Annotated in this window: 51 protein-coding genes; 21 read left to right on the forward strand and 30 right to left on the reverse strand. The window is 44.4% G+C overall.

Annotated features, from left to right (window positions below; translation table 11 throughout):
• From ACE5CV_RS16095 to ACE5CV_RS16105, 3 genes are all read right to left on the reverse strand, one after another.
• Positions 1-677: HAD family hydrolase (locus tag ACE5CV_RS16095; protein WP_374951217.1), on the reverse strand; the 677-nt coding region annotated here is incomplete at its 3' end.
• Positions 678-728: 51 nt separating this feature from the next.
• Positions 729-1,382, reverse strand: coding sequence for a TetR family transcriptional regulator C-terminal domain-containing protein (locus ACE5CV_RS16100; protein ID WP_374951218.1), 654 nt, complete (start codon positions 1,380-1,382; stop codon positions 729-731).
• A 92-nt stretch (positions 1,383-1,474) separates the two neighbouring features.
• Positions 1,475-2,191, reverse strand: coding sequence for an SDR family NAD(P)-dependent oxidoreductase (locus ACE5CV_RS16105; RefSeq protein ID WP_374951219.1), 717 nt, complete (start codon positions 2,189-2,191; stop codon positions 1,475-1,477).
• A 71-nt stretch (positions 2,192-2,262) separates the two neighbouring features.
• Here ACE5CV_RS16105 and ACE5CV_RS16110 point away from each other — a divergent pair, with 71 nt between their 5' ends.
• Together ACE5CV_RS16110 and ACE5CV_RS16115 are read left to right on the forward strand one after the other, a co-directional pair.
• Positions 2,263-2,400, forward strand: a complete 138-nt coding sequence (locus ACE5CV_RS16110) for a DUF2256 domain-containing protein (RefSeq protein ID WP_374951312.1) — start codon at positions 2,263-2,265, stop codon at positions 2,398-2,400.
• A gap of 47 nt (positions 2,401-2,447) precedes the next feature.
• Positions 2,448-3,758, forward strand: a complete 1,311-nt coding sequence (locus tag ACE5CV_RS16115; RefSeq protein ID WP_374951220.1) for a DASH family cryptochrome — start codon at positions 2,448-2,450, stop codon at positions 3,756-3,758.
• Positions 3,759-3,893: 135 nt separating this feature from the next.
• Here the strand turns inward: ACE5CV_RS16115 and ACE5CV_RS16120 are convergent, their stop codons facing one another.
• Positions 3,894-4,256, reverse strand: a complete 363-nt coding sequence (locus ACE5CV_RS16120) for a hypothetical protein (protein ID WP_374951221.1) — start codon at positions 4,254-4,256, stop codon at positions 3,894-3,896.
• A 138-nt stretch (positions 4,257-4,394) separates the two neighbouring features.
• Between ACE5CV_RS16120 and ACE5CV_RS16125 the strand changes: the two genes are divergently transcribed.
• The 4 genes from ACE5CV_RS16125 (at position 4,395) to odhB (ending at position 10,715) form a co-directional block, all read left to right on the forward strand.
• A complete protein-coding gene (locus ACE5CV_RS16125) occupies positions 4,395-5,360 on the forward strand; it encodes a glycosyl hydrolase family 18 protein (protein ID WP_374951222.1) in 966 nt (321 codons plus the stop codon).
• 176 nt (positions 5,361-5,536) lie between these two features.
• Positions 5,537-8,344 carry a 2-oxoglutarate dehydrogenase E1 component gene (locus ACE5CV_RS16130; RefSeq protein ID WP_374951223.1) on the forward strand — a complete coding sequence of 936 codons (2,808 nt, stop codon included), beginning with the start codon at positions 5,537-5,539 and terminating at the stop codon, positions 8,342-8,344.
• A gap of 5 nt (positions 8,345-8,349) precedes the next feature.
• A complete protein-coding gene (locus ACE5CV_RS16135) occupies positions 8,350-9,075 on the forward strand; it encodes an SGNH/GDSL hydrolase family protein (RefSeq protein WP_374951224.1) in 726 nt (241 codons plus the stop codon).
• A 38-nt stretch (positions 9,076-9,113) separates the two neighbouring features.
• Positions 9,114-10,715, forward strand: a complete 1,602-nt coding sequence (gene odhB, locus ACE5CV_RS16140; protein WP_374951225.1) for a 2-oxoglutarate dehydrogenase complex dihydrolipoyllysine-residue succinyltransferase — start codon at positions 9,114-9,116, stop codon at positions 10,713-10,715.
• A gap of 97 nt (positions 10,716-10,812) precedes the next feature.
• On the opposite strand, the gene ACE5CV_RS16145 is transcribed toward odhB, so the two are convergent.
• Entirely contained in the window at positions 10,813-11,271 is a 459-nt protein-coding gene (locus ACE5CV_RS16145; RefSeq protein ID WP_374951226.1) for a DinB family protein, read from the reverse strand.
• Positions 11,272-11,386: 115 nt separating this feature from the next.
• On the opposite strand from ACE5CV_RS16145, the gene ACE5CV_RS16150 reads away from it, so the two are divergent.
• From ACE5CV_RS16150 to ACE5CV_RS16170, 5 genes are all read left to right on the forward strand, one after another.
• Positions 11,387-13,108, forward strand: coding sequence for a glycosyltransferase family 39 protein (locus ACE5CV_RS16150; RefSeq protein WP_374951227.1), 1,722 nt, complete (start codon positions 11,387-11,389; stop codon positions 13,106-13,108).
• Between the two features lie 10 nt (positions 13,109-13,118).
• Complete coding sequence (locus tag ACE5CV_RS16155; RefSeq protein ID WP_374951228.1) at positions 13,119-14,144, forward strand: hypothetical protein; 1,026 nt, start codon at positions 13,119-13,121, stop codon at positions 14,142-14,144.
• A gap of 85 nt (positions 14,145-14,229) precedes the next feature.
• Positions 14,230-14,946, forward strand: a complete 717-nt coding sequence (locus ACE5CV_RS16160; protein WP_374951229.1) for a DUF2490 domain-containing protein — start codon at positions 14,230-14,232, stop codon at positions 14,944-14,946.
• Positions 14,947-14,998: 52 nt separating this feature from the next.
• Entirely contained in the window at positions 14,999-15,919 is a 921-nt protein-coding gene (locus tag ACE5CV_RS16165; RefSeq protein ID WP_374951230.1) for a DUF58 domain-containing protein, read from the forward strand.
• Positions 15,920-16,050: 131 nt separating this feature from the next.
• Positions 16,051-17,520 (forward strand): glycoside hydrolase family 130 protein, encoded by a 1,470-nt coding sequence (locus ACE5CV_RS16170; protein ID WP_374951231.1) that lies wholly within the window; start codon positions 16,051-16,053, stop codon positions 17,518-17,520.
• On the opposite strand, the gene ACE5CV_RS16175 is transcribed toward ACE5CV_RS16170, so the two are convergent.
• From ACE5CV_RS16175 to ACE5CV_RS16225, 11 genes are all read right to left on the reverse strand, one after another.
• The gene (locus tag ACE5CV_RS16175; RefSeq protein WP_374951232.1) at positions 17,517-18,035 is read right to left on the reverse strand and encodes a DUF6438 domain-containing protein; all 519 of its coding nucleotides are present in this window, start codon (positions 18,033-18,035) and stop codon (positions 17,517-17,519) included. The two genes, ACE5CV_RS16170 and ACE5CV_RS16175, sit on opposite strands and share 4 nt — an antisense overlap.
• Before the next feature lie 137 nt (positions 18,036-18,172).
• Entirely contained in the window at positions 18,173-19,177 is a 1,005-nt protein-coding gene (locus tag ACE5CV_RS16180) for a glycosyltransferase family 4 protein (RefSeq protein ID WP_374951233.1), read from the reverse strand.
• A gap of 4 nt (positions 19,178-19,181) precedes the next feature.
• A complete protein-coding gene (locus ACE5CV_RS16185; RefSeq protein WP_374951234.1) occupies positions 19,182-21,461 on the reverse strand; it encodes a glycosyltransferase in 2,280 nt (759 codons plus the stop codon).
• A gap of 220 nt (positions 21,462-21,681) precedes the next feature.
• On the reverse strand, positions 21,682-22,872 hold the full coding sequence (locus ACE5CV_RS16190; RefSeq protein ID WP_374951235.1) for an aspartate aminotransferase family protein: 1,191 nt from the start codon (positions 22,870-22,872) through the stop codon (positions 21,682-21,684).
• A gap of 142 nt (positions 22,873-23,014) precedes the next feature.
• Positions 23,015-23,506, reverse strand: a complete 492-nt coding sequence (locus tag ACE5CV_RS16195; protein WP_374951236.1) for a hypothetical protein — start codon at positions 23,504-23,506, stop codon at positions 23,015-23,017.
• Positions 23,507-23,517: 11 nt separating this feature from the next.
• Entirely contained in the window at positions 23,518-24,339 is an 822-nt protein-coding gene (locus ACE5CV_RS16200; protein ID WP_374951237.1) for a hypothetical protein, read from the reverse strand.
• A gap of 51 nt (positions 24,340-24,390) precedes the next feature.
• Positions 24,391-24,945, reverse strand: coding sequence for an RNA polymerase sigma factor (locus ACE5CV_RS16205; protein ID WP_374951238.1), 555 nt, complete (start codon positions 24,943-24,945; stop codon positions 24,391-24,393).
• Between the two features lie 66 nt (positions 24,946-25,011).
• Positions 25,012-25,473, reverse strand: coding sequence for a thioredoxin-dependent thiol peroxidase (gene bcp / locus ACE5CV_RS16210; RefSeq protein ID WP_374951239.1), 462 nt, complete (start codon positions 25,471-25,473; stop codon positions 25,012-25,014).
• A gap of 3 nt (positions 25,474-25,476) precedes the next feature.
• Complete coding sequence (locus tag ACE5CV_RS16215; RefSeq protein ID WP_374951240.1) at positions 25,477-27,228, reverse strand: M23 family metallopeptidase; 1,752 nt, start codon at positions 27,226-27,228, stop codon at positions 25,477-25,479.
• Between the two features lie 88 nt (positions 27,229-27,316).
• Positions 27,317-27,928, reverse strand: a complete 612-nt coding sequence (locus ACE5CV_RS16220; protein ID WP_374951241.1) for a fumarylacetoacetate hydrolase family protein — start codon at positions 27,926-27,928, stop codon at positions 27,317-27,319.
• Positions 27,929-28,075: 147 nt separating this feature from the next.
• Positions 28,076-28,582, reverse strand: coding sequence for a T9SS type A sorting domain-containing protein (locus ACE5CV_RS16225; protein WP_374951242.1), 507 nt, complete (start codon positions 28,580-28,582; stop codon positions 28,076-28,078).
• A gap of 189 nt (positions 28,583-28,771) precedes the next feature.
• Between ACE5CV_RS16225 and ACE5CV_RS16230 the strand changes: the two genes are divergently transcribed.
• Positions 28,772-30,754: a KUP/HAK/KT family potassium transporter gene (locus ACE5CV_RS16230; protein ID WP_374951243.1), complete on the forward strand. Its 1,983-nt coding sequence runs from the start codon at positions 28,772-28,774 to the stop codon at positions 30,752-30,754.
• Between the two features lie 182 nt (positions 30,755-30,936).
• Here ACE5CV_RS16230 and ACE5CV_RS16235 read toward each other — a convergent pair whose 3' ends face one another.
• Positions 30,937-32,655, reverse strand: coding sequence for an amino acid permease (locus tag ACE5CV_RS16235; RefSeq protein WP_374951244.1), 1,719 nt, complete (start codon positions 32,653-32,655; stop codon positions 30,937-30,939).
• A gap of 82 nt (positions 32,656-32,737) precedes the next feature.
• Here ACE5CV_RS16235 and ACE5CV_RS16240 point away from each other — a divergent pair, with 82 nt between their 5' ends.
• Positions 32,738-33,394, forward strand: a complete 657-nt coding sequence (locus ACE5CV_RS16240) for a phosphatase PAP2 family protein (protein ID WP_374951245.1) — start codon at positions 32,738-32,740, stop codon at positions 33,392-33,394.
• A 1-nt stretch (position 33,395) separates the two neighbouring features.
• On the opposite strand, the gene ACE5CV_RS16245 is transcribed toward ACE5CV_RS16240, so the two are convergent.
• The 5 genes from ACE5CV_RS16245 to yihA all read right to left on the reverse strand — a co-directional run bounded on the left by ACE5CV_RS16245 (position 33,396) and on the right by yihA (position 38,124).
• Positions 33,396-34,049, reverse strand: a complete 654-nt coding sequence (locus tag ACE5CV_RS16245) for a GGIII-like transmembrane region-containing protein (RefSeq protein WP_374951246.1) — start codon at positions 34,047-34,049, stop codon at positions 33,396-33,398.
• Positions 34,050-34,148: 99 nt separating this feature from the next.
• A complete protein-coding gene (locus ACE5CV_RS16250; protein WP_374951247.1) occupies positions 34,149-34,637 on the reverse strand; it encodes a hypothetical protein in 489 nt (162 codons plus the stop codon).
• A 120-nt stretch (positions 34,638-34,757) separates the two neighbouring features.
• On the reverse strand, positions 34,758-36,458 hold the full coding sequence (locus tag ACE5CV_RS16255; protein WP_374951248.1) for a M3 family oligoendopeptidase: 1,701 nt from the start codon (positions 36,456-36,458) through the stop codon (positions 34,758-34,760).
• A 138-nt stretch (positions 36,459-36,596) separates the two neighbouring features.
• Positions 36,597-37,451, reverse strand: a complete 855-nt coding sequence (locus tag ACE5CV_RS16260) for a UbiA-like polyprenyltransferase (RefSeq protein ID WP_374951249.1) — start codon at positions 37,449-37,451, stop codon at positions 36,597-36,599.
• A gap of 43 nt (positions 37,452-37,494) precedes the next feature.
• Positions 37,495-38,124 carry a ribosome biogenesis GTP-binding protein YihA/YsxC gene (gene yihA / locus ACE5CV_RS16265; RefSeq protein WP_374951250.1) on the reverse strand — a complete coding sequence of 210 codons (630 nt, stop codon included), beginning with the start codon at positions 38,122-38,124 and terminating at the stop codon, positions 37,495-37,497.
• A gap of 133 nt (positions 38,125-38,257) precedes the next feature.
• Between yihA and ACE5CV_RS16270 the strand changes: the two genes are divergently transcribed.
• Complete coding sequence (locus ACE5CV_RS16270; protein WP_374951251.1) at positions 38,258-38,746, forward strand: VOC family protein; 489 nt, start codon at positions 38,258-38,260, stop codon at positions 38,744-38,746.
• Here ACE5CV_RS16270 and ACE5CV_RS16275 read toward each other — a convergent pair whose 3' ends face one another.
• Positions 38,747-39,655, reverse strand: a complete 909-nt coding sequence (locus ACE5CV_RS16275; protein ID WP_374951252.1) for a serine hydrolase — start codon at positions 39,653-39,655, stop codon at positions 38,747-38,749.
• Between the two features lie 150 nt (positions 39,656-39,805).
• On the opposite strand from ACE5CV_RS16275, the gene lpxK reads away from it, so the two are divergent.
• The 3 genes from lpxK to ACE5CV_RS16290 are packed head-to-tail and all read left to right on the forward strand — an operon-like array spanning position 39,806 to position 43,753.
• Positions 39,806-40,870, forward strand: a complete 1,065-nt coding sequence (gene lpxK / locus ACE5CV_RS16280; RefSeq protein ID WP_374951253.1) for a tetraacyldisaccharide 4'-kinase — start codon at positions 39,806-39,808, stop codon at positions 40,868-40,870.
• A complete protein-coding gene (locus tag ACE5CV_RS16285) occupies positions 40,833-41,648 on the forward strand; it encodes a purine-nucleoside phosphorylase (RefSeq protein WP_374951254.1) in 816 nt (271 codons plus the stop codon). The genes lpxK and ACE5CV_RS16285 overlap by 38 nt, the downstream gene beginning before the upstream one ends.
• Positions 41,648-43,753 carry a putative porin gene (locus ACE5CV_RS16290; RefSeq protein WP_374951255.1) on the forward strand — a complete coding sequence of 702 codons (2,106 nt, stop codon included), beginning with the start codon at positions 41,648-41,650 and terminating at the stop codon, positions 43,751-43,753. Before ACE5CV_RS16285 ends, ACE5CV_RS16290 begins: the two co-directional genes overlap by 1 nt.
• A 68-nt stretch (positions 43,754-43,821) precedes the next feature.
• Here ACE5CV_RS16290 and ACE5CV_RS16295 read toward each other — a convergent pair whose 3' ends face one another.
• Positions 43,822-45,003 (reverse strand): asparagine synthetase B, encoded by a 1,182-nt coding sequence (locus tag ACE5CV_RS16295; protein ID WP_374951313.1) that lies wholly within the window; start codon positions 45,001-45,003, stop codon positions 43,822-43,824.
• Between the two features lie 535 nt (positions 45,004-45,538).
• Between ACE5CV_RS16295 and ACE5CV_RS16300 the strand changes: the two genes are divergently transcribed.
• Both ACE5CV_RS16300 and ACE5CV_RS16305 read left to right on the forward strand, forming a co-directional pair.
• On the forward strand, positions 45,539-45,976 hold the full coding sequence (locus tag ACE5CV_RS16300; RefSeq protein ID WP_374951256.1) for a peptidylprolyl isomerase: 438 nt from the start codon (positions 45,539-45,541) through the stop codon (positions 45,974-45,976).
• Between the two features lie 76 nt (positions 45,977-46,052).
• A complete protein-coding gene (locus tag ACE5CV_RS16305) occupies positions 46,053-46,562 on the forward strand; it encodes a DUF5606 domain-containing protein (RefSeq protein ID WP_374951257.1) in 510 nt (169 codons plus the stop codon).
• A gap of 60 nt (positions 46,563-46,622) precedes the next feature.
• Here the strand turns inward: ACE5CV_RS16305 and ACE5CV_RS16310 are convergent, their stop codons facing one another.
• From ACE5CV_RS16310 to rlmH, 4 genes are all read right to left on the reverse strand, one after another.
• The gene (locus ACE5CV_RS16310; protein ID WP_374951258.1) at positions 46,623-47,342 is read right to left on the reverse strand and encodes a hypothetical protein; all 720 of its coding nucleotides are present in this window, start codon (positions 47,340-47,342) and stop codon (positions 46,623-46,625) included.
• Between the two features lie 58 nt (positions 47,343-47,400).
• Positions 47,401-47,823, reverse strand: coding sequence for a Dabb family protein (locus ACE5CV_RS16315; protein WP_374951259.1), 423 nt, complete (start codon positions 47,821-47,823; stop codon positions 47,401-47,403).
• A 51-nt stretch (positions 47,824-47,874) separates the two neighbouring features.
• Positions 47,875-48,798: a cation diffusion facilitator family transporter gene (locus ACE5CV_RS16320; RefSeq protein WP_374951260.1), complete on the reverse strand. Its 924-nt coding sequence runs from the start codon at positions 48,796-48,798 to the stop codon at positions 47,875-47,877.
• Positions 48,799-49,062: 264 nt separating this feature from the next.
• Positions 49,063-49,536: a 23S rRNA (pseudouridine(1915)-N(3))-methyltransferase RlmH gene (gene rlmH / locus ACE5CV_RS16325; protein ID WP_374951261.1), complete on the reverse strand. Its 474-nt coding sequence runs from the start codon at positions 49,534-49,536 to the stop codon at positions 49,063-49,065.
• 64 nt (positions 49,537-49,600) lie between these two features.
• Here rlmH and ACE5CV_RS16330 point away from each other — a divergent pair, with 64 nt between their 5' ends.
• Positions 49,601-51,409 carry a DNA mismatch repair protein MutS gene (locus tag ACE5CV_RS16330; protein WP_374951262.1) on the forward strand — a complete coding sequence of 603 codons (1,809 nt, stop codon included), beginning with the start codon at positions 49,601-49,603 and terminating at the stop codon, positions 51,407-51,409.
• Positions 51,410-51,537: 128 nt separating this feature from the next.
• On the opposite strand, the gene ACE5CV_RS16335 is transcribed toward ACE5CV_RS16330, so the two are convergent.
• Together ACE5CV_RS16335 and leuS are read right to left on the reverse strand one after the other, a co-directional pair.
• Positions 51,538-54,069 (reverse strand): TonB-dependent receptor domain-containing protein, encoded by a 2,532-nt coding sequence (locus ACE5CV_RS16335; protein ID WP_374951263.1) that lies wholly within the window; start codon positions 54,067-54,069, stop codon positions 51,538-51,540.
• 211 nt (positions 54,070-54,280) lie between these two features.
• Positions 54,281-57,115 carry a leucine--tRNA ligase gene (gene leuS / locus ACE5CV_RS16340; protein ID WP_374951264.1) on the reverse strand — a complete coding sequence of 945 codons (2,835 nt, stop codon included), beginning with the start codon at positions 57,113-57,115 and terminating at the stop codon, positions 54,281-54,283.
• 167 nt (positions 57,116-57,282) lie between these two features.
• Between leuS and ACE5CV_RS16345 the strand changes: the two genes are divergently transcribed.
• The gene (locus ACE5CV_RS16345; RefSeq protein ID WP_374951265.1) at positions 57,283-57,666 is read left to right on the forward strand and encodes a DUF1634 domain-containing protein; all 384 of its coding nucleotides are present in this window, start codon (positions 57,283-57,285) and stop codon (positions 57,664-57,666) included.
• Positions 57,667-57,671: the final 5 nt, after the last annotated feature.

Here is a 57,671-nt window from a genome sequence, read left to right on the forward strand (position 1 = left end):
TCGTCAATCACCAGGCTGGCGACCCTGGCAACTGTTTCGGCCGGATGGCTGGTAGTGATACCGACAACCTTCATGCCCGCGTTATTGCCCGCTTTGAGGCCGGAGGTCGAATCTTCAAACACCACGCACTCTTCGGCGCGGGCCTTTAGTAGTTCGGCAGCCTTTAAAAATATCTGCGGACTCGGTTTTGGTTCTTTAACCATATTGCCTATAACAAGCGTATCGAAATACTGCCGGATAGGTATGGTGTTGAAAATAAAATCAACATCTGCCATGTCTGAAGAAGTGGCAAGGGCAATTTTAACACCGGCGCTTTTTAATTCCGACAGAAAATTTTCTAACCCGTTGATGGGTTTTAGATAGGGTAAAAAAGCTTGCTGGTAAAGGTGCTGCTTCTCTTCAACAATTGCATTTACACCGTCGTCATCCACATCAGGAAAGTACCGTTTCACCGTGTTGGCAATAGGTACACCGCTTATTTCCGCTTTGTACGTTTCGTGGCTCAACTCCGGCAGGTTGCGTAATTTAAATAATTGCTGCCAGGCCTTGAAATGAAACGGTGTATTATCAACCAGGGTGCCGTCCATATCAAATATGACGGCAAATGCCGCCCGGTCAACTCCGGCTAAATGCTCCCCGGCAGGGAAGGCTTTATAGTTCTGTGTATGATTACTCAATTGATTGCTTTATAAAACTTCCGGCCAATCGGCGTAGCAAATTAAGTGGGATCAAAACCCCATTTTTTCTTTCATGCCGCCGTTCTTCGCCAGGAATTTACCGTACTCGAACAGGTTATCAATAGGCGAGCGCTGGAAAAGATCGAACGTAACGTTGACACCTTTTTCAATCGCTTCATCAGTTTGTTCGAAACCTGCCGAATTATCATTGATCCAAAAATTCAGCACAAAGCTAAACTGTATCCAAAGGGCATCTTTGTAACGCTTGCTAAAAAATCTGCGGTCGGTTAGTTCGGCGCTTTCAATGCCTTCGTTCAAAACTTCCTGCGCAAAGTTTTCAAACGCATTTTTCAAGCCATCCAAAACGCGTGGAGTGCTTAATCCGCGTGGTTGGCTTTTAATGCTGTAAACGGCAAAACTGCGGCTGCCTTTAAGCAGTTCGAAAAAGCTGTAGAAAAAGGATAGTGCTTTTTCCCTTGCCGAGTATTGCTCCCAAACTTCCTGCATCCTTATTTCAAGAATGGTTTTATTGGCCAGGTCGGTCCATACGCTTTGCTCAATTGCATCAAACGAGCCGAAGTAGCGGTAAAACTCCTCTTCGGCCATGTTGTTATGTTTCGCAAATACATACACCGATTTGGGCTGGTGCCCCTCGGTAAGTACAAAATCTATATACGCTTTCTGGATGCTTTCTATAGTAGCCATATGATGGTGGATTTATATATTAAAGTTACGACTTGTACCGCATGCAATTATCATGCTTGTGTATAATTAAACGGCTAATTGCCAGGCTTATTTTATAGCGGCCTGATGCTTGACAACCCGCCGTCTACCCCAAGTATTTGCCCGGTTACCCAGCTGCTTTGGTCAGACAGTAGGAACATGGCGGCAGCAGCAATATCATCCGGCTGGCCGAACCGGCCTAAGGGGTGCCGCCTGGCAGAAGATTCGCGCCGCTCATCTGTACTAAGCAGGTTTTTTGCAAGCGGTGTATCTGTTAATGATGGTGCTATTGCATTTACGCGGATGTTATTAGGCGCAAGTTCGGCTGCCAATGATAACGTCAACCCGTTGATAGCCCCCTTTGCCGAACTGATACTGGCATGGAAACCCATCCCTGTTGTGGCGGCTACCGTGCTAAACAAAACTACCGAAGCTTCATCGGTAGCGCGCAAAGCCTTTAGGCATTGTTGTATTGTTTCGGCCGCACCCAAAAAGTTAAGGCGGTAGTCAGTTAAAAAATCCTCGCGGGTAAGGCGATTGAAAGGTTTGAGATTAATGCTGCCTACAGAGTAAACCAGGCCGTGCAGCTTATCGGGTAATTGGCCCGCCAACTGGTTCACTTCGTTGGTAACATCATGTGCTATGTGTTTAACGCCAGCGGGCCATTCTTTAGATGTACCGCGCGATGCGCTGTAAACCGTAGCGCCGTTAGCTATTAATTGTTTTACGATTGCCAACCCGATACCCGAACTGCCGCCGGCTACCAGGATATTCTTCCCTTTAAAATTCATAATTACATGTTACAACATTAGGTGCATTGCATTGTTCTACAAGTGATTGCTTAAATTTACAACTAACCGAAGTGCATAAGGGAAATAAACAAACGCTGCCAGCTAAAATTTGCGCAACCTGCCAAAGGCCTTTTACCTGGCGCAAAAAGTGGGAAAAATGTTGGGACGATGTCAAATATTGTAGTGAGCGGTGCAGAAGAAATAAATAATCACCATTTTTGTTACTGATCTAAATAAGTTTAGATTAGTTGTTCATATGAGTGATAAAACGATACTGGTTTGGTTTAGGAATGATTTGCGCATCCACGATAATGAAATATTATCTGAAGCTGTGCGCAAAGCTGACAAAGTTTTACCGGTATTTATTTTTGATCCGTTTTACTTCAGAACCAGCGCATCCGGCGCATTAAAGACAGGCAGTTTCAGGGCACGTTTCCTTCTAGAGTCGGTTGCCGATCTACGCCTTAACTTGCAGGCCTTTGGTGCCGATCTTTTGATCCGCACGGGCGATCCTGCCGAACTGCTGCCCTTATTAGCAGAGCAATACCAGGTGAGTGAGGTTTATCATCATCGGGAAGTCGCCCCCGATGAGACCGGTATATCTGAAAATGTGGAAGCCGCTTTATGGAAGATGAAGCTAAATTTAAAGCATTTTATTGGGCACACCATGTATCACAAAGAGGACCTGCCGTTCCCGATAAAAGATATCCCCGATAGTTTTGTGACCTTTAAAAAAAAGGTAGAGCGCGATAGTACTGTAAGGCCAAGCACTGTAAGCCCCGACCACATCATCACGCCCGAGATTACAGATGCCGGCGAACTACCCACTTTGGCCGATTTGGGCATCCCTGATCCCATTGACGACCCGCGTGCAACTAATACGTTTACCGGCGGTGAAACAGCAGCCTTGCAACAGCTAACATCATATTTGAACAACTGTCTGGAAAATACGCCTCAAAAAAACCGCACGGTTACCTGCTCATCTGGCTTATCACCATGGCTGGCTGTTGGTTGTATATCGCCCCGGCAGGTATATTGGGAGGTTGTGAAGTTTCAGCGCGAACATCATCTGCAAAATATCGAGCCTTTGATGCTGGAATTACTTTGGCGCGACTACTTTCGGTTCATGTTTAAAAAGCACGGGCAAAAGTTTTTCCGTTCCGAAGGGTTTAACAATGAAGCCCCTGATGTAGCAACTAACCAGGACGACCTTTTTGAGCAGTGGAAAAACGGCCAAACCGGCGTACCTTATATTGATGCCGCCATGCATGAGCTAAATGCAACAGGCTTTATCAGTAATTATAGCAGGCAGGCCGTAGCTACCTATCTGGTGAAAGATTTAAAGGTTGACTGGACGAGAGGAGCCTTGTACTTTGAAGAAAAACTGATCGATTATTCGCCGGCCAGCAATTGGGGAAATTGGGCATTTGTTGCAGGTGTAGGTAATGATAGTAAAAGCAACCGGTACTTTAACGCTGCAAAGCCAACCGCCCAGTTAGAGAGCAAAGGCGAATACATAACTACGTGGTTGCCTGCTACCGCCACTGCCGGTAAAGTTTCTGCGTAGCTACAATAATATTAACTCCGAACGTATATATTTGTATATGAACCTGTTTGAGGAATTTACGGTTATAATTGGCTTACTTGCTGTTTTGGTTGAGGCAGGTGGCTATTTGCGTAATTACCTGCACAGACACACCCGTTAGTTGGTTGTTTCCCTGCGTTCGATATCTGCATATTTTATTGCATCAGCGTTTATGGTGGTAGTGCCATCCTTGCCCGGGGTAATTCCAAAGCCGGTAAATATAACACCATCTGCGCCCACACTGCGGGCTTTCACTAAAACTTCTTGTTTTGCACGGTCTTCTCCGAAAACAATTGAATTTGATAAATGGCCTATAACCTTGTAATCGTGTTTGACATCTTTGGTAGCATAAAACACATCGACATTGGGGTTGGCAGGATAGTTATCGCCCAGATAAGTTACTGATGACAAGACACTGCACGCAGTTAAGAAAAAGGTCATTACAAATACACCACTCACGTAAAGTTTAGTAGTTTTCATAAAAGCAAATAAGGTTTGATGATCGGGGTATCGGCTGTATGACTTGTGGCTGTCAAGATGGTTTAAAATAGGAAGCCTGCTTTTGTCAAAAGATTGATACCCAGATATAAATTTCTCAAACAATGATAGCTTTGCTTTATGAGTAAGTTGAGATACCTGTTAACAGTAATTTTATTGCTGCCGATAGCGCAGGGGGTAATGGCACAATCCGGTAGTAAGTTTAGGGTAGTTGGCTATATCCGTAACCAGCGGCGGGTAGCAACCACCATCCGCAACTTTGATCTGGATAAGGTTACGCATCTCAATATCGCCTTTGTTAACCCCGATTCGGCAGGCAACTTGCCGGTAACGCCGGGCTTAAAAGAGATTACGGCCATTGCTCATCAAAAAGGAGTAAAGGTGCTGCTTTCCATTGGTGGCGGTACACCGCGTAAATCATTGCCCGGTTGTATCTACGGCGATAAACAGGATGAATTTATTGCCAGGCTTACAAAATTGACGGTTGATTATGATGTGGACGGGATAGACGTTGACCTGGAAGGTGGCCTGATCGATAAAAATTACGAAGGTTTTGTGGTAAAGCTTGCGACGGCCCTTAAAGCTAAAAAAAAGATGATTACTGCGGCGATAGCAACTGTGTATGCAGACAAGTATACGGACAAGGCCCTTGCGCAGTTCGACTTTATTAACGTGATGTGCTACGATAAAACCGGCCCGTGGAATCCCGATAGACCGGGCCAGCACGCACCTTACGATATGGCCGCCGATGATATGGCCTATTGGAATAACAAACGCGGCATAGCAAAACAGAGGTTAACCCTTGGTGTACCTTTTTATGGTTACGGCTTTGGTGCCAATGCCCCCGAAAGCATGGCGTACCAGCAGATTATAGATCAATACCCGGGCGCTGAAAAACTGGATGAGGTGAACGTTGCCGGCGGGGGCGTTATTTATTACAACGGTGCGATTACTATAAAAGCTAAAACCAAACTCGCACTTAAAACGGCTGGTGGTGTAATGATATGGCAGCTGCTGCAGGATGCCAAAGGCGATCAATCGCTGCTTGGGCTCATTAACCGCACCATTCGGGAAGCCGTTAAATGATCGTGTCAATAACCGGCCATATACCTTAAACAGGTAAGTATAAATGCAAACCGGGCTAATCTTTATTGCCTTATGTAAATCAAACTAAAAACATAATTAGAAAGTTATACCATTTAATTTTGGGCATTTTGCACTAATTATGCTTAATTTTGTACCGTTTACATCAATGGTTTCTCATGGATCGCCTGAATTATATAAATAGCGGAAACGCAGCCTACATTAGCTCATTATACGAAGCATATCAACAAGACCCGGAATCAGTAGAATTTGGCTGGCAAAAGTTTTTTGAAGGCTTTGATTTTGGTAAAGGTTCGCAGCCTGCAGCAACCGCCGCAGCTGCCGCAACACCAGAACACTTTATTAAAGAGATCAATGTAATGAATATGATAAATGGATACCGTACACGCGGCCATTTATTCACCAAAACCAACCCGGTGCGCGAGCGCCGCAAATATTTTCCGGGTAAAGAGCTGGAAACATTTGGCTTAAGCGAAGCCGATATGGACACCGTGTTTAACGCAGGTGTTGAAGTAGGCATAGGCCCCGCCAAACTGCGCGATATCCGCCAATTATTAGAAGACACTTACTGCCAGGCCATTGGTGCCGAATACCGTTACATCCGCAATCCTATTAAACTGAAATGGTTTGAGGACAGGATGGAAACCAAACGCAATACCCCGTCATTTACAGCCGAAGAGAAAAAACTGATGCTGGCCAAATTGAACGAAGCTGTTGTGTTTGAAAATTTCCTGGGCACAAAATTCCTGGGGCAAAAACGGTTTTCGCTGGAAGGTGCCGAGGCATTGATCCCAGCACTGGATTCTGTGATCAAAAAGGGATCGCAGCTGGGTATCGAAGAGTTTATAATCGGGATGGCGCACCGCGGCCGTTTAAATGTTTTGACCAACATTATGGAGAAGACCTATAAAGAGGTTTTCTCGGAATTTGAAGGTAAAAATTACGATTCGGAATCACCATTTGGTGGTGACGTTAAATATCACTTAGGCTTTTCGACAGACGTTAAAACCAAAGAAGGTAAAAATGTTCACCTGAGCCTTTGCCCTAATCCATCGCACTTAGAAGCGGTAGATCCGGTGGTTGAAGGGATCACCCGCTCAAAAATCGACTTTAAATATAATGGCGACCATTCTAAAATCGCCCCGATATTGATACATGGTGATGCATCTGTAGCAGGCCAGGGAATTGTTTATGAGGTTTTACAGATGGAAAAACTGGACGGTTACCGCACAGGCGGTACCGTGCACCTGGTTATTAACAACCAGATAGGGTTTACCACTAACTATAAAGATGCCCGCTCAAGTACCTATTGTACAGATGTGGCTAAAACGGTTCTTTCGCCGGTTTTCCACGTAAATGGTGATGATGTAGAAGCATTGGTTTATGTTATAAACCTGGCTATGGAATATCGCCAGGTATTTAACGAGGATGTGTTTATAGACATTCTTTGCTACCGCCGCTATGGCCACAACGAGGCCGATGAGCCTAAATTTACCCAGCCGGTACTATACAAGGCTATTGAGGCGCACCCTAACCCGTTACAGATCTATATTAAAAAACTGGTAGGCGAAAAAACCATTGACGAAGGTTATGCAAAACAACTGGAAAAAGATTTCCGTGCTGAGTTGCAGCAAATGCTGGATGAGTCTAAAGCCGAGGAAAGGTTTACCGACACGATAGCCATGTTTGAGGGCGCGTGGAGCGGCCTGCACCTGGCCAATCATAAAGAACTGATCAGCGCGATAGATACTTCTGCAAAAGAAGAAGACATTGTTGAGATCGGTAACAAACTTACTACCCTGCCTGCAGGAAAAGCGTTCTTCAAAAAAATTGAGAAATTGTTTGAGGACCGCAATGTAATGGTTAACAAAACCAAAGTGTTTGACTGGGCAATGGGCGAATTGCTGGCTTATGGTACCTTATTAAAAGAAGGCTACCCGGTTAGGCTAAGCGGCGAGGATGTTAAACGCGGTACTTTTTCGCACCGCCACGCCGTATTAACGCTGGTTGATTCGGAAGATGAATATACGCCTTTAGAAACGATAGATACCGAAGCTAAACTGAGCATATTTAATTCGCTGTTATCTGAGTACGGCGTATTAGGTTTTGAATACGGCTATGCGCTGGCCAACCCTAACGCGTTAACCATTTGGGAAGCGCAGTTTGGCGATTTCTTTAACGGTGCGCAGATCATTGTAGACCAGTATATTGCCAGTGCCGAAACTAAATGGCAGCGTGGTAACGGTTTGGTGATGTTATTGCCGCATGGTTATGAAGGCCAGGGTCCGGAGCACTCATCTGCACGTGTAGAGCGCTTTTTAGAGCTTTGTGCCGACGATAATATCCAGGTAGCCAATTGCTCAACCCCGGCAAACTTCTTCCATATTTTAAGAAGGCAGATGCACCGCGATTTCCGCAAACCGCTGATCATATTTACACCTAAGAGCTTATTACGCAGCCCTAAATGTGTATCGCCTATGAGTGACTTTACCGCCGGTAAATTCTTTGAGGTGATAGACGATAGCTACGTTGAACCTAAAAAGGTTAAACGTGTGCTGCTTTGTACCGGTAAGATCTACTACGACCTGTTAGAGAAACAACAGGTTGATAAACGTAAAGACGTTGCCATTGTACGGGTAGAACAATTATACCCTACACCGATACAGCAGATCCTGAAAATGAAGGCCCGTTATGAAAAGGCCACCGAATTTGTTTGGGTGCAGGAAGAGCCGGAAAACATGGGGGCATGGCCTTACATTTGCCGCAAGTTCCATAACGACAGGCACCTAAATTTGCAGGTGATATCGCGTTTGGAAGGCGCAAGTACGGCAACCGGTTTTGCAAAACAGCATGCTGCCCAACAGGCACATATTGTAGCAAAAGCGTTTGAAGCACCTGCCGGCAAAGCAGTTAAAGAAACCATCAAAAAAACAACGGAAAAAATGGCTAATGCCGGCGCCGATTGATAACCATGAAGTGGAAATTGCTATTTGTGGCAATTATGCCATTTTTAATATTAAGTTGTAAAAAACAAGATCAGGGGGAAATCAAAAATCCGGAGGTGCCTGTCGAAAAGCCGGTTTCTGCCGAAGAAAATTTAAGTACCCCTGCGTTGACAAAATTTAACAATGTAGTAATATTAGGTAATAGCATAACCTATACCGACCCATATGCGCCGTTAGGATGGTATGGAAGCTGGGGGATGGCGGCCAGCACAGCAGATAAGGATTATGTGCACGTTTTGAAAAAGAGTTTCCAGTTACGTAACCCTGACGTATTAGTTCAGGTAAAAAACATTGGAGAGTTTGAATTAGATTTCACAAAATATGATATTAATAAGGAACTGAAAAGCTTGAAGGACTCGCATCCGGACCTGGTTATATTGAGGATTGGTGAGAACTTGCAGGCTAATATAGATCTGAATGTTTTTGAGCAAAGATATAAGGAGCTTATAAATTATTTTAAGGCAGATAACCCAAACTGTATTGTAGTAGGGGTTAGCACAGTGTTTCCGGGGATGGCTGATGACAGGATGGTAAAGTACCCGCCCTACGTATCACTTAAAACGATAATGCTTGATCCATCTAATTTTGCATTGGGTTTGTTTGAAAATTATGCTGTTGCAACCCATCCGGGCGATAACGGGATGCGCAATATAGCTTCTATGATATGGCTTAAAGTGAAAACTTTAAAGTAATTAAGACATTAAACTATAAATAACATACTTAACAAGATATGAGTTTAGAAATAAAAGTTCCGCCGGTAGGCGAATCCATTACCGAAGTAACCTTATCTGCCTGGAAGAAAAAAGATGGCGACCAGGTGGAAATGGACGAAGTTATTGCCGAGCTGGAATCAGACAAGGCAACTTTTGAACTTACTGCCGAAAAAGCAGGGACTTTAAAGTTATCTGCTGCCGAAGGCGATACGCTGGCTATCGGCGCTGTGGTAGCAACTATTGAAGATGGCGGGGCTGCTGCGCCTGCCGCTGCTGCCGATAAAGCACCGGCTGCACCTGTAGCCGCTAAAGATGAGCCTGCCAAAGCCGTTAGCCCGGAAGTGCCGGCTAATGGTTATGCACCTGCGCCAGATCAAAGCGGTAGCGCTTCTTTAGAAATTAAAGTGCCTACAGTAGGTGAATCTATTACCGAGGTTACTTTATCCCGCTGGATAAAAAAGGATGGCGACCAGGTAGAAATGGATGAAGCCATTGCTGAGCTGGAATCAGACAAAGCAACATTTGAACTGACTGCAGAGAAAGCAGGCACGTTAAAAACCATAGCTAAAGAAGGAGACACCTTGCCAATTGGTGCGGTAGTTTGTACTATAGAGGGCGGCGCAGGCGCACCAACATCTGCAAAACCTACACCGGTAACTCCAAACGTTGCCGATGCCGCAAACGAGTCGCCGCAGGCTACTCCGTCGAAAGGTACAACTTACGCATCCGGTACACCATCACCTGCTGCTGCAAAGATCCTTGCCGAAAAAGGCGTACAACCGTCTTCAGTTGATGGTACTGGTGTGGATGGCCGTATTACCAAAGGAGATGCGCTGAATGCACAAAATCAGCCTGCCGCTGCACCGGCTGCAAAACCAGCTGCTTTGGCACCGCAAGCTGCACCGTCACCGCAGGGAGCAAGAAGCGACCGCCGCGAAAAAATGTCGTCGTTACGTAAAACAGTTGCCAAACGTTTGGTAGCCGTTAAAAACGAAACTGCTATGCTAACTACTTTTAACGAAGTGGATATGCAACCTATAATGGAATTACGCGGTAAATACAAAGATAAATTTAAAGAGAAACACGGTGTAGGTTTAGGCTTCATGTCGTTTTTTACTAAAGCGGTTACCGAGGCCCTTAAAGAATGGCCGGCTGTTGGTGCCCGTATAGAAGGCGAAGAAGTAGTTTACAGCAACTTTGCTGATATTTCTATTGCTGTATCTGCACCTAAAGGTTTGGTGGTTCCGGTTATCCGCAATGCCGAGAGCATGAGCCTTGCCGAAATTGAAAAAGCGATTGTTGTTTTAGCAGGCAAAGCCCGCGAAAGCAAACTGACCATTGAAGAAATGACCGGCGGTACTTTCACAATCACCAATGGTGGTGTGTTTGGTTCCATGTTATCAACCCCGATCATCAACTCCCCGCAGAGCGCTATTTTAGGGATGCACAACATCATTGAGCGCCCGGTTGCCGTAAACGGACAAGTGGTTATCCGCCCGATGATGTATCTTGCCTTGTCATATGATCACCGCATTATTGACGGCCGTGAGTCGGTAAGCTTCCTGGTACGTGTAAAACAGTTACTGGAAGATCCTGCAAGATTGTTATTAGGAGTGTAATCAATAGACAAAAAAAATGAAAGCCCGGCATAACCGGGCTTTTTTTGTTATAAGCTATATCATCAAAAGCAATTATATAGCCATCAAAGTTTGATTATTACACCAACTTACGTATCGCCATAACATACCCAATATGCAGCCCTTCGTGAAAGGGTAAAAAATTAATGGCATCATCTATCCCGGCTATCTCGACACCATAACGCGTGGTCCAGGTTGGGTAGTTATCAAAAATTCCTTTCTTGTAGTCAAGTTTCAATTGATCAAGGCTGCTACTCAATAAAGTAACAATTTCTTGCAGACCATCGGCATCAACCAATCCGTTGGGCTTGGTATCCGGTTTATAGGCCTGGAAGAATGTGTCGTTAACCCACGTTTCTAAACCTGTGCGCTTGTAACATATGCCTTGTTGTGCGGCTATCATGTGCCCCAAATTCCAGATGATGTTGTTACTAAACCCATCGGGGATTTGGTTAAGCTGCTCAAGACTGAAATGTTTGATTATCTCAATAATCTTGAGGCGCGGCTGCCTTATAATGTCTATCTGTTTATCAATCATAGATCAAATATTGAATTTTTCTGCGGAATAGACAGGACAATATGCAAACAGGCGGTTAATTATGTTGCTATCACCGTTACTGCTTTTATTTTAACTTTGTGGTTCATCATCTATAATGACATCTATTACGGCAAGCAAATCTGTACACGCTGATAAAACGATATGGTATTTCATATTATGCTGGACCGTTTTGAATGCTTTACAGGCTTACACCCTTGAGCTGCATGCCGACGAAGCTTACTATTGGCTGTTTGCCCGTAAGCTGGATTGGGGATATTTTTATCACCCGCCAATGGTGGCGCTGTTCATCAAATTTGGCGATGCCCTAATTCCCAATGAATTAGGTTTGCGTTTGCTAACCGTACTAAGCAGTAGTTTAGCAATATTCCTGTTATGGCTTATCGTAAAAAAATATGCGGTAAGTGCCCGCTGGTTTATCCTGCTGGTGTCTGGTATTTTGGTTTTTCATGTGTACGGCTTTACCAGCACTCCTGATGCGCCGCTGTTCTTTTTTGCAGTGCTGTTTTACTATTGCTATCAAAAATACCTGGAAAAGGATAGCTGGCTTACGGCTTTGGCTATCGGTATAATTACGGCCTGCTTGTTATATAGTAAATATCATGGGGTGTTACTTATTGGGTTTACAGTACTGGCTAACTGGAAGCTATTTACTCGTAAAACATTTTACCTGGCACTTGTTACCGGTGTGGTGCTGTACACTCCGCATATTTTATGGCAGCAGGCCCACAACTTCCCTGCAATCAACTATCAGCTTTTCGAGCGCTCGCCAGAGGGCGGTTATGATTTTTCCTTCATCTATGTATTCGTCGGCGGGCAGTTGGCTTTAGGCGGTGCGCTTATTGGATGGTATTTGTTCTACAAAGGTCTTACTACTAAGGTAACAGATATATTTACCCGCACTTTGTTTGTGAATGTCGTAGGTACGTTCGGCTTCTTTTTATTCAACACGCTTAAAGTGAATGTACAGCCGCATTATACCCTAATTGCTTTTGTGCCATTAGTTGCCCTGGTGCTAATCGGGCTTTCAAGGCAGGCGAGTTACCCTAAATGGTTACAGCCACTGGCTATCGCAAATATAGCAATCATACTTTTTATCCGTTTTGCGCTGATGAGCGGATTACCAGTGGTAAAAAAAGTAGAGGCATTGAAAAGTTATTTCGGTTTTCACGAATGGGCTAACCTGGTACATCAAAAGGCAGGTAATGCTTTTGTAGCGATGGACGAGGGCTTCCAAAACCCATCTAAATATTCATACTATACACGGTCGTTGAAAGGGTTTGCATATGACTCCAAGTACTATGGGCGTACCATGTTTGATATCTGGCCGATGGAGGACAGTCTGCAACACCAGCGTGTTTACTATCTTTTGCAAAGTAAGGTTAGCGGCCTAACTACAGATAGCGTCAAATGCGCAGCCGGTACCTGGTATGGCGGATGGGTAAACGATGCCCGCACCTATCAAAAAATAATTATCGACAGCAAGGCAGATAAGCATAAAGTCCACCCCGGACAAAAGTTGCAATTTGACCTTGCTATAACCAATCCCTACCCAATTGCAGTTAATTTTACCAACGTTGGGCAAACGCATCCGGTTACGCTGGAGAGCTGCCTTTTTAAAGGAGATGACCTAGTGGATGTGCAGCAAGCCGGCGATACGTTTAACCAGATAGCGCTACCTGGCGGACAAAAAGCGCGTTATACATTTAAATTAACCGCGCCTGCAAAAAAAGGCAATTACCTGTTGTTCTTTTCCGTACGTACGGAGCCATTCGCTGGCAGTAAGAACAGCCGGCTTATAAAATTCACAGTTGAATAAAGTTAACCGAATGATAAAAAAGATCTACCTCCTGATAATTGTAACTGTACTAAGCACCGGCGCCACGCTAGCCCAAACCGTAGATGTGCACTTTAACGGCCTTGGCTTTTTCGACAACCGTGAGTACAAAGAATTTGTATTGCGCTCGCGTACTTACTCCGGAACCCGTTTGGCGCTGGATGTAGGCCTTAACCTGGATAGTATGCATCATTTTATTGTGGGTGTAAATGCGCTGCATGAATTTGGCGCTTCGCCGTTTTTTGCTAAGGTTAACCCGGTGGCATATTACAGCTTTACCGGCAAGAAGTGGCTGTTTAATGCAGGTGAATTCCCGCGGGAGGGTTTGCTGACTGATTATCCGCGTGCTATGCTAAATGATACGCTGCGTTACTTTCACCCTAACGTTGAAGGGTTACTCACTAAATTTCATAATGATCATGTTACCGAAACCATTTGGATTGATTGGGTAAGCCGCCAAACCAATATAGACCGCGAGCAGTTCCTGTTCGGTTTCTCTGGCAAATATCAGCCGGTGTTAAAAGGGCCGATTTATCTTGCCCATTACTTTTTTTTACTACATGATGCCGGCCCGGCCATTGCTATTCCTAATGACCATATTCAGGATAACGGCGCTATACAAATTAAAGCAGGTGCAAATTTCAGCCATAAAACCTTTTTAGATTCCCTTAGTGTGGAAGCAGGGGGCATGATGTCTTTAGAGCGTACCCGAGGCATTGACGGTTTTCAAAAACCTACAGGTTTTGTGGCTAATGCCTATTTAAGCTATAAACGTTTTGCCTTATTTGATGAATTTTACAAAGGGCAGGGCCATAACATTACCTACGGCGATGCTTACTACCGGTACAAAACCTATAACCGGCTGGATATTATTTACACGCCATTTCTTTACCAGGGTTTACGCGGACAGTTTATTCTTAGCTTCCATCAAACGCCGGAGAGTAGCGGCAGTAACCAACAGGCATTCCGGCTTACTTATGACCTTGGCCGTAAACGATTAGCAAAATTTAAAGACTAATTCAGCATATTGTTTTATTTTTGAAGTCCTGCCGATGCAAAAGCCCCCTTGCAATTACCGGCAGCTAATTTCAATCGTTTTATTTATGACAAAAAGAGTTTTGGCAACAATGCTGTTTGTTGCATTGTTGGCGCCAGTTAAATTGATGGCGCAGGAAAATCAATTTTCGGGCTGGGGGGCATTATTCCACACACAACGGTTCTCCAGGCACTGGGGCGCATCTTTCGACGGGCAATTCCGTTCGGCAAATCATTTTGATTACTTGCGGAATATCCTCCTGCGCCCGTCTATCAATTATTATTTCGATAAAAATAAAATGGCGGCGCTGGGTTATGCCTATGTTACTACAAACGGCCGAACTGCTTCCGGTGCAGAAACTTTCCGCCCCGAAAGTCGCATATGGGAACAACTCATCATCAATACAAAAATTGGTAAGATCAGTAGCCTGCAGCATCGTTTTAGGTTAGAACAGCGTTTCCTGGGAAATACCACTAACCTTAACAACCATTATTTTTCCCAGCGCCTGCGCTACTTTGCGCGCGCGGTTTTGCCTTTTAAGCACGATAGTACCTTTACGCAAGGCTCTTTTCTGGCGTTACAAAACGAGATTTTTGTGAACATACAGAACAAGGACAAAGTAAACACCCATCTTTTCGACCAAAACCGGACGTATGTTGCTTTGGGTTATCGTTTGCGCAAAGAGGTTGACGTGGAGGTGGGCTACCTAAACCAATATACCAACCTCGCAACGTCGCACACTATTAACCATGTTGTGCAGCTGGCGTTTTATACCCGGTTTTAGCAGTAATATGCATGGCCAATAAGCGTTAAAGATTTTTATTAACTTGGCCTTAATGCCCAAACTCAGTAATGATCAGCACGTCCGGCAACTGGCCAATTTGGAATTGCTTGCCCGGCAGGTGGTTGAAGGTTTCATAACCGGACTGCACCAAAGCCCCTTTCATGGCTTTTCTGTAGAATTTGCCGAGCACCGGCTATACAACAGCGGCGAATCTGTAAAAAACATAGATTGGAAGTTGCTGGCCCGTACCGATAAGTTGTTTGTGAAACAGTATGAAGAAGAAACCAATCTGCGCTGCTACCTGCTGCTGGATACCTCATCATCTATGAACTTCCCTGAGGTTGGGATCAATAAGCTGCAATTTTCGGTTTATGCAATAGCCTCATTGATGTATTTGTTTAAAAAACAGCGCGATGCTTTTGGCCTCTGCCTTTTTTCTGACAAGATGGATTGGATGAGCCCCGCCCGCTCAACATCGGCTCACCTGTTTTATTTGTATGCCGAACTGGAACGGGTTTATAATAATCCAAAAGCGGGTACTGCTACCAATATTGCGCAAACGCTGCATCATGTAGCTGCCGAAATTCATCAACGCTCTATGGTGATCATTTTTAGTGATATGCTTGAAAACAGCATGAATGCCGAAAAAATGAACGCCCTTTTTGCCGCAATACAGCACCTTAAATATAAGAAGCACGAGGTTGTAATATTTAACGTAACCAGCAAACAGCAGGAGGTTGATTTCGACTTTGACAACCGGCCGCATCACTTTGTTGATATAGAAACGGGCGAGCAGGTACGGGTACACCCCAACAAGATCCGCGACAGCTACATCGCATCATTAAAAGAATACCGGCACCAGCTTGAACTTAAGTGCGCGCAATACCATATCGATATGGTGGATGCCGATATCAGCCAAGGCTACAATCAAATTCTGCGCGAATATCTCATTAAGCGTAACAGGATGATATAACGGCTATAAAGGAATTTAAAATTTTTGAGCCAACATGTTGCAAATATTTTTAACCTTGCCACCTTTATTAAATTATCCAAATCAATTCACCTTTAATGGTGTTAAAACATTTAAACGTATCTTTCTACAGCATGAGACTTTCCATCGAACGAAAACCCATCAGAGTAAATCCCGATCCGAAACGTGTAATTGCCAGATTTTTCTTTAACGGGAATGACCGTGCTAAAGAAGTTTTGGAGCGGGTGATGAACATAAGTGAAGAAACGGCTTTTAGCATCATATCGCCACTATTGCAGGAATACTCTAAACGCCACCGTAATATTACCCGTGTTTTAAACCGTCACTGCAGTAAATTAAAGCCGCTGATAGCTGAATTAGGGATAGATTTTGATACCCTTACCGTTAACCGCAAGCTGCTGATCGGTTCTTACTTTACGCATGAATATTCTATCGAATCAGCGGCATTTTTTAACCCTTCGATCGTAGAAGATCCGGATCAGGCAGAACTGGAAGAAGGGCAGCGCCGCGTGGTGATCAGTTTCCGCGCAGTGGGCGAGGGGCATATCTCTTCGATAACTTTCAGAAGGGCGTTGATTGACAAGGACAACCAAATAACCGTTTTGCCGGCAGGTAATTACATTGACGAAGCCGAGATAGTGCGCAACGCGGTGTATAACAAAAAACTATTTTTCGAGAAAGCAGCCATCACTCAGATCAATATTGATATCCTGAGCGAATTGGAAAGCAAGCTGGACCACCACTTTGAGTACGCTAACCTGCGCCGTATCATTCTCGATTCGCAAAAGTTGCAGGAAAGCGATATGAAAAAGCTGGAGTACGATAAAGTGCTTTGGCTGGCCGATTCTTACTACGAAATCGTGTTTTCTCTGGATACCGATATATCCGACCGTGTGATCTTCCCGATATCTGAATATGAGCGTAAAGGTATTGAAGATGCCCGTTTTGTGCAGTTTGTTAACGACGATGGCAGCTCGGTATATTACGCTACCTACACCGCATACGATGGATCGCTTATCATGCCGAAGTTGTTGCAAACAACAGACTTTTACAACTTTAAAATAATGCCTTTATACGGCGATGGAGCGCAGAATAAGAACCTGGCGCTTTTCCCGCGTAAAATAAACGGCCGTTATGCCATGATCTCCCGTATTGATGGTTGCAATAATTACATCATGTACTCGGACAAGATCAACATTTGGGCTAAACCGGAGCTGCTTCAGAAACCGAAATTTAGCTGGGAATTTGTGCAGATAGGTAATTGCGGGTCGCCAATTGAGACAAAAGACGGCTGGATAGTAATCACTCACGGTGTGGGCCCGATGCGGCGTTATGTGCTGGGTGCAAGTTTACTAAAACTGGATGATCCTGCTGTGGAGATCGGGCGCCTAAAAGAACCCCTGTTGATCCCGAATAGTGATGAGCGTGAAGGTTATGTACCTAATGTGCTTTATTCCTGCGGGTCAATAGTGCATAACAATAAGCTGATTATTCCATACGGTATTTCCGATTCATCAACCTCATTTGCCGAGGTAGATCTTGATGAGCTTTTAGCGAAATTTAAAGAAGACGGTATTGATTAATAATTTGCCGGTGCACGGCGATCCCGATTTGGTTTACCAAAAGTTTCCGGGTCCTGAAAGTTGGTACGAAAAGGGTAAAGCTCACTCATTTTAGTGAGCTTTACTGTTTTGTTGCTCTCTAAAAGGCTGTTCACCAACGGTTTTAGAACGTTAGGCAGATTTGGGTAGTCGCATTTGAGGTGAGTACTTTGGCCCTGCTCGGTGATGATCAGTTCAATCATCTTTTCCTCCCCGCCACGACCACGGGTTGGTTGGAGTTTAATTAAGTTTATCTGCTGTATCTTGCTTTCTAATTGCTGCCAGTCCCTTTCGGGAAAACGGCCTTCGTAGTATCCCTTAAGTACAGCATTGTTATCGCCATAGTAGTGATAATCTAATGAACGCTTGATCTCCACAGCGGTTAAACCGCAGGCTCCCGGACAGTATCCAACTGCCACAGATACACTTTTTAACCTGTCTGCCGGGATACACCCGGATAACAGGAATGAGACACCAATACAGCAGATCCATTTCATATACGATACTATTAAATACTGCGCAACTGTTATATGTTACATCAATGCAAAAAGCAAAGTTACGCGATAAAATTATTCGTCTTGCTCTCAGCGAAGTTACCCGTACTACTTACGATGACAAATCAACTTAACAGGCCTTATCCCAGGATCTTTTTATATAACTCAAAATAGTCGGCGGCCATTTTCTCTTTAGAAAATTTCGATTTGGCCCATTCAGAGCAGTCATTTCGGTTAATAGTGCCCAATTGTTCAATAGCTTCAACAGCTTCATCAACCGTACTTACCAGGAAACCTGTTTTTTCGTCCTGAATCAGTTCGGGCATGGAGCCTTTGTTAAATGCTATTACAGGGGTGCCGCAAAGCATCGATTCGGCTATGCTCATACCAAATGGTTCTGCGAAGTTGATAGGATGGAGTAACGCGGCAGCATTGCCCAAAAGATCATTACGCTTCTCGGGGCCTGCCTGGCCAACGTATTGAATCTGGTCGTTTAGATGTGGTTCAACTTTTTCGCGCCAGTAATTCTCATCCTGAATGATACCTGCCATCAACAATTTACGGTTGCTTTTCTTAGCAATTTCTATTGCCTCTGCAGCGCCTTTATCGTGATGGATGCGGCCGAAATACACCAGGTAATCGTTCGGCTTTTCGGTGAAATTAAAATCTTTGGTATCCAGGCCATTGTAAACAGTGGCAAGATAATCAAGCTCCGGGCTGCGGTCGGCATTGCTGATGGACACATAATGCCCGCGCTTATTATATTTTTTATAAACCGGTATAATTCGCTGCGACGAAAAACCATGGATTGTTGTAATCACCGGCGTTTTGATCAGCCCCGTATAGCTAAGCGGCAAAAAATCAAAGTTGTTATGAATGATGTCGAAATCACCGGCTTGTTCCATCAGGTTGCTGATGTGCAGGCACTCCAGCACCTTAGCATCCTGGCTGCGGTCTTCCTCATAACCTTGCGCGCATACAGATTGCAATGTGCCTGCGGTGATTGAATCGCCGGTGGCAAAAAGGGTTACATCAACACCGTGTTTAATAAGGCCTTCGGCAATGTTGCTGGCTACCTGTTCCCACGGGCCGTAGTGCCTGGGCGGTGTGCGCCAGGCAACGGGAGCTAATATGGCTGCTTTCATAGCCTTAGCAAAGCTTAACTTGTACCTGGTCCATCTTGTTGTACTCGTATTCCAGCTCAAATGCTTTTAAAACAGTAAGATGGGATATCATATAAGCCAGTGTGCTTTCGGCGCCCTGGTTCCGGTTAATTCCGGTTGGCAACAAGCCGTCGCAGCAGCCTTTGGTTTCATGGTCATACAGTGGCGCGCGCAACGAATTTTCGCCCAGGAACCATTTGTATGACAGGAACATTTTTTCGATGTACTCAGGTTTGCGGAAAATCTGGTATGCCTGGAAATGCATCAGCACCATTGCCATTGTTTCAATGGCCTGCTGGTCGTAAACCGGGAATTTGCCACCGCGGCTGTACCAGCCTTCATTACCAACAGGGCTTAAATAGCCGTTAGATAAGGTGAGCTCGTCTAAAAACGCCATCGTTTTTAGCGCGATTTCCTTAGCGCGCTCATTACCAGTTATTTCACAGGAATGTAGCAGGGCCAAAGGCATAATCGCATTATCGTAGGTCATTTTTTCTTCGAACCACTCCCAATCATCACTCCGGGTATTATCATATGCGTCAATCAGCGGTTGGGTAAGTTTTACCAGTTCCTGCTGCATACCCTCATCGGTAGGGAAAGCCTGCAGGTACAAACTCACACCGATAATAGTGTTGCCAATACCACGGATATGTTCTAATTTCTCAAAGTGTTTAACCGATTTGTGGAAGATTTCGACAGCGAATTCGCGGTATGAGTTACTTGCCGCACAGCTGATCAGATGGCCCAGCGCCCAAATGGTACGGCCAAAAGAATCTTCTGAACCCACCTCATCCAGGTATTGCCTGCTAAAGCTCAGGAAGTTACGGAAATTACCATCCTCGGTCTGCATGTAATGGATAAAGCTGAGGTAGATGGGCAGCAGTTTAAAGGCCTCTTCACTTTTATTACGCTGGTAGGCCATCAGTGCCATGATTAGCGCCCGTACGTTATCATCCTGGCAGTAACCCTCTTTTAAATTTGGGATACCATACTTAGCATGCTGTACAATACCGGTATCGTCTGTTAAACGCAGTACATGCTGCAGACTGAATTTGGGTAAAATCTCCGGATCAACAATGCTGTTTTTCAGGATCTTATCACTAAAATCGTGATTAACAGATGCTTCTTGCGCTACGCGGATGTATTCGGCGCCTACAACCGGCCAGCGCAGGTGGCGGCCATATTCATAAGCGTTATCTTTCAGTTCATTCAATACCTCTTCATTGTCCAGCAGTTCATTTATAGTATCGGCCAGTTGGTCCGAGTCTTTAAAATCGAACAGGCGGCCCCTGTTATTGTCCAATAGTTCTTCGGCATGCCAATAAGGTGTAGATACCACGGCCGCACCAGCGCCCACAGCGTACGATAATGTACCGCTGGTTATCTGGGCCTCATTTAGGTATGGGGTTACATATATTTCGGTAGCGGTAAGGTAATCGATCAGTTCATCCTCGGCCACAAACTTATTAATGAACGATAAATGCTGTGATACTTTTAGCTGAGCGGCCAGGCTTTTCAGGTGGTCACGGTACTCTTCTCCGGAGTTTTTAATTACGCCGGGGTGGGTGTTTCCCAATACCACGTACATTACATCCGGGTGTTTTTCTACAATTTTTGGGAGGGCTTTTACAACCGTTTCTAAACCTTTGTTTCGGCTTAACAAACCAAACGTTAATAATACACGATGATTTTTAAACTGGCTTAAACTCTTTACCGGGTTTACAGTCGGCGCTTCCAGGTCTGGTACACCGTGCTCAATGATCTGTATTTTATCTACCGGTACATCATAAATATTGGTAAGGAACTCAACAGCACGTTTACTCATCACAACGATCTTTGACGATTGCTCGGCAATTTCACGGATGATGATACGCTGTACATAGCTGGGCTCTTTGAGTATGGTGTGTAAAATAGAAATAAGCGGCTTTTCTAACCTATTAATAAGCGGTAGAATATAAATACCGCTTTCCCCACCGTAAATGCCAAACTCATGCTCCAGGATAACGGCATCTACCGTGCTGGAATTGATAAAATTTGCGGCACGGATATAATCCTTTTGATGGTTTTGGCGGATAACGTACTTAACATCGGCAGGGTATTCATACTCCTGCATATTTTCAGAATCGTTAAGGGCAACAACAAAGCCGCCGTCAAGCATATTTTTACGGTCGGGAAAGTTAGCGCCTATGGCCAGTTTAAGATTTGTATTAAAAGTAGCGATACCGCATTCGCGGGGTGGATAGGTAGAGATGTAAGCTATTTTCATGTTTGGGTGCAAACTGTTAGTTATAAACAGCGAATTGCAGTTTTGTTTGTACAGGCATTCGCTCACCTGACTTTAATACTATGCAGTTTTAACCAGTAAACAGGAGTTTACCGGCAATTGTGCGTACTAAAGGAACAGGCAATCATTACCCGCATAAACTGTACCAAAACAGCCGTTGTTAAGTTGTACTGGGCGTTTAAATAATTGCGGTTTGCGATGGTCAGGCAGTGTGCTCTTCAATGGCTGCTGTTACCACTGCGCAGGCATTGATAATCTCTGTTTCTGATATAATTAAAGGAGGGGCCAAACGCATGGCGTTACTGCAATGCAAAAACCAGTCGGTAATTACACCATTGGCAATGCAGGTATCGATGATCTTTTTATTTAACTCGAAGCTTTCCAGTTCGAGCGCCAGCATCAGCCCTTTGCCGCGGATATTTTTAATGGCCGGGTGGGCGAGGTGATTACGTAATAAAGTTTCTTTCGCCGGTACCTGCTCAACCAGTTTTTCGTCTATTAAAACCTCTAATGCCGCAAGTCCTGCTGCGCAGCAAACCGGATGGCCGCCAAACGTAGTGATATGCCCCAGGATAGGGTTTTCTTTAAAAGCCGACATGACAGCTGCAGACGATACAAAAGCGCCAACAGGCATACCGCCGCCGAGTGCTTTAGCCAGCAGCAGGATATCAGGAACAATATCGAAGTGTTGAAACGCGAAGAGTTTGCCGGTACGCCCAAATGCCGCCTGGATCTCATCCAAAATGAGTAAGGCACCCACGTAGGTACAGCGTTCGCGCAATGCCTGCATGTAAGCAACGTCCGGCAGGCGGATACCGGCCTCGCCCTGTATGGTTTCGATGATGACACATGCAGTTTGTTCGGTAATTAGTTGCAGGTCGTCATGATTATTCAGGCTGATAAAGTTAACGCCGGGTAACAGGGGGCGGTAAGCTTGCTTAAATTCCTCGTTGCCCATAACACTCAATGCACCGTGTGTACTGCCATGGTAAGAGTTATGAAAAGCAACAACCTGCTGCCTGCCTGTATGGCGTTTGGCCAGTTTAAGGGCACCCTCAACGGCTTCGGAACCAGAGTTGGTAAAGTAAACGGACTCCAGATTTTTAGGCATAATGGAAACCAGCTTTTCGGCAAAGCGCACTTGAGGGGTTTGTACATATTCGCCATAAACCATCAGATGCATGTACTTATCTACCTGCTCTTTTATCGCGTTGATTACCCGTGGATTGCTGTGACCCAGGTTACTCACCCCAATGCCCGATATAAGGTCGATGTAAGCTTTGCCTTGCGCATCATACATGTACACCCCTTCGGCGCGCTCAAATTCAAGCAGCAGGGGAAAATGAGTAGTTTGCGCGTTGTTGTTTAAGAAAAGCTGGCGAAGGGTAAGCAATTTAATTATCGATTTAGTGAGCTAACGGACCATTGCTTAAATGATTATTCAATAATCCATCAAATTATGTTGCAAAAATCCGAATTATGATCGGTATTTTGGCTACAAATCAGTAATTCGCTACTCAATAACCCGGTAATTATTAGTTGCCGGCGCGGATGCTGCGTTCATTTAGCTGGCGTTTAACTTCATCGTTAAATTCGCGCTCGCTTTTGTAAAGCATGTTTACTTTTTCTACGGGAAGCACTTTCAAAAACTCATCGCGGTAGCGTTTTTTGATAGCAAGGATCTGGGTATCAAAACTGATATCCTTATCTATTTGCTCGGTACCGCTAACCTGGGGGTTTTGGTTGTTCATGCGCTTTAAAATGAGCACAGCGGTTAAATCTTCCTGATATTGATTATATATAGGCCAAAACTTACGCGATTCGGCTTCACTGAGCGATAGTTGCTGCGATAAAAATTTATTACGCGCCGCGTATAATTTTGGATTGCGCTTTGCCCTTAAGTTTACGCCCGGCATAACACTGCGGTTAAAATTACTACGCAAATTATCCGCCTGAGCAAGAGCATCGTAATTATTTAACCCGGTTACTGTTAACGCAAGACAAAAGTATTTGAGCAATTTATTCATGAACAAGGTTATTAATTAACATCAATGTAGTCCTGCAGATTAGCGTCCAGGTCTTCAATATTAATTTGTTTATCGGTACCAATCAACGGGTCGCTGCCATCATTGCGCAGCTCCAGATAATCTTTAATTTCATCTACCGGCACTTCAGATAACTGAGTGTGCAGGTAAGTTTGTTTGTGCGTAACAGGTGCTGATGCTTCTCTTAAAAACACACCTGCGCCAATTACCAGCGCAAGGCACGCAGCTGTAGCATATTTAAATGTGTTTGATGCCCAAAGTTTACGCACAATTGTTTTGCGCACTACCATATCCTGGTTAACTGTTTTGTTTAAAATGCTTTTGTTAAGCTTTTCAAAATAACCATCGGGCACGGTAAAAGCCGTAGTTGCAGTATCTGTTTCCAACAGTTCTTCAACCGCTACACGGGCTGTAATTTGCTGCTGCAGGTTTTCAAAGTAACCATCCGGCACGCTAAAAGGCCTGGCTTCCGATCCTGAAAAGGCTTCGATACGCACACGGCTTTTAATATCCGTGGTCAGTCCATCAAAGTAATCGGCAGGTACGGTAAACCCCGTTTCCTTTACATTGCCGATATTTTCAAAAAGGATCCTGTCGGTAATGGTTTCTTCTAAACTTTCAAAATAATTCTCAGGGATAACAAAGCCCTGTGCCGGGTTGCTCGTTTTAAATTCTTCTAACTTTATGAGGGATAAAATGCGCTGGCCGGCTTCATCAAAGTAGCCAACAGGCACTGCAAACGGGTTATTTTTGTTAACCTGTTTAAGTGACATTTCTTCGTCAGCCCACTCGTTATTCTCCATATCGCTTTTCATACTCTGTTATAGATGAATAAAATTACCAAAGGTTTAATGCTAATTTAAAAATTAATCGGTTGATAATATAAACGCCTCTATTTTTTTAACCGCCAGGTGAAAAGATGCTTTTAACGCGCCTACGCTGGTGCCTAGCACGTCGCTCATTTCTTCGTATTTCATATCGTCGAAATACTTCATGTTGAATACCAGGCGCTGCTTGTCGGGCAGGGTAAGTATGGCTTGCTGCAATTTACGCTGTATCTGGTCGCCGCTAAACTGGTCAGAACTTGCCAAACTATCAGCCAGTTCATAATCGATATCATCAAGCGATACGTTGTTTTTTTGTTTCTTTTTATTCAGGAAAGTAATGCATTCATTAGTTGCAATGCGGTACATCCAGGTGTACAACTGCGCATCATTACGAAAGCCGGGCAGGTTTTTCCAGATCTTGATAAAAACGTCCTGTACCAGGTCGTCGGCATCGTCATGGTCAATTACCATGCGGCGCACATGCCAGTATATTTTTTGCTGGTATTTTTTTAGCAGCAGGTTAAAAGCTTCATTTCGGGTGCTGTCTTCCCTGAATTTGCTCAGTATCTCTTCGTCTTCTACCTGGATGGACATCTATTAAAATTTATTCTTCTTAAATAAATATAACGCGTTTTTGTTTTAGATATGTTTATCTGACGGTTATTGTATCAGGTCCAGCACCTGTTGTGACGACGCCTTAGTATCTACCTTATCAATCACCTGCTCAATGATGCCATCGCCATTGATGATGAACGTGGTGCGGGCAGTGCCCATGTATTTTTTGCCGTACATGTTCTTTTCTTTCCAAACATCGTATGCCTCTACAATGCTGTGATCGGTATCGGCAATCAGCGTAAAAGGCAGCTGATATTTGGTCTCGAATTTTTTGTGCGATTTTTCGTCATCCACACTTACCCCTATCACCTCGAAACCTTTACCAACTAACGACTGGTAGTTATCCCTAAAATCGCAAGATTCTGCCGTACATCCCGGCGTATCATCTTTAGGGTAAAAATACAGTATTACACTTTTTCCTTTAAAATCCGCTAATGAAACCGGGTTGCCGTTTTGATCATTAGCGGTGAAGTTTGGGGCTTTGTCGCCTTTTTTAAGAGTTGCCATTTTTTACCTGTTAAATTCGGCTTTAAAAGTCGAGCTGTTATTTTTCATATCCACCACAACAAACTCAAAAATGTGGCTGCCGGGCGTAATATCGTTAGTAAAGGTATAACTAATTATTCTTGTTTTGTAGCTCCACTCCATCAGCACCCACTTACCATCAATTTTGCCGGTAAAACTTTTAACACCCGATAGGTTATCGCTCATGCGCATATTAATGGCCTTTACGGGCCTCATATTGCTGCCATTGCGGATGTTAACCGGGGTTATAACAGGCGGTACGCTATCTATTTTTATGTAGTAATCGCCAAAGGAACGGGCACTTGCCTTAATATAGCCGCCCTCGTTTGTGCCGCCAATGCTGCCGGTTGCTGCATTCACAATTACCGCTTTATCAGCATAGGCACCAAGCTTAATATCTGGTTTTATCCAAAGGTCAAAGCTGTCATGTATGGGCGTTAGTTTGTTATGCAGCCGGTGTGTTACGGAAAACGCGCCTGGTTTTGCAGGCAATTCTGCGTAAATAAAGTCAAGGTTATCATAAAGGTTGCCAGGCATGATGCTCAGCTTCACTTTGTCATTGGCGAATTCGCTTTTTTGATCGTATCGCAACCATTTACCCAACGGTTTTTCTGGCGTAAAGCTATTAGGCGATGATTTTACCTTTAGCTTCAGTGTCGATTCGTTCCCGGCTATATCTTTTACAATATATTCAACATCGTGCTCGGCATCGTCGTTAAACACCAACACACCATGGTTGATGGATTGCGGATAGACCGAAACCCTGCTGCCCGGCATTATAAAGCACTTTTGCATCCAGCGATGAGCGGTAACAAAAGCCGGGTAATCTATGTAAGCATTAATGGCGCGGGTCTGATCGAACGCAAAACGCTCCACTGCAAACGTGTAGAAGGTTTTGCCATCTAACTTCAGCTCCAGCGAGTAAATGCCATTGCGGTTCATAGATGAGCTGTTCATATCGGTAACACTGATTCCGAAGCCAACATTGCCGGTTAAGCTTAAAACCTTTGGGGTAGCCAGGCGGTAAACGCCCTTTGCGCCGGTTACCGGTAAAAATTCCTTAGGGGTTTTTTCGCTAAAGGGGTTGCCATTTAAGTGATAAATGCCAATGCTGGTAATAGCCGGCGGGATATCATCCGGAATGGTGAGGCCGAATAATTGCGGGTTAATGGTTTCCTGGGTTGCGGTGTCCCTTATCTCGAAATGTACGTGCGGCCCGGCAGACGCGCCTTCATTCCCGGATATAGCAATTACATCACCTTTTGCCACCTTGAATAGCCCCGGCGGAACAGAGATATCCGCCTCAAAAGTTTGAAACTTATATTGGTAATCGCGGATATATTTAGCGGCTTCGGGTGTAAAACTTAGCACATGGCCGTAAACCGTTGTGTAGCCGGATGGGTGAGTCATGTAAACCGCGTGTCCAAAGCCTCCAAACTGAATCCTTAATCGTGATATGTAACCGTCGGCGGCAGCATGAACCGGGTAGCCAACACGCTGGTTAGTTTTAAAATCGAGCCCGGAGTGAAAATGATTGCTGCGTAGTTCGCCAAATGAGCCGGCAGTGGTAGGGGCCAGATCAAGCGGGTAACGGAAATAATTTTGCGGGTATTGTTTGCTCTGGATGGTTTCCTGAGCATAAGTATGGGTGCAGTATAATGTTATTAAAGATAAGGCAAAGGTGCACGATCGGAATACATAGCGGATAAGTTCTCTTTTTCTCGTTCGGAATGACATAGTATTTATTAGCATCAAATGAGTTAACGCGGTCACTTAGCGTTTCGCGCAAAAGCCCATACACAACTTCAATGTGGTTGCAGGGAAATTATTTAACCTCAAAATCAAGCAGTTTTTGCCCTTCCAGGTAGCCTTCCAATCGGTCGCCAATATTAACCTTAGCTACGCCAGCAGGCGTGCCGGTGTAAATCAGGTCGCCTTTTTTTAAGGTTATATATTGCGACACAAAGGCTATAATGCTTTCGAATGAAAACAGCAGGTCTTTAGTGTTGCCTGCCTGCCTTGGCTGGCCGTTAACATCCAGGTTAAAGTTAATGTTATAAAGATCAGCAAAGTTTGCTTTTGGCATAAAGTTGCTTACCGGCGCCGAGCCGTCAAATGCTTTGGCAAGTTCCCAGGGAAGGCCTTTTTCTTTGTGGCGCGATTGTATATCCCGCGCGGTAAAGTCAATACCAAGGGCAATCTCATCATAGTAGTTGGAGGCAAATTTCTCGCTGATATGCTTGCCTTCTTTACTCACCTTTAAAACAATCTCGATCTCGTGATGAACATCCTGCGAAAATTCCGGATGGTAAAATGGCTTATTATCTTTAAGAAGGGCGGTATCAGGTTTCATGAATATCACCGGAATGCTGGGCACCGGGTTGTTTAATTCTTTGGCGTGCTCGGCATAATTGCGGCCAATGGCTATTATTTTCATAGGAGTCGAAATTATAAACTCTAATGCCTAAATCCTAAAATTGTTTTGATGGAGGATACGGTTGGTTATCTGTATAACCTTGTGTAGGTGTTAGCGGAGTATTAACCGTTTAAGTAATTCAATGTGATGAGCGGCCGAATATCGACTTTATAATACAGAAATACGTTTATTGACAGATTCTGTTCCGGCTATGATCCGGACAAAATAAAAGCCACGCGTAAGTCTGCTGTTAACATTGTAGGTAAAGCTTTGCTCGCCTGTCTCTACCCGTTGCGAAAACAAAGTGATCACATCGTTGCCCAACACATCCATTATCTTTACGTTAACATACGCATTACGCGACAGATTATACTTTACATTCACAACCTGATCTGTAACCGGGTTAGGGAACACCTGTACGTTGGTAAGCAGCTTTTCATCGGCACGGGGTACGCTAACCTTGGCGTTTGATATTACGGCCGGTTTTAAAGGGGGCAGTGCCAGGTGCAGGCTGTTCTTGATCAGGTTTGATTTGGCCTTGCCGGTTTTAAGCAGGCGAAGGTATGAAGTATCGGTCTTTTGGGCGTTAACTCCTTTTGCAAGCGCAACGTTCACAGCTATCGCTAAAGCAATTACGGTGAACCAGGAATTTAAGTAAGTAAATCTTCTACCCATATTATCGATTGTTGCAAAAGTATAAATAAACTTCTCAGCATTATCTACAGTTGCCTATAATTAAATACTTTTAACAAATTTTAACAAATTACGTTTTATTCCGTTAAGTTAAATATCTGACTTATACGATCATTGATAGTTTAAGTTGTTATTGATTTTTTAATATTTTTGTATCCTTTATAAAATATAGTGTCAAACCATAAAGATCTGCAAAAACTAACGGCCGCTGGGCTGCTTATTAGTTTAGGAATAATCTACGGTGATATAGGTACATCACCTTTATACGTTTTCAAAGCCATTATAGGCTCCGAACATTCAAGCCTCTCTCAACGAATTTCACAAACGCTGGTGCTGGGGGGCGTATCCCTCATCTTCTGGACGCTTACGCTACAAACTACCTTAAAGTATGTAGTAATTACCTTGCGTGCGGATAACAAAGGCGAGGGTGGGATTTTCTCATTATTTTCGTTAGTGCGCCGCAAGGCCAAGTGGCTTATTGTGCCGGCGGTTATTGGGGGCTGCGCATTACTTGCCGATGGTATTATTACACCGCCTATCACCATCTCTTCGGCTATTGAGGGTTTGCAGGTTTACTACCCGCGGCTGCCTACAGTACAAATTGTAATTGCCATAATTGCAGGGCTGTTCATTATCCAGCAGTTCGGTACATCTTTGGTAGGTAAGGCTTTCGGGCCGATCATGTTCATATGGTTTACTATGATGGGTGTTTTAGGGATATCATATATTGTGCAAATGCCCGAAATTTTAAAGGCGCTTAACCCTTACTACGCTTATCAATTGCTTACCTCAAGCACTTATGATGCATTCATTATTCTGGGTGCCGTATTTTTGTGTACCACAGGTGCAGAGGCTTTATATTCTGATCTGGGCCATTGCGGCCGGGATAACATCCGTATTAGCTGGATATACGTTAAATCTTGTTTAGTACTTAACTACCTGGGCCAGGCGGTATGGCTTTTACAACGCGAGGGTACGGTGATTGACCTGAGCCTAAACAATCCGTTTTACAAGATAATGCCCGGTTGGTTCCTGATCTTTGGTATCGGTATTGCAACTATTGCAGCTGTTATTGCCAGCCAGGCGCTTATTTCAGGGTCGTTCACGCTGATTGCAGAGGCGGTAAGGCTTAACCTTTGGCCTAAGGTGCGTATTAACTATCCATCTGAACAAAAGGGGCAATTGTATGTGCCCAGTGTCAACTGGCTGCTTTGTGCAGGTTGTATTGGCGTAGTATTATTGTTTCAGCATTCGGCAAGAATGGAGGCCGCTTACGGGCTGAGTATCACCGTAGCCATGTTGATGACTACCATATTGGTGTCTAAATTCCTTCAGCGCAAAAAAATCCCAACTTATATTATCGGAACTTTCCTGGTAGTTTACCTGTTTATAGAAGGTACCTTTTTGCTGGGTAACCTGGTGAAATTTGTTCACGGCGGCTGGTTTACTTTATCAATAGGGTTAGTGCTGTTCATCATCATGTGGACCTGGCACAGTGCACGCCGCATTAAGAACCGATATGTGAAGTTTATCGAGATAGATGATTACTTCAACATCATCAAAGAAATGAGTGAGGACGAAGCGGTGCCTAAATACGCTTCGCAACTGGTGTACTTGACCAGTGCTAATTTCAACTCCGAGATCGAATCGAAGATCATTTACTCGATATTACAAAAGCAGCCCAAACGCGCAGATGTATATTGGCTGGTGCACGTTGACGTGGTGGATGAGCCTTATAAACGCGAATACGAAGTGGATTTTCTGGTGCCGGGCAAATTGATCCGTATCGACTTTAAGTTGGGTTTCCGGGTGGAGCAGCAGATCAACCTGCTTTTCCGTAAGGTTGTAGAGGATCTGGTGAAAGGCGGCGAAATTGATATTACCAGCCAGTACCCATCGCTTAACAAACATAAAATAGTAGGCGATTTCCGCTTCGTGGTAATTGAAAAGGTATTGTCCCGTTCGCATAACCTTTCGTTTTTTGAGCGGGCTATTATGTTTATCTATGGAGAACTAAAAAAGATCAGCTTATCTGAAGAGCGCAACTTTGGCCTTGACCTTAGCTTTGTTACGGTAGAAAAGGTGCCGTTGATGCTCACATCGCCTGACGTGGTAGATATTCAACGCGTGCACACACCCACCGGTCATTTATAAACTGGTCAACCAAAATATTAACCCGGCCAACCAGCCGGGTTTTTTGTTGCCTTGATATTCGTAATATATAAGGGAAACGAACAGTCTGTCAGATCAAAATTTAGTACTCAGCAATTGGCTTAAAACAAAAGATCCAGAATCAAGCCGGATCTATATTTTTTCTATTACAGTTATGTTTTGATTTACCGCGCCAGTTTGGCGTTTTCGCCTTTACCCATTACACTGTGCTTGTAACCATAGCTAAAGTATATTACTAAGCCAATAATGAGCCAGGCAAGGAACCTGATCCAGCTTTGGTATTCCAATTCGGCCATCAGGTAAAAACAGCTTACAAGGCCTAATACAGGTATCAGCGATAATTTTTTGATAAAAGACAGAACTGCTAAAGTAGCTGATAGCAGGATGAATAAAAAGTATGGGAACCTTTCGTGCAGTGCTTCGCCGCTAAACAGCCCCATTATTTTAGTATGGAATACTACTACCCCAACGATGAACAACATGGGCACAATATATTGTGAATTTACGTAAGGCAAATGGAACTTACCTTTCACAGCAGCTTCCCTGGGTAACAATAGCACACCGCCACAAACTAAAACAAAGGCGAATAGCGTACCAATACTGGTAAGGTTAGTTACCTCGGTAAGGTTAAGAAATAATGCAGGGATAGCTACCACAAAACCGGTAACGACAGTAGCAAACGATGGGGTGTGAAACCTTGGGTGGATACGCGAGAATGCCTTTGGTAATAACCCGTCGCGGCTCATGCTCATCCAGATGCGGGGTTGCCCCAGCTGGAAGATAAGCAGTACACTAGCCGTAGCTATAACAGCACTTATCGAGATCACATAACTTATGTTTTTTAACCCAACTTTTGCAAAAACAAATGCCAGCGGGTCGCCTACCTGCAGGTCCTTATAATTAACCATCCCGGTCAGTACAAGAGCTATTAGGATATAAAGTACGGTACAGATAATCAATGAATAGATCATGCCCCGGGGCAGGTCGCGCTGCGGGTTTTGGCATTCTTCTGCAGTGGTAGATATCGCATCAAATCCGATGTAGGCAAAGAACACGCCCGATACACCTTTCATTACGCCGCTGAAACCATTAGGTAAAAACGGGTGCCAATTGGCCGGAGTAACGTAAAAGAAACCGATCACGATCACTGCTAATACGATCACGATTTTAAGGTAAACCATTGCATTTGTTGCCTTCTTTGTTTCGCGGATACCGATGTAAACCAGGTAGGTGATGATGATAACGATACCCAATGCAGGCAGGTTAGCTATAAATTTGATGTTGCTACTGCCGGGGGCGGTTGCCCAGGCGTTTGCGGCATTTTTCATGCGGTCGGTAATCTCGGCCATATTGCCGCTGGCCGTGAGCTGCTGAATTTTTTCGTGAGCGGTAAAGGCGGAAAAATAATCCATCGTAACCCATGCCGGCAGGTGAATGTGAAATCCTTCCAGCAGGTTCACAAAGTATTCGCTCCATGATATGGCCACGGCAATGTTCCCAATGGCGTATTCCATTAGCAGGTCCCAGCCGATGATCCAGGCAATCAACTCGCCAAATGATGCGTAAGCGTAGGTATAAGCGCTGCCCGCAACAGGTATGCGCGATGCAAATTCGGCATAGCAAAGTGCCGAAAACCCGCAGGTAATTGCAGTTAAAACAAATAGTAGTGTAACACCGGGGCCGCCGTTAAATGAGGCCTCGCCAATGGTTGAGAAAATACCTGCGCCTACAACAGCGGCTATTCCCATCAGGGTAAGGTCTTTTACGTTTAAGGCTTTTTCGAGTTGCGAGGCCGAGCCGGGGTGCTCGCTATCGCTAAATCCGCTGGCCACATCGGCCAAAATTTTATCAACAGACTTCCTGCGAAATATACTTTTAGACATTTAATTTGATCAGTTAACGCTTAACAAACCAAACATAACCAAATTTTTGCAATGAAAAAGTATATGCTTTACTTTGTGCCACATGAATATAGGGGCCAAGGATGTTTTATACCGGGTGAGGTACTTGCTTATCCCGTACATGTTTATTTTGTGCGCCTGTCTGATCATTAAAATCATCTACACCCGTTCCGAGATCTACTTTGCTGTGAACGCAATCTATAGCAGTTGGGCCGATGCGGCAGCACCTTACATCACTGATATTGGCGATGGAAACACCATTCTCCTTGTTTCGGCGCTTATGCTTTTATATAGTTATCGTGCTGGTTTTTTGCTGGTAACCAGCTATGCCATAACATCTGTAACCGCGCAAATTTTAAAGTATACTTTTGACGCACCACGCCCTAAAGTGTATTTTGAAAAGGACCTAGGCAAGATCCATTTTGTAAAGGATCTCTACATCTTAACTGTACATAGCTTTCCCTCAGGGCATACCGTTACTGCTTTCTCCGCAGCAGTTGTAATAACTTACCTGATTAAAAACAAACAATGGGGTATTGTGCTGCTTGCAGTTGCCCTGTTAGTAGGCTACTCGCGCATGTACCTGAGCCAGCATTTTTTTGAGGATGTACTGGCAGGGTCGGTAGTAGGGGTAATGGTTACCATACTTTGGCTAAGCTGGTTAGACCGCCGCGAGTTTATAAACAGCCCCCGTTGGTGCCGGGGGCTGCTCAAAAAATAGTTTATTCTTCCTGATCGCGTTTTTTGCGCCTCATCAGCACTACAATCACAATTATCACAATCAATGCGCCGCCGCCGTAAATACCATATTTGGCAGCCGGAGACAATCCTTTAGCGTTGCTTAAGTATTGGTCGGTGCGTTTAAGCTCGGGCGATAATTTAATAGAGCTGGAGAATGCTTTATATTCCTCTTTAACCAGGTCCTGGCGCGCCTCTTCGTAGAAATATTCAAAGGTATAAGTAACTTCCTGGGTATAAATGATAATGAAGTTACGAAGTTTTACGCCGGCACCTTCGTCGGTAGAAAGGGTAAAAGTTTTGGCTTTTAAATGCCCGATGGTAGTATCACGAACATATTGCGCACTGCCTTTAGACTGGCCTTTAATACCGGTGATATAATCCTTTAATACTTTATTCAGGTCGCGCTCTTTTTTAAGGGGTTTGTTGTTGTCGGCATTAGGAGCACGTATTACAACCATATAGCCATACTGGCTGTTACCGGAAAAAGTTGACTGGCCTAAAGTATCTTTACGAACATATTTTTCTGGCAACGATACTGTTACCAGGCTATCTACCTTTACAGGTACTAATTTCTGCTGTGCAAAGCCGGCTATAGTAAATAGCATGAGGCTTAAAATTAAAAGTATCTTTTTCATAGTTGGAGTAACTTAAAAAACACACATTGGTTTTAATATCGGCCAGAAATATGAATTGATATTACGATATATGGTATTTATTAACCCTCTAAAAAATAATTATCGCGGGAGTTTTAACAGACGCGCCCTGTTATATTGCTGTAGCAGGATAGGGCAAATATTATATATGACATTGGCAATAATAAGTGAAATACTCATGGCATAATGCGAGCCGGCAATTGCATGCCCAGCCGTAAGCATGAAAAAAACAAAGCACAATAAATGATATCGCTCATACATGGCAACACTTTTTAGATAAGTGCCGGCGTGGGTTTTATTTTTAATGAGTTTATAATGCGGGTGCCGCCTGCGTAGATAGCTGTTTATCCATTGGCCGTTTTGCACAACTTTGCGAATAAATTTTACGCCTGCCGCCTCGTAAAATTCAGGATTACAACTTAACTGCAACACCCTGGCAGGTACCAGCAGGCTAATGGCGCTAATACCAATAAACAGATAGCAAAGTTGCATAGCACCGGCAGCAACCCAAAAGCTCACTACAGGGATAAAACATATGATAGTCCAGAAAAAGTTGATTGCCTGGTTCATAGTTTTAGTTTCATTGCAAATTCAAAAGGGTCATGCTGAGCTTGTCGAAGCATTATTGAACAGGTGTTCGACAAGCTTAGATTGACACTATTTTTTTAATGACATGATAGTCGAATTGACTTATATCTTTTCCATTTCGGCTTTTACAAATTCAGCCAGTTCTTTTACGTATGCCGCGCTAAAATCAAATTTGACACCAGCAGTTTCATAAATTTCTTTGATGGTTTTGGTATAGCCCAATTTTAGGGCATCCATATATTGCTGCAAGCCTTTTTCCGGGTTTTCTTTATAGTTTTTCCAAACGGCTATAGCTCCTAACTGCGCCATCCCGTATTCTATGTAATAAAACGGTACTTCAAAAATGTGCAGCTGTTTTTGCCATAGGTTTTGTTCTGCTTCCGGATGTTCGCTCCAGTCGGCAAAGCCTGCGCCAAAAGGCTCGTAAATTTTTAACCAGGCCTCGGTACGCTCCGCATCTGTATGATCGGGATTGGTGTACAGCCAGTGCTGAAACTGGTCTACCACAGCTACCCAGGGCAGGGTTTTCAGCACGTCGAACAGCTGATCGCGTTTGGCGCGTTTCAGGTCCTCTTCATTATCAAAATAAACATCCCAATTATCCATAGATATCAGTTCCATAGACATGGAAGCCAGCTCGGCCACCTCGCTCGGGCAATGCTTAAAGTCATTTAGTTCAAGATCGGCGGTTAAAAAGGTATGTACGGCATGTCCTCCCTCATGTACCATTGTGGTAAGGTCGCGAAATGTATTAGCCGAATTCATAAAGATGAATGGCGCGCCGGTTTCAGAAAGGGGATAATTATAACCGCCCGGTGCCTTGCCTTTGCGGCTCTCCACATCAAACAGGTTATTTTCTTTCATGATCTCTAAACGCTCGCCCAGGTAACGATTAATGTTGCTAAAGCACTGGATAGATTTTTCTACCAGTTCGGCACCACTATTAAACGGTTTAAGAGCAGGTTTGCCGGATGGGTCTACATCCATATCCCAGGGTTTAAGCGAATCGACGCCTAAGGCTTCCTTACGTTTTTCGGCTTGCTCGCGCAGGATTGGTACAATCTCGGTTTCAATAGCCGCATGAAAAGCGTAGCAATCCTGCGGCGTGTAATCAAACCTGCCTAACGCCTGGAACATGTAATCGCGGAAATTTTCGAAACCCGCATTCACTGCTATCTGATGACGAAGCGCCCTCAGATGATCGAACAGGGTATCTAATATAGTTTTATCCTGCAAGCGGCGTTCAGTTATCTTTTCCCAAACTTCCTGTCGTTTGGTACGGTCGGTATCTTTTAAAAATACAGAAGCCTGCTCAAGCGTGTACTCTTTATCCCCAATATGTACAGACATAGAGCCGGTTATCGACTGGTACTTTTGCTGCTCAACCTGGATCTCGGTTTGTAACGGAATGTTATCTTCGCGGAACAACTCCAGCGATTTTTTTACTGCGCGAAGCATGATATAATACTTTTCTTCGCTTAGCTGGCTCACAAATTCGCTGGCTACCAGTTTTTTGTTCAAATCGTTGTTATAGGGCGCTGTTTTTGGTTCAATTTCCGTTGCAAAGTACTGGAAACTTGCAAGCAGTTCTTCGCTGTTGGTATCGCAGGTCATGCGGATGTAGCGCCAGGCAAAGTCTTCCTCCAAGGCAGCCTGCAGTTCGCTGCCGTCTTTTAGCCATTGCTCCAACTCTGTCGCCGAATTAACAGGGCGTGCAAGCAGTTCTTTATAGATCGGTTCAAGCGTCTCCCATTTAATTTCAAGGTCGGCCGGGATATATGTTCTTGTTTTTTTATGTATCATGGTTTATAGAGGTTTATCCCGATAGCTATCGGGATGCAGATATACAAATGTGCGGATTATTTGGGATTTGGTAAAGCACTGAGTTGATGCAACCAGCGCCAAATCAAATTTCTTGAAATTGCAGACGCTATACAGATACTAACGCATCCAAACCCTATCCAGTAAAAAGAAAGCAGCAAATACCACGCTGGCAATACCGTTGGTAGTCATAAAGGCAATGTTTACGCGGCTCAGGTCGTTTGGTTTTACCAGCAAATGCTGGTAGATCAGCATGGCGCAAAAGAAGGCGATGCCGATGTAATAAAGCAAACCAACATTAGTGTACATAACCGGCATCATGATAAATATGGCCGAGAATACGTGCAGCACGGTTGATAAGCGCAGCGCGTTTACTTTGCCCAACCAGGCCGGTATGGAGTGCAGTTTTTCCTCGCGGTCAAAATCTTCATCCTGCAGGGCATAAATGATATCAAAACCGCTTACCCAGCAAAGTACCGATAAAGAGAAAAATAAAGGGGTTGGGGCAAAAGCACCTGTAACTACCAAATAGGCACCGATAGGCGCTAAGGATAAACCTAAGCCCAATACCATATGGCAAAGCGCGGTAAAGCGCTTGGTGGCGCTATAACCCAACACTACTAATAATGCCACTGGCGACAGATAAAAACACAAGGGATTTATAAACCAGGTAACTAAAACAAATAATGTGCAGTTAGCCAGTGTGAAGGTCAGGGCGGCTGCCGGACTAATTCTGCCGGCTGGGATGTCCCGGAGTTTAGTACGCGGGTTTTTTGCATCGATATTACGGTCGAGATAGCGGTTAAAAGCCATTGCCGAATTACGTGCCAGTACCATGCAAAGCACCATCATTACCAGTTTTTGCCACTCGAATTTATGATCTGTTGTGGTAACCGCTAAAAAGAAGCCGATAAAGGCAAACGGCATGGCAAATATGGTGTGCGAAAATGTAACGAGTGATAAATATTTTTTCATAAAATGCTTCCCTTTTGCAGGGTAAACTTAATTAATACGTATTTTAACTATAACGCTCTTCGTCATAGTCAGGTACCTTGAAGCCCTGGTTTACATTGCTGATAAACGCCAGCACTTCTTCGCGGCCTTGCATTGTATCACTCGAGGTCACAAAAACCTGTGGCACTTCATCAAACATCTCTAACACAGCCTTACGGAATTTGGCAATATTTTGATCTGTTTTAATATTGCTTTGCTTATCGGCCTTAGTAAATATCAATACAAATGGCAGGCCTTTTTCGCCAAGCCAGCTGCAGAATTCCAGATCTATTTTTTGCGGCTCCAAACGGCTGTCTATTAACACCATTACACATTGCAAGCTTTCGCGCTTATCCAGGTAGGTTTGGATAAATTTGTTCCAGTCGGCTTTTTTGCTTTTAGATGCCCGTGCATAACCATAACCCGGTAAATCAACAATATACCAGGTTTCGTTTACATAGAAGTGATTGATCAACTGCGTTTTACCAGGCGTTTGCGACGTTTTGGCAAGCCCCTTTTTTTGAGTGAGCATGTTTATCAGCGACGATTTGCCAACATTACTCCGGCCGATAAAAGCATATTCGGGCTTAGTAGGAGGCAGCAATTTAGATATTTGCGTGTTACTGCAAATAAAGTCGGCAGATTTAATGATCATGTTGCAAAGGTAAGGTTTTTAAATTGTTGTAAAATTTTAACGGCTTAAATTGAACGTTGCAACATCTTTTTACTTTTATTAAACATTCATATAATAATTAACAGTGTATTTTTGATGTATATAAGATATTAAAATGAACGATTATAAAATTCCTGCTCAAACACGAATTGGCCACGTACACCTTAAGGTAAGTGACCTGCAACGGTCAGTGGCTTTTTACTGCGATCTATTAGGGTTTGAACTGGTTACCATGTACGGCGACCAGGCCGCATTCGTCTCGGCAGGAGGTTACCATCATCATATCGGTTTAAATACATGGCATAGTAAGGATGCGCCCCCCGCACCCGAGTATGCACCGGGCTTGTACCATACAGCTATTTTATATCCGGAAAGGAAAGACCTTGCTGCAATTTTGCAGCGTTTGATAGATGCTGACTATGCCATTACCGGTGCGGCAGACCATGGTGTATCTGAAGCTATTTACCTGAACGACCCTGATGAGAATGGGGTAGAGCTTTATTGGGACCGCCCACGAGATCAATGGCCAACAGATGACCACGGCAACCTTACCATGTACACCCGCCAGTTAGATATCCCCGGTTTGCTGGGTTTGCTTAACTAATCACTCGTTTAGCATGTACTTATCTATACCCGGGGCAGGTTTCCACTTGTCGCCGGGTTCAAAGTAGTGCCATAACAGGCCCGAGATCTTTTTTATCAGCACCGATGCCTCGTTGTCGACTGTCCAGCGCTGGTCTTTGTTATTGTTTGTCATAACGCTAAAAACGTAATCGCCATGCGGTGCGTGCACCAACACCGTTTCAGATCTGGCCGCATCTACCGCGCCTTGTTTCGATATCACCTGCACATAAGGCGGAATTTGTGATAGTGCCGTTTCGTCCCAATAGATCCGGTTGAGTATGCGCTGCATCCGCTCGCTTGCCGCCGGGCTAACCGCTTTTCCCTGCCTTATCAGCGTGAATATTTTAGCCATTTCATAAGGAGTAGATACACCCCAGCCGTAAATTTTGCGGATGTCTTCGCGGCCGGCCACTCTTGAATTTACCCGGAAAATTTTAAAACCGTTATCCTGCAGCCAGCTGTTGATGTACTTGCCATCTACAAGTTTTTGCAGCCACAAGCTGGCAGTGTTATCACTCATGGTGATCATCAGCATAGCCACTTTACTTAGCTGGATGGTGTCTTTATCTTTAAACGAACCCAGGATGTCTTCCCCTGCATAAAGCAGCGAATCGCGGTACACCAGCTTTTGATTGTACTTTAGCTGGCCTTTTTCAATCTTGTCCATCAAACCGGCAAGGATACTCACTTTGATCATACTGGCGGTAGGGAACAGGCTGTCGGCATTGATTGATGCGGTTTTACCCGTTTTTAAATTCTGAACGTAAACGCCAATCTGTCCGTTAAAACCTTTAACCGCCGTTTGCAATTGCCCCGTAAGTTTTTGATCGCTTTGGGCAAAGACGGTTATAGAGATGAGCAACAGAAACGGAACGAGGATATATTTCATTTGAATTTATTGGATATTTAAAGTTAGCGGATTTTTGCGAAGTATAACGGTTACACGTAACGCAACAAAATATTTTTAGTCTCTATGCCGATATCTGATTGGCACGATCGATACCATCCTTAACTTCGCTTTTCCTATCTTTATCGCTACATGAAATACCTGCGCTGGTTGTTACTCCCTTTTTCTATTTTATACGGTTTGGTTACGGGTATCCGCAACTGGCTGTATGACACCGGCCTGCTTAAAAGCGAAGCTTTTGAACTGCCTGTGATATGCGTAGGCAACCTGGAGATTGGCGGCGCGGGCAAAAGCCCTATCACGGAATACCTGATCCGACTGTTAAAACCTGGAAATCAACCGGCAACCTTAAGCAGAGGTTATGGCAGGCAAACAAAAGGTTATATGGCCGCTACCTTAATTACTACAGTTGCCGATATTGGCGATGAACCTGCTCAGTTTAAACATAAATTCCCTGATATTACAGTTGCCGTTTGCGAGAATAGGGCGCAAGGAATTCGCCAACTGCAAAATGATCACAACCTGATAATCCTGGACGATGCTTTTCAGCACAGGGCTGTAAGGCCGGGCTTCAGCATTTTATTATTTGATTACCATTACCTGCAGCAACCGCACTTTGTGCTCCCGGCAGGTAACTTGCGCGAACCCTTTAGCGGCCGCTGGCGGGCGGATGTGGTTGTTGTTAGCAAATGCCCGCCTAACCTTACGTTTGATGAAATGAACAGGGCTTACTACCGTGTCGACCCTGATCCCTCTCAGCCGTTGTTTTTTACCGCAATTGCTTACCAGCCCTTGCAGGATCTGCAGGGTATACGGGCTGATTTTACTATAGATGCTGATACCACCATTTTTTTACTTACCGGCATAGCCAATCCTGCGCCTTTAGTGCAGCACCTTACTAACCTTAAAGCGCATTTGGTGCATCACAATTATCCCGACCATCATCAGTTTACGTTAAAAAATATCAGTAAACTTGCCGCTGATTTCGGGGCCTGCAAAGCACAAAAAAAAATTGTCCTTACAACAGAAAAGGATGCACAGCGTTTAGGGGTACACTACCTTGTAAACGCAGTGGCAAATTTACCGGTTTGGGTTTTGCCTATCGGGATAGAATTTTTAAATAACGGCCGGCAGGAGTTTGACGAATTAGTATTAAATTATGTTAGAGAGCATACAACACACAACGAGTTATATTAAAAGCCGGATTGGCGATTTTGAGCCGGAAATGGGTATAATTTTGGGCACCGGGCTAGGCGGCCTGGTGAACGAGATCGAAGTAGAAAAACAGCTGATGTACAGCAACATCCCTGATTTCCCGATGTCGACACTTGAATTCCATTCAGGTAAACTGATCTTTGGTACGCTTGCCGGCAAAAAAGTAGTTGCCATGCAGGGCCGCCTGCACTACTACGAAGGCTATACCATGCAGCAGATAACCCTGCCTGTACGGGTAATGAAAACGCTGGGTATCAAAACCTTGTTTGTGTCTAACGCCAGCGGATCGTTAAACCCGGCGTTCAAAAAGGGTGAATTGATGGTTATAGATGATCATATTAACCTGCAGCCCTTAAACCCGCTTGTTGGCCGTAACGATTCTGAACTGGGGCCCCGTTTTCCGGATATGAGCCAGCCCTACCGTCGCGACCTGATTGATAAAGCACTCCAAATAGCATCGGCTAACAATATTACCTGCCATAAAGGAGTTTATGTTGCGGTTACAGGGCCTAATTTAGAAACCCGCGCCGAATACAAATACCTGCGCATTATTGGCGGCGACGCCGTAGGTATGAGTACCGTGCCCGAGGTGATAGTGGCTAACCATATGGGCTTGCCTGTATTTGCGATATCGGTGCTAACAGATGAAGGTTTCCCGGAAGAACTGCACCCCGTATCGGTAGAAGATATACTGGCTGTAGCCCGGGAAGCCGAACCAAAAATGACAATGATACTTAAAGAACTTATTGCAGGGCTTTAATGGCGCAAAAGCTTAGATACTTAGTGTTTATTTTGTGCTGTACATTTGTACAGCAAGCTTTGGCGCAGGTGCCTGTGGGTACGCCAACCTACCCTGGACAGCAGCAAAACTACCCGGTTTACAGTCGCGATACATCGCGCAATGCATCCCGCCAGGCATCACAGAACCTCGATTCGGTACGTAAGCGCGAAGAGAACCGTAAAGATTCGGTAGAGTTTAATTCCAAATACATCAAGATTACCAACGAGCGCTTGCTAACCGATAGTACACAGCTGTTTCCGTTAGATACAGGGCTGGTGAATTTTGAGAATTATAGTGTGCTTTCGCAACCGCGCAACCCTAAGATCAGCTTAGGTTACCTGGGTGTAGCCCAACGCGACCTGCTCTTTAACCCACGCAAAACCATAGGCTTTGATGAGGGGCAGCACAGCCTGGATGCCTATCTGCTGCAGCCACAGGATATCAGCTATTTTAATGCAAGGGTTCCCTACACACTGCTCTCGCTTTCTACCACTGTCGGTGGTTTAAAGGAATCGTTATTTAAGGTGTTGCACACCCAAAATGTTAAGCCCAACTGGAACGTTGGGTTGATGATGAATTTTAACGGATCAAGGGGCTTTTACTCCTATAACAATGTTCTGGCACAAAATGTAAGTGATATCAATATAGGGCTGTTTACCTGGTACCACTCCACAAACAAGCGGTATAACCTGTTAGCCAATGTTATTTTTAACGGGTTAAAGGCGCCCGAGACAGGATCTATCCGCAAGGACGATATCTTTACCAGCGCACAAGGCTCCTTTGACAAAGGTACCGAACCGGTGCGCCTGCCCAGCAGCCTGGCCAACTGGAAAAATACCGGCCTTTACTTAAAGCAGTTCTATTACATCGGCCATATAGATAGTAACCGTAAAGCTACCGGAAGCACCAGCGTGCTGCCTACCCAACGTGTTGCTTATACCTTTTACTACAACCAGCGCAAGTATAATTACCTGCAGAATGATCTGGATACCTATAATGTGTTCCCTGATTACTATTTCAGCGCCAATCGCTCGCGCGATTCATTAAATGTGCTGCACCTGCAAAACGATTTTACCTATAGCTTTTACCTGCGCGGGCGATCTGTTAAAATGGTGAAAAATGAACTAAAGCTTGATTTGGGACTTACACAGGATTTTTATAAGTACAGCCAGTTTGTAAGTGATAGCGTGCTGAACGATCTGGGGCGAAAAGAAATGCAGCAGGTAAGGGTACAAAATTCAACCCTGCAAAACATTACGCTCAAAGCCCGTTTAGGTTACCGTTTCAGTGATAGGATAAACCTGGATGCCGATATCAGGCAGATCATCCAGGGGCGCAACTTTGGCGATTTGTTATACGATGCGAAGCTTACGCTGGCAGGCGGGCCAAAAGCCGGGAAGATCATACTGAATGCCTATCTGCAAAGCAGTTCGCCGGGGTTGGTATATACTAACTGGATCTCTAACCATTACATTTATAATAATAGTTTCAGCAATCAAAAAGTAACCAGCCTCAGCTTTAATTACCTGAACGATATGCTTAAGCTCGACCTGAAGGCAGAGTATTTTTTAGTGACCGATTATCTTTACTTCAAGGCATCTAACGGTGGTATAGATGCTGCCCCGAGTCAGTACTCGCCGGCCATTAACATGCTTAAGTTAAGCCTGGGCAAAAACCTGGTGTTTGGGCGTTTCAATTTTGATAACTACCTGGTATATCAAAAAACAGATAATGCCGCCATTTTGCGCACGCCCGAGGTTTATACCTATAGTAGTTTGTATTACAACACCATGCTGTTTGTACTCCGCTCACAAATTGGTGCCTCGGTTAGGTATAATACATCATACGTAGCACCATCATACGCGGTAGGGGTTGGGCAGTTTTACAACGGCCGTGATGTTACCTTTTCGTCATATCCAATTGCCAGTGTTTTCTTTAAAGCCACATTGCAACGTACAAACCTGTTTATCCAGTACGATTACGCTAACCAGGGCCTCTTTAGCAAAGGGTACTACACGGTTAACCGTTACCCGCAAATGGATGCCGTTCTCAAATTCGGTGTAGCCTGGACGTTTTATAATTGACGTAAGGTTGCGGGTTTACAGAGCGGAGAGCGTTCCCGGAGTTAGTGGTCCGGCAACATCCACCTTCCTTAGGTTTTCTGTTTTTTCTTCTTAGCTGCTGGGAAAAGCACGTTATTCAATATCAGCCTGTAGCCGGGCGAGTTAGGGTGTAGCTTAAGGTCGGTTGGCGGGTCGCCTACCTGGTGCTGGTAGTCTTCTGGGTCGTGGCCGCCGTAAAATGTCCACTGGCCTTTGCCGTATTCACCATGAATGTAGCGTGCTTCATTGGCTGTTTTCATTTCGCCCATAATGGTAACGCCGGGCTTCAGCATATTTTTATTAAAAGCGGTGGTAAGCCCCATAAATCCTTTGATCACCTTATCATGGTTTTGAGTGAGCATACTGGGCACTACATCCCACTTAGCCGAAAAATCGAACAGGGTAAAAAAATCACGCGTGCGTTCTACCCGCCTTATCTGGTTTACATCTACATTGGCAAAACTGTGCGATGTAGGGTTCATGTCAAGCGTAAAATTCTGAAAGGCGAATGTGCCGCCGAAATCAAGTTTTGATTGTGCGGCCGGGTCGGCACCGTCGCCATCAAACATGGCTTCACAAATATCCGTACCCGCTGCAGCAAGGGCTATATCAAAGGTATCAGTACCCGAGCACATAGCAAACAGGAAACCGCCGCCCGAGCAAAAATCGCGGATGTGTTCAACAACCGCCAGCTTCATTTGCGACACTTTTTTAAACCCCAATTTACGGGCCGTAGCCTGCTGCGACTTTACATCATCAACATACCACGGGGCGTAGCGGTAAGCACCATAGAACTTGCTGAACTGGCCGGTAAAATCTTCATGGTGCAGGTGCAGCCAGTCGTACTTTGGCAGGTCGCCGCGGATAACTTCTTCATCGTAAAGGACGTCGTATGGGATCTCGGCATATTTTAATACCATAGTAACGGCATCATCCCAGGGCAATTTATTTTTAGGCGAATACACCGCCATCTTTGGGGCTTTCTCCAATTTTACCAGGTCCATATTAACCGATGGATCGCTTACCTCGGCTTCTATCTGGGTAACTTTGGCATCGGCAATAACCTCATAACTTACTCCCCGTATCTTGCATTCCTCTTCCAGGCTTTTGTTGTACTTCATCATGAAACTGCCGCCGCGGTAATTCAACAACCAGTCTACCGTTTCGCCGTTCTTAAGCGTCCAAAAAGCAATACCGTACGATTTCAGGTGATCCTTTTGTTCCTCATCCATCGGGATAAGAATGGATGCTGCCCTTGTGATGAGTGAGAAAAGAATAAGGAAGAAAGACAGTAGATATTTTTTGCTCATGGCGATATACCAAATGTAACGATTTATTAGAAAAGGTATTATGGACGCCATTGATTAGGTTACAGCGACCCCGCGATGCTTCGATAAACATTGAAGCAGATACAGGCTTCCACAGTTGCCATGGGAGCAATAAAAGAGCGAATCCGGGTAGCCAATTGCTACTCCTTATTGTGCTAAAAAAGTGTACAACTATTAACAAAGGTTTACACTTTTTTGTAAAAAATAATATAAAAAATTGATATTCAATATTTTGTAAATATAGTGGGTTAACATAAATTTGATGACATTTTGCGCCTGATGTTTAAGCGTTTAAACTGCAGTTGTTAACGTGGCGGGCTGTTTAAAAAATTTATGTTGAGTTTGATATTGTAATTAAATACTCATGTAATCAACCACTCACCATTTCCACCTTTCCGCCCAATTCCTTACATTTGCCACCTGTTTAAAACATAACAAAATGAGCAAAGCAATAATCAAAACCGAAAAAGGCGACATGACCGTTCAATTTTTTGACAAAGATGCGCCAAACACTGTAGCAAACTTTTTAGGTTTGACTAAAACAGGTTTTTATAATAACGTTACCTTTCACCGTGTTATACCTAATTTTGTGGTACAGGGCGGCGACCCAACAGGTACAGGTGCAGGTGGTTCCGGCAAGCAAATTGACTGTGAACTTACAGGCGATAATCAATACCATGATCGTGGTGTGCTTTCTATGGCACATGCAGGCCGCAACACCGGCAGTTCACAATTCTTTATCTGCCACAGCCGTGATAATACCGCGCACTTAGACCGTAACCACACCGTATTTGGTAAAGTGGTGGAGAATGTTGACGTGGTTGACGATATCCGCCAGGGCGATAAAATTTTAGGGATAGAGATTATAGAAGAATAGTGAAGGGTTGATTGGGTGAGTAGTGATTAGTTTACAACCACTCTCCTAATCAACTTAATCAACCAATAACTAACACATGAATTTACAGGGAATTGTAGCAGTATCGGGTAAGCCGGGTTTATGGAGGGCGTTGGCTCAAAACAAAACCGGTTATGTATTAGAAAGCCTTGATGCGCAAAAAACCAAGCTGATAGCCAACCTATCAACCGCAAAATTAGCGGCTTTGAATGAAATTACCATTTTCGGGCTGGAAGATGATATTAAACTAACAGATGTTTTTGAGCGTATGAAAGCGGCCGGCAACATCCCAACCGGCAAAGAAGACGGCAAAAAACTCCGTGAGTTTTTTTACACCGTTGCTGCCGATCATGATGAGGAGAAGGTTTATGCATCAGACATGAAAAAGATCATCAGCTGGTTTAACCTGCTGAAGGAGTTGCCTTTATTTAATGAGGAGGCGCCATCGGCACCTGTTGCTATTGAAGAAGAAGCAACCGCACCTGAACCTGTAAAGGAAGAAGTTGCAGCACCAGCTGCTGAAGCGCCAAAAGCCAAAGCAAAAAAAGCACCTGCTAAAAAAGCGTAAATTTTTATTTTTTAGAAATATTAAAGCCCCGGTAGGATTGTCCGATCGGGGCTTTGTTTGTTATTCCGTATCTGTAAAAGGATCACCACCAATAAAGATAATCGATGCTGAAGGGCGGGCCGGAGAGCCTTCGGCACCAATGGCAAAAGATTTTTTAACGACCTTGCCGCCATAATTAAACTCAATGCTATTACCAAAAATCCGATAAGTACCTGCATTGCTGCTCTTTTTCCTGGCTTTTGCACTTCCGGTCATAATACCACCGTTGGCACCTTCTGTAAAGTGGGTAGCATCCACAAAATTTATTTTATTGATTACTAATGCACTTGTCCCGTTACCGTAATCACCGCCGGTAGCCTTCTCATAACCCCGTTTAAGTTTTACAGCTGCTGAATATGGATAGGCTGGGAACCAATTGCCCTCGCCAAGTTTATAATCGCTCACATGGCCTTTGTTATCTGTTAGATAAAAAGTGGCCCCTGATTTTTTCCATTTTCCCCATGCGCGGGGCCTGCTGCTTTTTGAAGCTGCTACATCAAGCGTTTCTATAGGTTCTTCGCCAACTTCAAGGTATTCGCCATTCTTGAACAGCACTACAGGCTCAAATGATATAGCGGCTGGATAACCGCTTATGGCCCTGAAATACCAACCGGCTACTGCCGGTACAGCGGTGTTCATCTCTTTGCGATTGGCTTTTTCATTAGCCAATGCACCAGAAAAGTTTAGGGTGATGATAGCCACTGCCAGCATCATACCTATTGCTATCTTTCTAAAATTCATACGGCTTATTTTTTAATAATAACCGTAAAGGAATGATATGGTTTGAAGTGACGAGGTCCTAAGCGTCTACCGCATCATAAACAATTACCTTTTCCCAGAGATGGCTGTGGGTTTTGATAAACTCCTGATGGATGGGGTGGGTTTGGTAAGTTGCTTGTCCTTCCAGATCGGAAAAGAACATCACCTCAGATACGCCCCAGCTGTTATCAACTACGTCCCGTTTTTCGGTGCTGGCAACTACGCCTACGTGCAACTCCTTAATGGTTGGGATCTTGCCTAAAGATTTTACACCGGCAACTAATTTGTCGCGGTCTTCTTTTGAATTTGGGTTTTTTAACCAGAATAACGCGTGGTGTACGATTGGATATTTATTTGTCATTTGTGTTGGGTTAATAAAAGATGGCATTGCCGATGCCATAGCGGTGCCAGCGGCAACAGTGACGGCCGTAGCAATGAATTTACGTCGGTTGGTGGTGTGCATAGGTTGAAATCGATTGGTCAAGATATAGAAAAATCAGCAATCTCGTAAACACTAACAATCCGGCTGTTCACATTTCTCATCACTAAACTCCGGTTCGAAAGTACTGTGACTGATAGAAAGATGTTCTAACCGGTGGCGCAGGTCGTGTTTAATATCGTCAAACATTGCCATGTCTTCAGGTTTTACCACCAGGTGGGCCGTTAGCGCGTTTTCTGTAGTGCTCAGCGCCCAAACATGCATGTGGTGAATGTCTGCCACTCCGTCGGCTTTCATCAGCTCAGCTTTGATCTTTTTCAGGTCGATATCTTTTGGTACACCATCCATCTCCAGCCGCAGGCTATCTTTTAATAAGTTCCATGTGCCGGTTAATATCACAATACCAATAATGATACTTACAGCACTGTCTATCCAAACCAAATGGGTAAAGTAGATGATAACGCCCGATATCACTACCCCAAAGGATACAATGGCATCTACCGCCATGTGCAGGTAGGCACCCTTAACGTTCAGGTCGGTGTCTTTATCCTTCACAAACAGCCATGCTGTAAAGCCGTTTATACCTATACCTGCAAGCGCGACCCAGGCTACAGTGCCTCCGGCAACAGGTTCGGGGTGCATAAAGCGTATAACTGCTTCATAGATGATAAAGCCAACGGCTACCAACAATATCACCGCGTTAAAAAACGAAACGATGATGGTACTGCGCTTATAACCGTAAGTGTATTGGCTGTTAGAGCTTGCCTTGGCCAGCTTAAAAGCCAGCAGGGCTAAAGCTAACGAGGCCACATCACTTAAATTATGCCCTGCATCGGTTAGCAAGGATAAAGAGCCGCTGATGAGCCCGGCAATCACTTCGATGATAACGAATGCCGAGTTAAGTACTATACCCCAGATGAAGGCGGCGTTCAGATGGTCCAGCTTTGGCGCGTGGTCGTGGTGATGGTGCCCGGAATGGTCGTGACTGTGCATATGCATGGGGTAAAGTTAGGTAAAAAACAAGTTAGCAGTGCCTTGTTAGGAATGTTTGCGTTGTATGAACGTTGGTGGTTGTTCATTTCTTTTAACACCAAAAGAAACGAACCAAAGAAAAGTGCCGACTTGGTAACACCCTATGTAAGTCAGTAATTTTTCAGTGCCTGTGCCAGCCGTGTGTTACGCTATGTCGGTTTATAAAGCCAATCGTTCCGTTCTTCATGGTCAGAAATCTTATTAATTATAAAACCAGCTTAATCAAAGCGCTCACTGGTGGTGATACGGCTCGCCTTTTATAATGCTGAATGCGCGGTAAAGTTGTTCGGTAAAAAACAGGCGTACCATCTGATGTGAAAAGGTCATACGGCTCAACGAGATCTTATCATTAGCGCGCTGATAAACCGAATCGTCAAACCCGTAGGGGCCGCCTACTACGAATACCAAATTGGCCGACGAGGTAACCGACCGCTTGTTAATGTAATTAGCAAACTGAACGGAAGTAAATTCAGTACCGTTCTCGTCCAATAAAATCAGGTGATCTTGCGGGGTAACTTTTTTGAGGATTAGTTCTGCCTCTTTTGTTTTCTGCTGCTCTTCCGTAAGGGCCTTGGTGTTTTTCAACTCCGGGATCTCGGCCATATCCAGTTTAGTGTAATGTTTAAGGCGCTTCACATATTTTTCGATACCCTCTCTCAGGTAAGCATCCTCGGTTTTGCCAACAGTTACAAAAGTGATCTTCATAAAAAAAACAAATAACGGTTATTTAAAATATAAGCGTTTAATTTACTTTGATTTTTATAGCAAAATGGAACAGGATATTTTAGACAATTACCGGCAGCGTGCTGCACTTGCGCAGCGGCAGGCAGATCATTATAAAAAGCAAGTTGACACCTATTCCTTTTTGCGCCTCGGCATTTTCGCACTTATGGTAGTGGCCATATATGTAGGTATTAAGCAAGATACCTTTACCGTTATTGCGATTGGCTTTGCTTTGTTACTTTTTGCTTTTATGTGGCTGGTATCGCGCCAGTCGGGTTTTGAGCGGCAAAGGCAGTATTACCTTAAAGTGGTCGAGGTAACTAATAACGAGCTGAACAGCATTTTAAATCACACCAATATTTACAGCAACGGTGACAATTATAATAACGAGAAGCATTTCTATACATCTGATTTGGATATTTTTGGAAACGCGTCGTTATTCCAGTTAATTAACCGGGCGGCAACCGCTACCGGTAATCTTAAACTTGCAGCCTGGCTAAGCGGCCCTGCCCAAAAGCCCGAAGTTTTGCTGAGGCAGGAAGCTGTTAAAGAGTTATCCGCTAAAAACGATTGGAAGATTGATGTACAGGCTAAACTATTGTTTGCTTTTAAAGAGGATGTAAGCCAAATGAAGCGCCTTTTTGGATACCTGGCTAACCCTATCAACCTCTCGGGCGAAAAGTGGTTGCGTGTTTACATCAAGATTGCGCCTTACCTTTTATTCGGACTGTTGGCGGCCGGTTACTTTTATCCGGTGTTAACCATTGCGGGTGTTGTCACTGCGCTTTTTAACATGGGGGTTATTATGTCAAAAGGCAGTGATATCTTAAAATCAGGGGCCATTGCCGATAAAATAGGCGCTGTATTGGCCAATTATGCCGTTGTGTTAAAAACCATTGAAACCCAGGAGTGGAAGGCGCAGCGTTTAGTTGACCTGAATAGTAAACTCCAGGTTGGTAATACCTCTAAAAAAATTGAAGAGCTGTCAAAGCTTGTTAATAAATTAAGTTATAGCCTGATCATGATCGTGGGCTTTATACTGAACGTCTTTTTTTTATGGGCATTGAAGCAGATCATCGCCATAGAAAACTGGAAGCGCGATAATCATTTTCAAATAGAGGAGGCTTTTGATATCATTGCCGAGTTCGAAGCACTGATCAGCATAGCGGTACCGGCTATCAATTATCCTGACTGGGTTTATCCCGTAATTGCCAATACCGCCGGTTACACCTTATCGGCTAAAAATATTGCCCATCCACTTATCCGCAGCGACAAACGGGTAGATAATGATTATCAGCTAATAGACGCTTACCACATCGACATCATTACCGGTAGTAATATGGCCGGCAAGAGTACCTTTTTACGTACCGTTGGCATCAACACTGTATTGGCTTTAAGCGGCGCGCCCGTTTGCGCGTCGGTAATGGAATTATCTGTCATGACAATGGTGAGCTATATGAGGATCAAGGATTCGCTTAATGAGAGTACATCAACCTTCAAGGCCGAGCTTGACCGCCTGCAGATGCTGCTTGCGGCCGTGGAGCATGAAAGCAATGTTTTCTTTTTAATTGACGAGATGCTGCGCGGTACCAACTCTATGGACAAATACCTGGGCAGTAAAGCCGTTATTGAGCAATTGATCAGCAAGCGGGGAGTGGGTATGGTTGCCACGCACGATCTGCAAATTGCCCGCCTTGAGGATAAATATCCGAATTATGTGCGCAACTATTATTTTGATATCCAGGTACGCAACGGCGAGATGCTTTTCGACTACAAGATCAAGCATGGCGAATGCAAAACCTTCAATGCATCGTTGTTACTTAAACAGATAGGGATAGATGTGGGGCAAGAATAAGGCTGATAGCTGTGCGTATTTTCTGATAGCGGCGGTAACAGCAACAATATTAAGCTTCAATTGGTAAGAAACAAAAAAGGGCCTTCCGATAATTTGGAAGGCCCTTTTTTTATTGTAGAAATGTAAAATTACTGACGGGCTGGTGCACCACCGCCGCCTGTGCCGGTTTGGTCGCCGCCTTGTATAACGTCGTCATTGTTTACACCTTTCTTTTTCTGTTGTTGCGGGTTGCTGAAGCTTATTTTACCAAAGCTATAGCTAAACGTTAAACCGAAAGATTGGAATGGTATGCGTGTACGTGAACTTTGCGTAAAGCCAGGGCTTGAAATTTCCTGGTTAAATGATTTGTTAACTGCAAACGGCTGAATGGTATTGAAACCGATGGAAGCTTTTTTATCCGCAAATTGTTTTTTTATACCGAATACATAAATACCAAATGCCGGGCTGGTACCCTGTATGGTACGGCGTGCCGAGTTTGAAAAACCAAACGCCTCAACAATGTAATTTTTTGGCAGGTTTAAGGTAGCGCTACCGAACAGAGTAGACATTAACCTGGTTTTTAAGGCATCGGGATTAATAAAGTTGGCGTATTGTGTGTATACAGTTGGGTTGTACGTAAATACGTTAACACTACCACGGATTGTTAATGGCTTAATAGGGTTGATAGACCCGAAGAAGCTTGCACCAATTGAATTGTTTTTGGCAACGTTATTTTGTACAGTACGGTTAACAATTACACCATTGTCATTCACCGGGCTTGCAATACCTTCAATTAAATCTGCAGTGTTTTTATAGTAAACAGATAAGTTGATAACCGATGTTTTGATAAATGCGTTGTAGTTCAACTCAACCGTTTGTGATACTTCCGGAGCAAGGTTAGGGTTACCAACCGATTGGCTTTGCTGCTGGCTACGGTTAATGAACGGGTTTAATACCTGCAGGCTTGGGCGCTGGATACGCTTGGTGTATGATAATTTAAGCGTACTTGCACCAATTGCTTTTTGTAAAGTTAAGCTTGGGATGTAAGTATTATAACTTGCTGTAAACGGCTGTAAAGTTTGCGAGTTGCTGCCATTGGCGTAAGGTGCCTGTGGGTCGCCCTCAATTTGAGTGTTTTCTAAACGTGACCCTGCCAGTATAGCGAAATTTTTAGGCAGGTTAATGGTTAACACACCGTATCCGGCATATACATTTTGCGTATAGTCGTAAAGGTTAGAGTTTTGTGTGTCAAACACAGGGTTACTGCCATCAGGGTTTAAAGCATAGATATCATAAATACTGTTGATACGCCTTTGAATGGTTTTACCGCCTGCTTCTAACTTAAACATTTTGTTGATAGGCAAGGTGTAATCCAATTGGCCGGTGTACTCGTCATTCTTGCCACTGTTTTTAGCAAGCTGACTTTGATACTGCGCAGAAAATAAGTTGTTATAATCGCTTTTGATAATGCTATGGCTCCACTGGCCTGATATAACTACTTCATGACCCTCTTTTTTGAATTTATGGGTGTAGTCGACATTCCAGTCAAACCCGCTAAATTTATTGTGAGATATGGTGCGGCCGGTATAAGTAAGGTTTTTTGACGGGTTAATAAGGTCTTCAAATGTATAAGTACCACCACCATTAGCGTTAAATCCGCCATCGTTCAGAGCTATGGTACTGTTAATACTGTTAAAACCGTTAAACTCGTAACCTGCACTTAATGACCCACGAACACCATGACGTTTAATCTCGTTACTAGAGCTGTTGGTGTTGCGCTGGTTAATGCCGTTAGCAGTAAGCTCCTGGTTAAAATCTGTATAAGATGTTTGCGGCCAGCCTGCATTACCACCCAAATTAGCCGAGAAGTTAAAACGGTTTTTATTATAGTTCAGGTTCATGTTGCCATTGTTTTGGCGGGTACCTACACCACCGCTAACCGACCCGCTAATGCCCGATGCATTTTTGGTTTTGGTAATGATGTTAATGATACCGCCCGAACCTTCTGCATCATATTTTGCCGACGGTGATGTGATCACCTCAACGCTTTTGATCTGATCTGCAGGGATGGTTTTTAAAACATCGCTTAAGCTGGCAGATGTTGCACCCGATGGTTTGCCGTTAATCAGTACCCGAACGTTCTGGTCCCCACGCAGTGCCACATTACCGTTCATGTCAACAGATAACAAAGGCACTTTTTGCAAAACGTCTGTTGCGTTACCACCCGCTGCGGTAAGGTCTTTTTCGGCATTGTAAACAATCTTATCGATCTTGTTTTCAATAAGCGATGCCTGCCCAATTACCTGCACTTCTTTTAAAGCACGTGCACTTGGTGCAATAACCACGTTACCCATGTTGTTATCCGGTTTTGAAGCGGTAGTGGTAACCGGATCAACGGTTTTGGTTGGATAGCCAATAAATGATATGGTGATCTTATAATTGCCTGCACCAACATTGTCCAGTTTAAAGTTTCCTTTTTCATCGGTAAGTACACCGGTGATAGGGGTTTTAGCGCCGCTTCTGAACAAGCTGATGGTAGCGTAATCTACCGGCTTTTTACTGAGCGAATCTATCACTGTACCAGAGATACGCCCTTTTATAGACGAACCGCCCCCGCCGAATTGTGCCCGGGCAGAAACTGCGGTACAGAAAATTATCATTATTAGTAATAAACGTTTCATATTGTATTATTTTCGTAATTGGAGGCGAAATTGCCTTAAATGTTACAGGTGTTTAAATGTTTTTTGTAAAAAATTGGTAACATCAATGTATATGTTACACTAAGCGTTAAGGATTAGCAACTTACCGGTTGGTTTAAGCGGAGATATTACAGCGAAAAAGCGCCGAATTCCCATACAATCGGATTTCGGCGCTTTTTTGCGGATAATGGTATTACACAACTAAATTCACGATGCGGCCTTTCACCACAATCACTTTTTTAGGTGCCTTGCCATCCAGGTATTTTTGAACATCGGCGTGGGCCAGTATAGCCTCTTCTATTTCCTTTACATCCATGCTTAAGGATAAGCTGATATTGGTTTTCATTTTTCCGTTGATAGAAACCGGGTAGCTGAATTCATCTTCTACCAAATAGGCCGGGTTAAATTTAGGGTACGGCGCATAAGATATTGTTCCAGCCTCGTTACCTAACAACACCCAAAGTTCTTCGCAGATGTGTGGTGCATAAGGCTCCAGGATGATCACCATATCCTGCAATATGCCGCGCTTGTTGCATTTAAGGTCGGTTAATTCATTAACGGCAATCATAAAGCTTGATACCGAAGTATTGAACGAGAAGCGTTCAATATCCTGCTCTACCTTTTGGATGATCTTGTGCAGGGCTTTCAGTTCGGCTTTGGTTGGCTCGGCATCACTTACGGCAAAGTTCCAATCAGCATCGTGGAATAAGCGCCAGAATTTACGCAGGAATTTAAATACGCCCTCGATACCATTGGTGTTCCAGGGTTTGCTTTGCTCCAGCGGACCCAGGAACATCTCGTACATGCGCAGGGTGTCGGCTCCATAACGCTCGATCAGGTCATCGGGATTAACCACGTTGAACTTAGACTTCGACATTTTTTCAACCTCGACACCGCAAATGTATTTGCCGTTCTCCAGGATGAATTCAGCATCAGCAAAGTCTTCCCTCCAAGTTTTGAATTTGCTTGTATCTAAAACCTCGTTATCTACGATGTTGACGTCGACATGCAAAGGAGACGTTTTGTAATCTTTAATTAGGCCATGTGATACAAATGTATTGGTTCCCTTGCCTTCGTCATTAATCAAACGATATACAAAGTTGCTCCGGCCCTGTATCATCCCCTGGTTAATGAGTTTTTTAAATGGCTCTTCCTCCACCACTTTGCCAATATCCTTCAAAAACTTATTCCAGAAACGGCTGTACAACAAGTGCCCGGTAGCATGCTCGCTACCACCAATGTACAGATCCACATCCTTCCAATATTTTATCGTCTCTTCAGATGCAAAGTCCGCATCATTATGGGCGTCCATGTAACGATACCAGTACCAGCTCGATCCGGCCCAGCCCGGCATGGTGCTCAATTCGTATTCACCTTCGAGGTGTTTCCAATCTGCGGCCCTGCCAAGAGGCGGTTCACCGCTTTCGGTCGGCAGGTATTTATCAATTTCAGGCAATACCAATGGTAATTCGCTTTCATCTATTAAATACGGAAGGCCATCCTTAAAATAAACAGGTACCGGCTCGCCCCAGTAACGCTGACGGCCAAAAATGGCATCGCGCATCCTGAAGTTCACTTTAGCTTTGCCCAGGCCCATTGCTTCTAATTTGGCTATTACCGCGGCTGTTGCTTCCTTATACCCCAGGCCGTTAATAAAATCGCTGTTTACATATTTACCATCCTTGGTTGGGTCAGCTTCCGTATCCATTTGCTGGATATCCATTATGCGGATAATCGGCAGATCGAAATGTTTGGCAAACAGATAATCCCGCTGATCGCCGCTTGGCACGGCCATAACTGCACCGGTACCGTAACCTGCCAAAACATAATCGGCTATCCATACTGGAATTTTAACACCGTTAAGCGGGTTGGTTACGTAGCTGCCCGTAAACGCGCCTGATACGGTTTTTGTATCGGCCATGCGGTCCAGCTCGCTTTTCTTTTTAGTTTGGGCGATGTAGTTGTCAATATCGGCCTGCTGCCCGGGTGTGGTTAGCCTGGCTACTAACTCATGCTCGGGTGCTATTACCATAAAGCTTACCCCGAATATGGTATCAACACGGGTGGTGAATACTTCGATGTAGGAGGCGGAGTCCGCAGTGCGGGGTGCGGTTTCAAAGGACTCTCCTGAATCCTCGTTCTTCGCTCCCTCCAAAGGAAACTTTACACTGGCACCTACACTTTTACCTATCCAGTTACGCTGCATTTCTTTCAACGGCTCGGGCCAGTCTATTGTATCCAGACCGGATAGCAGGCGCTGGGCATAAGCGGTAATGCGCATGCTCCACTGCATCATTTTTTTCTGCTCAACAGGGTAGCCGCCGCGTTCGCTAAAGCCGTCTTTCACCTCGTCATTCGCTAATACGGTACCTAAGGCGGCGCACCAGTTTACGGTACTTTCGCGCAGGTAGGTAAGGCGGTATTTTAAAAGCTCGGCCTGCTGGTCGTGCGCTGTCATGGCCTTCCACTCAGCGGCGGTAAAAGCAATGGTTTCGTCATCACAAACGGCATTGATGCCCGCGCTGCCGTTGCTTTCAAAATGGGTAATCAATTGGGCAATGCTTTCTGCTTTATCAGCATCTTTATTATACCAGCTGTTAAAAAGCTGCATAAAGATCCATTGTGTCCATTTGTAATATCCCGGCGAACTGGTGCGCACTTCACGGCTCCAATCGAACGAGAAACCTATCTGGTCTAACTGTCGGCGGTAGGTGGCAATATTGGCCTCGGTAGTAACAGATGGGTGCTGCCCTGTTTGTATGGCATATTGCTCTGCCGGCAAGCCAAAGCTGTCATAACCCATGGGGTGCAGCACATTAAAGCCTTTCAGGCGTTTGTACCGCGCAAAAATATCAGAGGCAATGTACCCCAGCGGATGGCCTACATGCAAACCCGCGCCTGATGGGTAAGGGAACATATCCAGCACATAATACTTGGGTTTATCAGAATCGTTTTTAGCTGCAAACGTGTTGTTATCGGCCCAAAACTGCTGCCATTTTTTCTCTATATCTTTAAATTGATAGTCCATTGTTGTAATTACGCCTGTGAGGATGCGAAAATAACAAAATAGGTTGATTACTAATCAGCCAACAGGCGCAGTTTGAAAAAAGACTATTAAATCTGTAGGTAAACATTAAAGTTGGACACTCGCCATATATCCGTTAATTTCGGCAATGTGGCGTTTGTGTTTTAGCTATGACAAGGAATTTTAAAGATAAAGACATGCAGGTAGTAATAGGCTGGGTGCTGCGCCTCGGCGTATTTGTATCTATGGCTATTGTGCTGATGGGCGGCATATTATATCTATATCGCCATGGTCATGCTACAACCGACTACAGCACTTTTAAAGGAGTACCTGATTTTGTGCAGACCCTCCCCGGTATTATTCACGGCATCGCAACTTTACGGGGCCGGGCCATCATCCAGGCCGGTATTATTTTGCTGATTGCAACACCGGTTGTAAGGGTTGCGTTTTCGGCAGTGGGGTTTATTTTAGAAAAGGACCGGCTTTACACCGTCATCACTTTTATTGTGCTGCTTATTATTATCATCAGCGCCCTTAGCGGACACGCCGGATAATCCAA

Origin of the sequence: Mucilaginibacter sp., from assembly GCF_964263795.1 — a bacterium.
In the GTDB taxonomy this organism is placed as follows: domain Bacteria; phylum Bacteroidota; class Bacteroidia; order Sphingobacteriales; family Sphingobacteriaceae; genus Mucilaginibacter.

Coding starts and splice junctions, on each gene's coding strand:
- ACE5CV_RS16100 (WP_374951218.1), bottom strand. CDS start 1,382: ATGGCTACTATAGAAAGCATCCAGAAAGCGTATATAGATTTTGTACTT.
- ACE5CV_RS16105 (WP_374951219.1), bottom strand. CDS start 2,191: ATGAATTTTAAAGGGAAGAATATCCTGGTAGCCGGCGGCAGTTCGGGT.
- ACE5CV_RS16115 (WP_374951220.1), top strand. CDS start 2,448: ATGAGTGATAAAACGATACTGGTTTGGTTTAGGAATGATTTGCGCATC.
- ACE5CV_RS16120 (WP_374951221.1), bottom strand. CDS start 4,256: ATGAAAACTACTAAACTTTACGTGAGTGGTGTATTTGTAATGACCTTT.
- ACE5CV_RS16125 (WP_374951222.1), top strand. CDS start 4,395: ATGAGTAAGTTGAGATACCTGTTAACAGTAATTTTATTGCTGCCGATA.
- ACE5CV_RS16130 (WP_374951223.1), top strand. CDS start 5,537: ATGGATCGCCTGAATTATATAAATAGCGGAAACGCAGCCTACATTAGC.
- ACE5CV_RS16135 (WP_374951224.1), top strand. CDS start 8,350: ATGAAGTGGAAATTGCTATTTGTGGCAATTATGCCATTTTTAATATTA.
- odhB (WP_374951225.1), top strand. CDS start 9,114: ATGAGTTTAGAAATAAAAGTTCCGCCGGTAGGCGAATCCATTACCGAA.
- ACE5CV_RS16145 (WP_374951226.1), bottom strand. CDS start 11,271: ATGATTGATAAACAGATAGACATTATAAGGCAGCCGCGCCTCAAGATT.
- ACE5CV_RS16150 (WP_374951227.1), top strand. CDS start 11,387: ATGACATCTATTACGGCAAGCAAATCTGTACACGCTGATAAAACGATA.
- ACE5CV_RS16155 (WP_374951228.1), top strand. CDS start 13,119: ATGATAAAAAAGATCTACCTCCTGATAATTGTAACTGTACTAAGCACC.
- ACE5CV_RS16160 (WP_374951229.1), top strand. CDS start 14,230: ATGACAAAAAGAGTTTTGGCAACAATGCTGTTTGTTGCATTGTTGGCG.
- ACE5CV_RS16165 (WP_374951230.1), top strand. CDS start 14,999: ATGCCCAAACTCAGTAATGATCAGCACGTCCGGCAACTGGCCAATTTG.
- ACE5CV_RS16170 (WP_374951231.1), top strand. CDS start 16,051: ATGAGACTTTCCATCGAACGAAAACCCATCAGAGTAAATCCCGATCCG.
- ACE5CV_RS16175 (WP_374951232.1), bottom strand. CDS start 18,035: ATGAAATGGATCTGCTGTATTGGTGTCTCATTCCTGTTATCCGGGTGT.
- ACE5CV_RS16180 (WP_374951233.1), bottom strand. CDS start 19,177: ATGAAAGCAGCCATATTAGCTCCCGTTGCCTGGCGCACACCGCCCAGG.
- ACE5CV_RS16185 (WP_374951234.1), bottom strand. CDS start 21,461: ATGAAAATAGCTTACATCTCTACCTATCCACCCCGCGAATGCGGTATC.
- ACE5CV_RS16195 (WP_374951236.1), bottom strand. CDS start 23,506: ATGAATAAATTGCTCAAATACTTTTGTCTTGCGTTAACAGTAACCGGG.
- ACE5CV_RS16200 (WP_374951237.1), bottom strand. CDS start 24,339: ATGAAAAGCGATATGGAGAATAACGAGTGGGCTGACGAAGAAATGTCA.
- ACE5CV_RS16205 (WP_374951238.1), bottom strand. CDS start 24,945: ATGTCCATCCAGGTAGAAGACGAAGAGATACTGAGCAAATTCAGGGAA.
- bcp (WP_374951239.1), bottom strand. CDS start 25,473: ATGGCAACTCTTAAAAAAGGCGACAAAGCCCCAAACTTCACCGCTAAT.
- ACE5CV_RS16215 (WP_374951240.1), bottom strand. CDS start 27,228: ATGTCATTCCGAACGAGAAAAAGAGAACTTATCCGCTATGTATTCCGA.
- ACE5CV_RS16220 (WP_374951241.1), bottom strand. CDS start 27,928: ATGAAAATAATAGCCATTGGCCGCAATTATGCCGAGCACGCCAAAGAA.
- ACE5CV_RS16225 (WP_374951242.1), bottom strand. CDS start 28,582: ATGGGTAGAAGATTTACTTACTTAAATTCCTGGTTCACCGTAATTGCT.
- ACE5CV_RS16235 (WP_374951244.1), bottom strand. CDS start 32,655: ATGTCTAAAAGTATATTTCGCAGGAAGTCTGTTGATAAAATTTTGGCC.
- ACE5CV_RS16240 (WP_374951245.1), top strand. CDS start 32,738: ATGAATATAGGGGCCAAGGATGTTTTATACCGGGTGAGGTACTTGCTT.
- ACE5CV_RS16245 (WP_374951246.1), bottom strand. CDS start 34,049: ATGAAAAAGATACTTTTAATTTTAAGCCTCATGCTATTTACTATAGCC.
- ACE5CV_RS16250 (WP_374951247.1), bottom strand. CDS start 34,637: ATGAACCAGGCAATCAACTTTTTCTGGACTATCATATGTTTTATCCCT.
- ACE5CV_RS16255 (WP_374951248.1), bottom strand. CDS start 36,458: ATGATACATAAAAAAACAAGAACATATATCCCGGCCGACCTTGAAATT.
- ACE5CV_RS16260 (WP_374951249.1), bottom strand. CDS start 37,451: ATGAAAAAATATTTATCACTCGTTACATTTTCGCACACCATATTTGCC.
- yihA (WP_374951250.1), bottom strand. CDS start 38,124: ATGATCATTAAATCTGCCGACTTTATTTGCAGTAACACGCAAATATCT.
- ACE5CV_RS16270 (WP_374951251.1), top strand. CDS start 38,258: ATGAACGATTATAAAATTCCTGCTCAAACACGAATTGGCCACGTACAC.
- ACE5CV_RS16275 (WP_374951252.1), bottom strand. CDS start 39,655: ATGAAATATATCCTCGTTCCGTTTCTGTTGCTCATCTCTATAACCGTC.
- lpxK (WP_374951253.1), top strand. CDS start 39,806: ATGAAATACCTGCGCTGGTTGTTACTCCCTTTTTCTATTTTATACGGT.
- ACE5CV_RS16285 (WP_374951254.1), top strand. CDS start 40,833: ATGTTAGAGAGCATACAACACACAACGAGTTATATTAAAAGCCGGATT.
- ACE5CV_RS16290 (WP_374951255.1), top strand. CDS start 41,648: ATGGCGCAAAAGCTTAGATACTTAGTGTTTATTTTGTGCTGTACATTT.
- ACE5CV_RS16295 (WP_374951313.1), bottom strand. CDS start 45,003: ATGGATGAGGAACAAAAGGATCACCTGAAATCGTACGGTATTGCTTTT.
- ACE5CV_RS16300 (WP_374951256.1), top strand. CDS start 45,539: ATGAGCAAAGCAATAATCAAAACCGAAAAAGGCGACATGACCGTTCAA.
- ACE5CV_RS16305 (WP_374951257.1), top strand. CDS start 46,053: ATGAATTTACAGGGAATTGTAGCAGTATCGGGTAAGCCGGGTTTATGG.
- ACE5CV_RS16310 (WP_374951258.1), bottom strand. CDS start 47,342: ATGAATTTTAGAAAGATAGCAATAGGTATGATGCTGGCAGTGGCTATC.
- ACE5CV_RS16315 (WP_374951259.1), bottom strand. CDS start 47,823: ATGCACACCACCAACCGACGTAAATTCATTGCTACGGCCGTCACTGTT.
- ACE5CV_RS16320 (WP_374951260.1), bottom strand. CDS start 48,798: ATGCATATGCACAGTCACGACCATTCCGGGCACCATCACCACGACCAC.
- rlmH (WP_374951261.1), bottom strand. CDS start 49,536: ATGAAGATCACTTTTGTAACTGTTGGCAAAACCGAGGATGCTTACCTG.
- ACE5CV_RS16330 (WP_374951262.1), top strand. CDS start 49,601: ATGGAACAGGATATTTTAGACAATTACCGGCAGCGTGCTGCACTTGCG.
- ACE5CV_RS16335 (WP_374951263.1), bottom strand. CDS start 54,069: ATGAAACGTTTATTACTAATAATGATAATTTTCTGTACCGCAGTTTCT.
- leuS (WP_374951264.1), bottom strand. CDS start 57,115: ATGGACTATCAATTTAAAGATATAGAGAAAAAATGGCAGCAGTTTTGG.
- ACE5CV_RS16345 (WP_374951265.1), top strand. CDS start 57,283: ATGACAAGGAATTTTAAAGATAAAGACATGCAGGTAGTAATAGGCTGG.